The organism is Elioraea rosea, assembly GCF_007644105.1.
GTDB lineage: Bacteria > Pseudomonadota > Alphaproteobacteria > Acetobacterales > Acetobacteraceae > Elioraea_A > Elioraea_A rosea.
The window spans coordinates 54,859-111,198 of sequence record NZ_VFAC01000006.1; the positions used below are offsets into that span (position 1 = coordinate 54,859).

The following is a 56,340-nucleotide window of genomic DNA, read 5'->3' on the forward strand; positions in this document are numbered from 1 at the left end:
CCCCTCGCATGCCGCAGCGCAGCAGGCGCCGCAAGCCCCGCTCAGCGAAGCGTATCGAGCCAGGCGGCGATGCGGCGGTCTGCCCAGGAACCGTCGCGCACCCCGTCATGGAAGCCGACATGCCCGCCGCCCGGGGCGATCAGCGCAGTGAGCGCGGGGTTGGCGCGCCAGTCCTGCGCCCTGTAGGTGGCGGCCGGGATCCACGGGTCGTCCTCCGCCGTCAGGCAGAGCGTGGGCGTGCGGATGCGGCCGATGCGCGGGGGAAGCGAGCAGCGCGCGTAGTAGTCGTCCGCCCCCGCGTAGCCTGCGAGCGGGGCGACGTAGCCGTCATCGAAGGCGCGCACGTTGCGCGCACGCCGTGCCGCCTCGAGCCGGTCGGGGGGGATGTGGGGGGCGAGCGCCGCGGCATCCTGCTTCATCCGCCTGAGGATCCAGGAATGATACACGGCGTTGCGCGGTGCCATCATGCGCGCGCAGGTGGCGGCGAGATCGACGGGCGCACAGATCGTCGCCGCGGCGACCAGGGGAAGCGAGGGCTCGTCGCCTTCGCGAGCGAGCGCATCGAGAAGCTGCGTGCCGCCGAGCGAGACGCCGATCAGAACGAGCCCTGGCGCGACGAGCTCCTCCGGGAGCGCGCGCAACGCCTCGACGATGTCCTGTCCAGCCCCGGCGTTGTAGCCCTTGCTCGAGCGCGGCAGGCTGGGCGCCGAGCCGCGCAGGTTCAGCCGCAGCACGCCATGGCCTCGGCCGCGCCAGAAGGCGGCGGCGCGGCGGATATGCACGCCGTCCTCGCAGCCGGTGAGGCCGTGGATGAGCACCACCGTCTCCCGTCCCTGCCCCGCCTGCCAGGCCGCGGCGAGCGCATCGCCGTCGGGCAGGTCAAGCCAGAGGCGGGTGAAGGGGCCCGGGTCCGGCGCGCCCCCGCGCAGCGTGTCACGTAGCGTCTGCAGGTCGCCGTTCAGCCACGGGAAGCGCGGCCGGAACGGCGGCGGTTCAGCCCTCGAGGAAGGCGGCGACACGGGCGACCTGGTCGTCATCGACGAGGGCGGGAACATGGCCGACGCCAGGGACGGTGTGCAGGACGACGCCTGGCCGCGCCGCCATGCGTTGGGCCGTCTCGGCAAGGAGCAGGTCCGACACGGCACCGCGTAGCACGAGAACGGGGGCGGCGATGCGCTCCCACACCGCCCAGAGATCGACATCCTCCGCCACCTCCGGCATCGGCGCGGCGATCGCGGGGTCGTAATGCAGACGGAGCGTTCCGTCTGGCGCAGGCACGGCGGAGGTCTCGGCAAGGTGCCGCCAGTCCGCCTCCGTCATCGGCCCGAACCCCGCATGCACCTTGCGCAGATGAGCCTCGAGCGCGGCGAGGTCGGGGAAGCGGAGGTCGAGGCCGAGATAGGTCTTGATGCGCGAGAGTGCCGCGGCGGGGATGAACGGGCCGACATCGTTTAGCACCATGCGCCGGATGGGGGTGCCTGGCATCGCTGCGGTGCCCATGCCGATCAGCCCGCCCATCGAGGTGCCGACCCAGTCGACCGTCTCTGCGCCAAGCGCGGCAAGAAGATGCGCGCAGGCCGTGACGTAGGTTGGCACCGCGTAGAGAAGCGGGTTCGAGAGACGATCGCTCCCTCCTCGCCCTGGCATGTCCGGGCAGATCACCCAGCGGCCGCGCGCTGCGAGCGCTTCGGCGAGGCGATCGAAATCGCGCGCCGTGCGCGTGAGCCCATGCACGCAGATGACGGGCGGCGACGTGCCCCGCTCGCCCCATTCCACGAAGGCGAGCGAATGGAACCCGTCAGCTGCGAGCCAGCGAAGCCGCCCGGGGCGTGGCGTCACACCACGCCCTTCTCGCGCAAGGAGGCGATCTCCGCCTCGCCAAGCCCCGCCTCGCGCAGCACCTCCTCGGTATGCGCGCCGAGCACGGGCGGGGAGATGCGGTAGTCGGGTGGCGTGGCAGAGAGCTTCACCGGATTGGCGATCAGCTTCGCGGGCTTCCCGCCCGTCGCGGCATGCTCCATCTCGATCACCATGCCGCGCGCCTTCACGTGCGGATCGTCGAACACCTCCTTCAGCGTGTTGATCGGGCCGCAGCCGATCGACAGTGCCTCGAGCTTCTCGATCCACTCCGCCGTGGTGCGGGACTTCAGCGTCGGCGTCAGCGTGTCGGTCACCAGGGCGCGGTTGGCGACGCGCGAGGCGTTCGTGGCGAAGCGGTCGTCGGAGAGAAGATGCTCGAGCCCGAAGCCCTTGCAGAAGCGCTCGAAGGTCGCGTCGTTGCCCACAGAGAGCACGATGGCCCCGTCGGCGGTGGCGAACACCTGGTAGGGAACGATGTTCGGGTGCTGGTTGCCGAGCCGCGGCGGGTTCTCGCCCGTGGCGAGGTAGTTCATCCCCTGGTTGGCGAGCCAGGCGACATGGGTGTCGAGCATACCGATGTCGATCTGCTGCCCCTCGCCCGTCGCCTCCTTGTGACGCAGCGCCGCGAGGATGCCGATCGTCGCGTAAAGGCCGGCGAAGAGATCGGCCACCGGAATGCCCACCTTCTGGGGAAGCCCGTCCGGCTCGCCGGTGAGGCTCATCACCCCGCCCATGGCCTGGATGAGGCTGTCATAGCCCGGCCGCGGCGCGTAGGGGCCGGTCTGCCCGAAGCCGGTGATGGAGCAGTAGATCAGCCCTGGGAACTCGGCCTTCAGGCTCTCGTAGTCGAGCCCGTATTTCTTCAGTCCACCCGGCTTGAAGTTCTCGACCAGGATGTCGCACGAGGCGATCAGCTTCTTGGCGATCGCGACCCCCTCGGGCTTGGCGATATCGAGCGTCAGGCTCCGCTTGTTCCGGTTCACCCCGGCGAAATAGGCGCTCTCCTTGGTCGGGCCGTCCTTGCCGGGAAGGAAGGGGGGCGCGAAGCCGCGCGTGTCGTCGCCCCGCGTCGGATGCTCAATCTTGATCACGTCGGCGCCGAGATCGCCGAGCATCTGCGCGCAGGTCGGGCCTGCAAGCACGCGCGTCAGGTCGAACACGCGAAGGCCCTTCAACGGTCCCGTAGGCTGTCCCGGCATTCCGATCATCCCCTCCTTGCGGGCCCCCGTCTTGAACCGCCCGGGGGCCGGGTGCATGGTCCGCGCGCTTATGGAACCGCCGCCGGGGAAGGACAAGACCATGCCCGACACGATCACCGCAGGACGCACGCCGACCAGCCCGACGCTGGACGAAAAGGCCCTCGCCCGGGCTCTCTCCGGCCATCACCTGATCGGCGGCCAGCTTGTTCCAGCCGCCTCCGGCAAGACGTTCCCCGTGGTCAACCCCGCGACGGCTGAAGAGGTCGCGACGGCCGCGCTCGGCGATGCCGCGGATGTCGACCGTGCGGTGAGCGTCGCGGCCGCTGCACAGAAGGAGTGGGCCAAGGTTCCCGCCCGCAAGCGCGGCGAGCTCGTCGGCGCCTGCGCCAAGGCGATTGCCGAGCATGTCGAGGAGCTGGGGCGCCTGATCGCGCTCGAGACGGGCAAGGCGCTGCGCACCGAGAGCCGTGTCGAGGCCAACGTGGTGGCCGACATCTTCGCCTTCTACGGGGGCCTCGGCAGCGAGCTGAAGGGCGAGACCGTTCCGTTCCACCCCGACGTGCTGTCGATGACCGTGCGCGAGCCGCTCGGCGTGGTCGGCGCGATCATCCCCTGGAACGTGCCGATGCTGTTGATGGCGCTGAAGGTCGCGCCCGCGCTCGTTGCCGGCAATGCCGTCGTCGTGAAGTCGGCCGAGGAGGCGCCGCTCGCTGTGCTGCGGATCTGCGAGATCCTCAACCGCATCCTCCCGCCCGGGCTGTTCAACATGCTCTCGGGCTTCGGGCCCGAGTGCGGCGCGCCGCTCGTCGAGCACCCGAAGGTGCGGAAGGTGACGTTCACGGGCTCCGTCGAGGTCGGACGTATCGTCGGGCAGGCGGCGGCGAAGAAGATCGTTCCCGTCACGCTCGAGCTCGGCGGCAAGAGCCCGATGATCGTGTTCGCCGACGCCGACCTCGAGAAGACGGTGATGGGCGCGATCACCTCGATGCGCTTCACCCGCCAGGGGCAGAGCTGCACGGCGGCGAGCCGCATCTACGTGCACGAGAAGATCTTCGACGCGTTCGTCTCCTCCCTCGCTGCGAAGGTGGACGCAATGGTGATGGGCGACCCGCTCGACGAGAAGACCGACATCGGAACGATCATCTCGGCCGACCAGTTCGCCAAGGTGAAGGGCTTCATCGATGAGGGGCTCGCGACCAAGGGGGCCACGGGCCGCGCCTGCTCTGCGATGCCGAGCGATCCGGCGCTGAAGAAGGGCCTCTTCATCCAGCCGCACATCTTCACGGGGCTCACGCGCGACAGCCGCCTGGTGCGCGAGGAGATCTTCGGCCCTGTGACGGTTCTGTTCCCGTTCAGCGACTGGCAGCAGGTTCTGGCCGAGGCGAACGACAGCGAGTACGGGCTGGCAGCGTCCGTGTGGACGAACAACCTCAAGGTCGGCCTGCGCATGGCACATGCGCTGGAAGCGGGGCTCGTTCAGATCAACCAGAACCTCGTGGTGCAGGCGAACCTGAGCTACGGCGGCATCAAGAGCTCAGGGCTCGGCAAGGAGGCCTCGCTCGAAGCGATGCTCGAGCACTTCATGCACAAGAAAACGATCATGGTGAACATGGCCTGACGCTCCTCCCCGCTCCGGCGGGGCGCTATCCTGGCGGTTCCGGCGCGGGGTGTGCGGCAACGCACATCCCGCGCTTTCCGTTTTCGACCGGGAGAAGGTTCGCATTGAATTCCCCCCCGCACTTGCTGCTACGCTCGGTATGAAGCCGGACCATTCCGGTACTGGGAGCGTTTCGATGAACAAATTGCAGGGCAGATTGCCGAGGCGCGGATTTCTGGCGCTGGGCGGAGCGGCGACGTGGTGCGCGGCGTGCGCAGGGACGCCGTCAGCCGAGCTCAGGCGCCAGGCGCTCGCTGCGTCGCAGCCGGATCGCGAAGTGGACCAGCGGCCGGACTCGGCCAGCATGCTCGGCACGGGGCAGACAAGCTACGTCTATCGCCCGATTACCCCGTACGAGGGACCCCTTCCCGCCGTCGAGGTGCACTACGCCCTCACCGGTCCCCATGCCTTGCCGGCGGCGCTTCGGGCGCCGCCCATGTCGTCGCAGACGGAAAGCGTCGTCTCGGAGGACCTGATACGTCTGGCGCCTTACGATCGGCCGGCCGCTCCTTCTCCTGCCGCTCCGTCTTACGTCCAGTACATCGCCCGATGCGCCGAGTACGCGCTCTGGCGGTTCCGTGCGCTCGGGTTCGACAAGCCTGCCCTCGGCCGTGACGGCGCGGCCGGTGATCGGCTGCACATCTTTCTCGCCGAGACTCGTGGCTTCCGCGGCGTCACGTCTCCGGAGTGGGACCATATCGAGATCTCGAACCGCCTCATTGACCTCGGCGCGCTGACCACCGTCGGGCATGAGGTTTTCCATCGCGTCCAGTACGCCGCCAACGCCACGCCCCGTGCCGCGCGCCGGGGAAGCGACGAGGAGCAGCTGGAACTCTGGACCCTGGTCTATGAAGGCGGGGCGCGATTCGCGGAGGATTTCCTGACCGACAGCTACAACCGCTATGGCTTCGACGCCGAGCGATGGTTCACCGCCCGCAGGCGTCCACTGGCCCGCTCGCGCGGTGATGACGGGGGGCTGTCGGGCGCAAGCTATGAAGCGGCTCTGTTCTGGAAGTATGTCAGCGAACAGCACGGCAACCCGCTCGAGCCGCCCCTGGAGCTCAGCCGTGCCCCGTGGTGGCAGACAGCTGACGGGGAGACGGGTCGCCGGATGAGGTACTGGCTCCCTGGCCCGGCAGCGATGCGGGAGGCGGACAATCATCGCCACGTCCTCGCCGCGCTGAAGACGCTGGCGAAGTCCCAGAACGAGCCCAAGCCGCTGACGATGGATGTGCTGCGGCAAGCACGGGAGAAGATGCGTGGGCTGGGCACGCTCGACAGTGCCGTCCCGCTCGACAAGCCGGACGCAGGCGCGCCCGCGGCGCAGAACGGCACGACCGTGCTCGAGGAGACGACCTGGACGAACTTCCTCTGCGGCATTGCGCTGAACGGCCAGTCGGGCGAGGACAGCCGCTTCCAGTTTCGCGAACAGCCAGCGTTCCGCGGTGCCGCTGCACTAAGGGTCGAGGTATCCGGCGGGCGCACCCTGCATTACGCCGCCTTGCCGAGCAGTGAGCCGGGGAGCGCGGAGGCCAACACCGTGGCCGAGCAGGTCATGCTGGGCCGCGACAGGCTCGATGACCGCCGCACCGAGCGAGTCGGCGACGACGTGCTGCGCTTCCTGCTGAGGCGGCCCGCACTTCCCAATCTCGCCCCGATGCTGCGGCCCTACGACATGGCGATCTACAAGGTCTTGATGCCGGAAGGGAACGAGACGCGCCTGCTGAGGGTGGAGCTCGATCCGGGGGGGCCGCTCACGGGCAGAAGCGCGGCCGGGCTTCGGGGCGGGCTCGTGCAGGTCATCATGCTCGGCCCGGGGGGACACCTGGTCGATATACACCGCCATGACATGAGCTTTGACGCCGACGGCGGACGGATGCGCCGCACCTTCGCATGCCGCGGGGTGAGCGAGGTGCTGCTTCTGGTCTGCAGCCGCGAGAACGGTGGTACCTACACGGTGACGCTGTCGCGGCCGGAACGGTCGCCGGTTCTGGCGAGCACCAGCTGGAACTGCGTGCCGGGCAAGGCGCTCACGCAGGATCCGGCTGTCGCGGCCTGGAACTGGATGTCGCCGGACCTTGACGTGGTCCATGACGTCACCGCGCTCGGCGGGCGCCCGGTCCCGGGGGGCGGGTCCCGCGGTCCGCAGCAGGTCGTGCGCCTCGCGATCCGCAATCTCGGCGACCGCTACGGCGATTCGCGGTTCGCGAGCGTCGCGTTCGCCTGCCGGAAATGGTCCGCCGGCCCATCGGCCACCTGGACCCAGCTTGGCGAGCAGCGCATCGGCTTCCTCAAGAGCGTTGAGGCCTATGAGCGGGACATCCGCGGCGGATGGGCGAGCGAGGGCACGCGCAATCTCGGCAAGCGCTTCATGACCGCGAGGCTGCCGGACGGCCTTGCCTTCAGCGAGGCTGATCCGCTGATGCTCAGGGCGACGATCCGCACCGCCACCGCCAACCGCAACGACCAGGACGTGATCGTGCTTGGCAGCAGTCACCCGATCGGCGAGTCGCGGATCGATGTGTACGCGGAACGCGGCGTGTGGACCTGGCGCTGGCTCGACCCCGACAAGCCGCAGCGGCTCGGACCGGAGCCGCTTCCGCCAGCAGCGCGGGGCCGCCTCCCATTGAGCATCAACCAGCGCCTCCTGCCGCTGTTGCAACGGATCCAGCAGCTTGAGGGGGTACGCCGATGAGCCGCTATCGCGGTGCGCCGGAGGCGCTGCTCAACCTCGTAGTCGCCGACAACAGCCACCGTGACAAGGACGGCAAGCCCAGCGTCCGCCGTGCCCGGATCCTCGACCAGTCGAACGGACGCTCCACCGGACGGATCATCAGGGCAAGCGTGCATGGGGCGCGAATGCGGGGAGAGCGCGACCGCACAATCCCATACGCCTATTTTTTCGAGTATGCGCATCGTGTGCTCTATCGCGGCACCGTCCGCTTTCCCGTCAAGGTCGACCTCTTCGATCCGAACCCCACCGATGAGGTGATCAGGGATCCTTCGAGGCCGCTGCGGATCCTGGAGACGGTCGAGGAGGTGATCGAGCCGAACCATTTCCTGTTCCGCCTCGCTGGAACGTTCCACGCCGTGTACATGGACGACGCCGTCTTCAACGAGCTGTCCCGCGATGCGCGCTATGGGCTGCAGTTCGGCACGGCGCTGGACGTGGAGTTTCTCAACTGCGAGAAGGATTTTGACCCCGATGGCGAGACCACCGGGTAGTCGGCTCACGCCGGGGCTGCGCTGGACAGGGCCCGCACCCGCGCCAGCAGCCCCACCCGCACATCCTGCTGGAACATGAACCCCATCCCGGCCGCCAGGGCCACGGCACGTTCCAGCATCTCCGCCCCCTCCTCCACCGCCCCGCACTCGGCTTCCGCTGCACCCAGGAAGCCGAGGGCGACGGGGCGCATCAACTCGGCCTCCGCCTCGTCGCACAGGCTCACCGCCTCGCGCAGCGGGCCCCTCGCCGTCTGGGCGTCGCCGCGCCGCCAGTGCAGGAAACCTTCCGCGATGCGGACGAAGATCCAGTTGAAGGGGCGGACGTCGCCCGCCACCGTCGCCAGCGCCGTCGCGAGTGTCTCCTCCGCCTCGGCGAAGCGTTCGGCGTCGGCGAGCGCGCGCACGCGATAGCTCAGCGCCGTCGCCGCGAGCGCGCGGTCGAGCCCGTAGCGCCCCAACACCGAGGGATGCTCCGCCCCGGCCGCCACTTCGGCCATCTCATCGGCCGCCTCATCCATCCGCAGCAGCCCGATATGCGCGAGCCCCCTCTGGAAGATCGCGCGCAGCCTCAGCGCCGCGTCCCCCGTCTCCTCGGCAAGCGCCAGCGCGCGGGCGCAGGCGGCGAGCGCGTCCTGGTAGGCGCCGGCGAGCCAGGCATGGAGCGCGGTGTGGATATGGAGCTGGCCAAGCCGCGCCGGGTCGCCCAGCCTCTCGGCCGGCGCGCCGGCCTCGTCGAGCCGCGCGCGAAGCTCGGCGATCCGCCCCAAGCGATGCAGCGGCTGGCGCATGTCGAAGCGGAGGTCGACGGCGAGCGCCAGCGTCTCCTCGTCCTGCGGAAGGCGCTCGAGCGCGTCGAGCGCATCGGAGAAGAACGCCACCGCCGTCCGGTTGGCGTTGCGCGCGGCCGCGCGCCTGCCCGCCTCGCGCGCCTGCCTGACGGCGAGGGACCAGAGCTCGCCGAGCCGCGCGTGCCGCGCCAACGTCTCGGGCTGTCCCGTGCCGGCATCCATCAGCGCCGCTGCCGCGCGGCCGTGCAGCAGGCGTCGCCGCGCCAGCGTCATGCCGATATAGGCGACATCCTGGTAGAGCGCGTGGCCGCATTCCCAGCGGGCAAAGCCGGGGATGGCGGCGAGCCGTGCGAGCCCTCCGCGTGCCAGCGTCACCGCTGCCGGGCCGATCGCGGTCTCGGCAGTGTCGAGCACGGCGGCGATCATCGTCTCGTCGGCCGGGTCGCCGAGCACGGCGAGCGCCTCGAGCACCGCCTTCTCATCCTCCCCGAGCCGGTCGATGCGCGCGGCGATGAGGCCGCGCGTCGTGGCCGGAACCCGCGGCGGCGCTGGGTCGCGCAGCGCCTCCACCTCCGCCTCGATGAACAGCGGGTTGCCTGCGCCGCGCTCCGCCGCGCGAGAAGCCGCCTCCCCCGCGCCGGGCCCGAGCAACTCGGCCGCAAGGGTCCTCGCATCCTCCGCCGCCAGGGGCTGTACCGGCACGACGGTGACCGTTCCGCCGTCGGCCCATGAGGGAGCCCGGTCTGGACGCCATCCGAGCAGGAGAAGCACGGGCGCCGAGCCGATCCGTTCCAGAACCGACCCGATCACCCGTTCCGTTTCCGGGTCGGTCCAGTGCAGGTCGTCGAGCACGAGCACGGTGGTGCCGCTGGCTGCCGCGCCGAGCAGAGTCTCCGCGGCGGCAGCGATCATCCGCCTCCCGCGAATGGCTGGGTCGAGCGCCGCCCAGGCCTTGCCAGGCCGGGCCGGGTCAAGGAGCGCGTCGATTGCTTCCTCGTCCTCAGCGCCCACGTCCTGCCGTTCGAGCGGGAACGCGTCCTCTCCGCGGCCGAGGGTCCGCCTCAGCATCGGCCGGAGAGGGTGGAAGGCCGCGTCCTCCCGCCAGCGGGTGCAGCGCCCCTGGATGATCCGCGCCGCGCCCCCAATGCGGGAAAGGAACTCCCGCAGGATGCGCGACTTGCCCGTCCCGGCCTCCCCGACGAGGGCCACTGCCCGCCCCGCCCCGGAGGCGGCCTGTGCGAACGCCTCCTCGAGGGTGGCAAGCTCCCGCCGCCGGTCCACGAAGGGAGAGAGCATCCGCTCCGGCGGCAGGTCGAGGCGCGTCAGCGAGGGGTCGGCCCGCTCGAGCGCGAAGGTCTCGATCGCGCCGGGAAAGCCGCGCAACTCTACCGCGCCCACTGGCCGTGCGGTGACCCTGTGTCCAGCGATGGCGAGCGTCGCGGCACTCACCCAGATCGCGCCCGGTTCGGCGTGCTGTTGCAGCCGTGCGGCGAGATGCATCGTCTCCCCTGCCGCCTCGATCGTGCCGCTCGGCTCATAGGCGTGGACCACCACCTCCCCCGAGTTGATGCCGATGCGAAGGCGAAGCTCCGGCATCGCGGCCGCGAGGGCCGACCGCATGGCCAGCGCCGCGCAGCACGCGGCGAGCGCATGGTCCTCCTGCGCAACCGGCGCGCCGAACAGCACCATGAGCCCGTCGCCGGTCATCTGGCCAACCGTTCCGCCATAGTGTCGTGCCGCCGTGGTCAGCAGGTCGATCACAGGCCGAAGCACTCTTTCGAAGAAAACCTCCGGGTCCTCCCCGGCTACCAGGCGGGTCGAGCCCACGAGGTCGGCGAACAGGACGGTGACGACCTTCCGCCCGCGTGCAGGCTGCATGGTCACCACTGCCGCGCCCTTCGCCGAAGGCCCGTTGCTGCGCAATGCCCGATCTCCCGATTGGCCCCTTTTCGATCCCACAATGTGGCGCGGCGGCCGATCAACCCGCAAGCGAAAGGGTTCCTTGCCGGGTCGCGGGTCGCCCACCATCATCACCAGCCTGTCTGGCGAGGAGCCTCGATGGACGTCCTGCCTGCGCACGCGCCGCTGTCCGGTGGCCTCGCCGCTCTCGAGGCGCGCGTTGCGCGCGACCTCGCCCTGATCGCCTATCCGGAGCCGCGCTGGGTTCCCGGGCGCGTCTCTGGGTCTGGCGAGCCAATCCTCGACGTGCTCGTGGTGGGCGCCGGCCAGGGCGGGCTCGTGACGCTGTTCGCCCTGCTGCGCGACCGTGTCACCAACATCCTCGCGATCGACCGCAAGCCCGAAGGCCAGGAAGGCCCGTGGCGGGACTTCGCGCGGATGGTCACGCTTCGGTCATGGAAGACCGTCACCGGCCCCGATCTCGACATCCCGTCCCTCACCTTCCAGTCCTGGTTCGAGGCGCAATGGGGCGAAGCGGCGTTCGAGGCGCTCGGCAAGATCCCGAAAGGCATGTGGGCCGACTATCTCCTGTGGTACCGCCGCGTCCTCGGCCTGCCGGTGCGCAACGGGATGGAGCTCGTCTCGCTCGCCCCCGGCGCAGACGGCCTCGCGGCCACGCTCCGCGAGGCGGGGCAGCAGCGAACGGTCGTTGCCCGCAAGGTCGTGCTCGTGACAGGGATCGAGACGCCGGGGCGGTGGTGGATGCCGGAGTTCATCGCCGCCCTTCCCAGCCACCTCCGCGCCCACACTGCCGAGGCGATCGACTTCGCCGCGCTCTCTGGCAAGCGCGTCGCGGTGCTGGGCGCCGGCGCCTCGGCCTTCGACAACGCCGCGACCGCGCTCGAGCACGGCGCGCAGGTCACCCTCTGCTGCAGGCGGCCCGAGCTGCAGCGTGTCCAGCCCTACAAGCAGATCAGCCACGCCGGCTTCTTCCGCGGCTTCCCGCACCTGCCCGATGCGCAGCGCTGGCGGTGGATGAACCATCTCCTCTCCGTCCGCGAGGCCTTCCCCCGCGAGACCTGGGAACGCGCCACGCGCCATGCCGGCTTCACGCTGCGCACGGGCTCGCCCTGGCTCGGCGCGCGGGCCCGCGGCGATCATGTCGAGATCGATACGCCGCAGAGCGTGCTCGAGGCCGATTTCATCATCTGCGGCACGGGTTTCGAGATGGATATCTCGGCCCATCCGGCGCTCTGGCCCCATGCCGGGCTGATCGCGACATGGGGCGATCGCCACACGCCGGCCGAGGGGGAGGAGAACCCGCGCCTTGCACGCTTTCCCTACCTCACTGCCGGCTTCGCGCTCACCGAGAAGATGCCCGGCACCGCGCCGTGGCTTGCCAACATCCACCTCTTCAGCTTCGGCGCCACGGTGAGCTTCGGTCCCTCGGGAAGCTCGATCAACGCGATGAAGTTCGCCGCCCCGCGCCTCGCGCAGGCGATCGCGGCCGATCTCTTCGCGGCCGATGCCGAGGCGCACTACCAGGCCATGCTCGCCTACGACACGCCGGAGTTTCCGCTTCCAGGCGAGACGTGACTGGCACGGAACATGCCTGACCGGATGCCTCGACCGAACGGGAGACACAGATGCTTCGCCGAAGCCTGATCGCCGCCGCCCTCGCCGCCTCCGCGCTTCTGCCCAGCCCGGAGGCAAGCGCACAGAGCTTCACCTTCCGCCTGCACTCCTTCTCCTCGCCCACGGCGCTCGACCATACGATGCATCTCGACCGCTGGGCCGAGGCGGTCGGCCGCGACAGCGGCGGGCGCATCAGGGTCGAGCTCTATCCGGCGCTGCAACTCGGCGGCCAGGCGCGCGACCTCGTCCAGCAACTCGAGGACGGCGTCGTCGACATCATCTGGACGGTGCCGGGCTTTACGCCAGGGCGGTTCCCCGGAACGGAAGGGCTCGAGCTTCCCTTCGTCAACACGGGCACCTCGGCAACGATGAGCCCGGCGGCGATGGAGTTCGCCGAGAAGCACCTCGCCGCCACCGAGTATCGCGGCATCAAGATCATCTCCATCCATTCGACAGACCGGTCCGTGCTGCACACGACGCGCAAGCCGGTGCGCACGCTCGAGGATTTCAGGGGCTTGCGCATCCGCGTCGCCGGCCGGTTCATCGGCGAGGCGATGACGGCCTTCGGCGCCACGCCCGTCGGCATCCCGCTTCCCGGCGTGTACGAGGCGCTCGCCCGCGGGCAGGTCGACGGGATGATGATTAACTGGGCCATCACCGCGCCCTACCGTTTCCACGAGGTGGCGAAGTTCCACACCGACAGCGCGGTGTTCCAGGGCATGCTGCTCACCCTGATGAACGGCCGCTCCTATGACCGGCTTCCGGCAGACCTCAAGGCGGTGATCGACCGCAACAGCGGCATCGACTACGCGCGGAAGATGGGCGAGATCTGGGACAGCCAGACACCCAGTGCGATCGCCGCCAACCGCGACGCGCCTGGCAACGAGATCATCACGATCGACGATGCCGAGCGTGCGCGCTGGATCGCCGCCGCGCAGCCTGTGCACCAGAGCTGGATCCGCGAAATGAACCGCCTCAGCCGGCCCGGCCAGCAGATGTACGACGACCTGATGGCCATCACCGCGAAGCATGGGCGGCGCTGAGGCGCCGCGCACCGGGCTGCTTGCTGCGGCGGCGCGCGGCCTCGCCATCGCTGGCGGGCTGCTGCTCGTCGCCGCCATGGCGGTGACGGTCGCCTCCGTCCTGCGCGCCTCCTTCGGCCGGCCGATCCTCGGCGATACCGAGATCGTCGAGATGCTGGTCGGCGTCGCGATAGCCTGGTTCATGCCCTGGTGCCAGGTGCGCGGTGCGCATGTGCGGCTCGATGTGTTCACCGCGCGCGCGCCCCGTGCCGTGCGCACCGCGCTCGATGCGGCGGCGGGCCTCCTCGTCGCGCTCGTCGTCTCGGTGCTCGCCTGGCGGCTGGTCCAGGGCGGGCTCGATGCGCATGACCGCGCGCGCGAGACGATGTTCCTGCAGATCCCGTTCTGGTGGGGCTACGGGGCGGCCGCGCTCGGCATGCTTCTCTGGGCCGCGGCGGCGATCGAGGGCGCTCTGGCGGGCTTCAGGCGCCCGAGCCCGTGAACCCGCACGATATCGGCGTCGCGATGTTCGCGGGAGTTGCCGTTCTCCTGCTCGCCCGCGTTCCCGTCGGCGTGGCGATGCTGCTCGCGGGCGGCGCGGGCTATGCCGCCATCACCGGCTGGTGGCCACTTCTCAACACGCTGAAGACGCTGACCTTCAGCCGCTTCTCCTCGTACACGCTCTCCGTCATCCCGTTGTTCCTGCTGATGGGCGAGTTCGCGACGAAGGGCGGCATGAACGCCGCGCTGTTCCGCGCCGCGCGCGCCTGGTTCGGCCACTGGCGCGGCGGTCTCGCGGTCGCAACGATCGGCGGCTGCGCGGCCTTCGGCGCGATCTGCGGCTCCTCCCTCGCGACGGCTGCTACGATGAGCCAGGTGGCGGGGCCGGAGATGCGCAAGGCCGGCTACTCACCCGCGCTCGCCACGGGCACGCTCGCCGCTGGCGGCACGCTCGGCATCCTCATTCCGCCTTCGGTCATCCTCGTCATCTACGCGATCTACACCGAGCAATCGATCGGCAACCTCTTCGTCGCAGCGGCGATCCCGGGTCTGCTCGCGACGGTCGGCTACATGCTGGTGGTCAACCTGCATGCGCGCCTCGCGCCCGGCTCCGCGCCCGCCGCGCCGCGCCTTCCCTGGGCCGAACGCGTCGCGATGAGCCGCGAGATCTGGCCGGCAGCCTGCGTGTTCCTTCTCGTCGTCATCGGCATCTATGCCGGCTGGTTCTCGCCCACCGAGGGCGCGGCGGTGGGTGCGGCAGCAGTGGGGCTCCTGGCCGCGACGGTCGGCGGCATGCGGCTTCGCGGCATCGGCGAGAGCCTGCTCGCGACCGCGGAGACGACGGCGCTGATGTTCCTCATCCTGCTCGGGGCGGAACTGTTCTCCGCCGCCCTCGCGCTGTCGCGCCTGCCCGCCTCGCTCTCTGGGTGGGTCGTCTCCCTCGGCCTCGCGCCGCTTGCGGTGCTCGCCATCATCCTCACGATCTACCTCGTGCTCGGCTGCGCGATGGAAAGCCTCGCGATGGTACTGCTGACGCTTCCCGTGTTCCTGCCGGTGATGCTCGCGCTCGATTTCGGCCTGTCGCAGACGCAGCTTCTCGTCTGGTTCGGCATCCTCGTTCTCGTCGCCGTCGAAGTCGGCATGATCTCGCCGCCCTTCGGGTTGAACCTGTTCGTCATCAACGCCATGGCGAAGGACGTTCCGATCACGGAAACCTGGCGCGGCGTGCTCGGGTTCTGCGCGTCCGATGTCGTCCGCCTCGCCCTGCTGGTCGCCTTCCCCGCCCTGTCGCTCTGGCTTCCGGGACTGTCCTGACCCCGTGTGACGCGCGGCATACAGGAGGATGTTCCGCTGTGGGATCGTTCCCGCGCGGTGCAGGACTGGCCTGCCCCGCAAGGCGGAGAGACGACGATGACGCTCACAGTTGCCCAGCTTCGTGCCATCCCGCTGCTCGTGCTCGGCGCGGGCGTGTTCGTGCTTGCCGCGACCCATGAGATGCCGGCCGACATGGCAGGCCCGGCGATCGACATCCCTGCCCTGCACGACGCGGCCTACGCGATCGGCCCTGACCCGTCCGCCTGCGCGGAGAGCGCCTCGCCCGATTGCGTGATCGACGCGCCAGCCGGGCGCGTGCTTGCCGGGGGCCCCTGACTCCTCCCCCCCCTCCCCCCCGGAGACGTGATTGCGCGGGCCGCGCCCTGGCCGTTAGGCTCGCGCAATCAAACGGGGGAGAGACATCATGCCGCTTGGAAACATCCTTGGCAGCGTCCTTCAAGGCATGCTCGGCGGCCAGGCCCAGGCGGGACACGGGGGCGCGCAGGCGAACCCGCTCGCCGGCGTGATCGCAGCCCTCCTCACCCCCCAGCAGGGCCAGGCCGCGCAGGCCTTCGGCTCGGGCGGGATCGAGGAGATCCTGTCGCAGTTCCGCAACGCGGGCTACGGCAGCCAGGCAGAGAGCTGGCTCGGCACCGGGCCGAACAAGTCGATCGAGCCGCAGGCGATGCGGGCCGTGTTCGGCGAGGAGCGGCTCGGCGCGATGGCGGCGGAAGCCGGCCTGCCGAAGGACGACCTGATGTCCGGCCTCGCGCGCATGCTTCCCCAGGTCATCGACGGCCTGAGTCCGCAGGGGCAGTTGCCGCAGCAGCGGGGCGGCGACATGAACCAGATGCTCGCGCAGGTCCTCGGCGGCCTGCTCGGCGGGCGGCGCTGAGCGCCTAGCGCCCGGCGTTCGCCGCCTCGAACAGGGCGCGGGTCCTGTCGGCGTCGTAGGGGCCCTCGCGCAGCGTCTCGGCGTCCCACTCGCTTCTTCCGGGGCGGAAGAAATCCCCGCCATAGACGTGCAGCGCCCCGGTCAGGCGTGGGATCGGGTTCAGCACGGAGTGGATGATGTCCTTGCCGAGGGGCGCGGCCTCGCCGGCCGAGAGCGACTTCGCTCCCGCCGCCTCGACGTGCGAGCCGGTCTCGTCCTCGATGCGGCGCCAGAAGATGTTGTCCTCCCGCCCCGTGTAGAGGCCGATCACCGCCCACATGCCGTGATTGTGCGGCGAGAGCGTCATGTGCGGCCCCCAGACGAGGTTGAGCACGGTGAGCGTGTCCGAGCGGTACAGCGTGTTGAGGCCCGCGCGCGTCGGCTCGCCGAGCGCGCGCATCAACGCGGCGTGGTCGGAACAGGCGCGCGAGACGATCTCCCGCACGTGGCGCTGGCCGTCGTCCTGCCGGACGGCGTCCTGGCACTCGGCGATGAACCGGTCGAGATCGAACATGGTGTCCTCCCTCCGCAAGCGGCCGGAGTCTACTCCGACGGCGCCAGCTTGGCGATTCCGCCCCGCTCAGCCACCCATGGCGCGGCGGCGCGCGACGCCGAGGCGTCGCACCTCGGCGGCAAGCCGGACCGGGTCGAACGGCTTCTCGACGATGCTCGGAGGCGGCTCGATCAGCGCCGCGTCGCGGCGGAGCGACAGGGCATCGCCCGTCAGCACGATCACGGCGGGGCGCTCGGCGGCAGGCACCTCGGCGAGGCGGCGCAGCAGCCCCGCCCCATCGAGACCGGGCATGCGCAGGTCCGTGATCAGGACGTCGCACGTCCTGCCGGCGAGCGCGACAAGTGCCGCCTCGCCTTCCGCAGCGGTCGCGACGTCGTGGCCGTCGCGGGCGAGCACCTCGGCCAGCACGTCAGTGATGTCGGGCTCGTCGTCGACCACCAGAACCTTGAGCCGCCCGGACGGCGCCTCGACGCGGTCCTTCCCCTCCGCCCGGGCCTCGCCGCGGCGTGCATGCGGCAGGGTGATGGTGAAGCGGGCGCCGCCGCCCGGCGCATCGTCGATCGTGATCGTCCCGCCATGCGCGGCGATGATGCCGTGGCAGACGGAGAGGCCAATGCCCGTGCCGACGCCGACGGGCTTGGTGGTGAAGTAGGGCTCGAAGATGCGGCGGCGGATCGAGGCCGGAACGCCTGGCCCGTTGTCATCCACCATGATCTCGACGCGGCCGTCAGCGACGCGGGCGGAGGCGCGTGCCTGGCGCGGCCGCGGCGCGTCGCGCAGCGCGTGCTGGGCGTTCACGAGAAGGTTCAGCAGCACCTGGTGCAGCCGCTCCGGCTCGACCTCCACCGCCGCATCGGGCGCGATCTCGCCGCGCTCGAGCGCGATGTCCGCCGTGCGAAAGCCGTAGGCCACCATGTCGAACACCGCATCGATCACGGCCGGCACGGAGACGACGTCCTTCTCCTGCGGCTTGGCGCGGGCGACGGCGAGGAAGGTGCGGACGATGCCTGCGCAGCGCTCGGCCGCGCCCTTCAGCGTGCGCACAGCATCGCCCTGCGGCGACTGGCCGAGCGCTTCCTCGAGCAGTGCCGCGCGCGCGACGACGACGGAGAGCGGGTTGTTCAGCTCATGCGCGACGCCCGCGAGAAGCGAGCCGAGCGCGGCGAGCTTCTCGTTCTGATGCGCGATCTCGCGCTGGCGGCCGAGCTCGTGCTCAGCCTCGCGCTCGCGCGTCACGTCGTCGATCAGGACGAGCGTCTCGGAGGCCGAGGTCGTGGCCGTCTCGAAGCGGAGCGTGCGGCCATCGGCGAGGGCAAGCTCGTCCGGCTCCTGCTGGCGTCCCGCCTCGCGCCCCGCCCGTGCCGCCGACTCGCGCCAGGCGGTGAGGCGCGAGAGCGTCGGCTCAGTCTCGAGCGCCTCGGCAAGCGCGGGGGCGATCGCGGCGAGCCTGCCATTGGAGAGCACGCGCCAGCCATTGCCGTCGAACATGACCAGCGCCTGGGGCATCGCCTCGACGGCGTCGTGCAGGTGGCGTTCGAGCGAGCGGATGCGGGCGTCGGCCTCCGCCTCGCGGGTCGCATCCGTCCAGAGGGCGACAACGCCGCCCTCCTCGCCGAGCCGCTCCTCGAAGCGGAGCCAGCCGCCGTCGCGCCGCTCCAGAAGCAGGGGAAGGCGAACCGGAAGCGCCTCTGGAAGTGGGCGCTCGGCAAGCCCCTCGAGGCGCGCCGCGGCAGCCGGCACGACGACCTCCGCGGCGATGGTGCGAAGATGGTCTGCCAGCCGCGCGGGCGCGGACATGCGCTTGCCAAGCGCTGGGAAGAGGTCGAGATAGCGCTTGTTCGCCGTCACGAAGGTTCCGGCCCGGTCGAACACCGCATAGGCGGTGTCGAGCGCGGCGAGCGCGCGCGCCGTCTCCCGCCCCGCCCTGCCCTGCGCCTGGCCCGTCTGCTCGGGCGTGACGTCGCGCCAGATTCGGATGCGCCCGTGCCCGGCGAGCGGAAGCGAGGCCACCTTCACCCAGCGTCCGGAACGCATCTGGAAGACGAAAGGCTGCTCCTGCGTCAGGTGCCGGGCGACGGCCGCCTCGACATGCTCGTCGAGGCGCACGAGCTCGCTCTCGGGCAGGTTGGTGCGGAAGAAGCGCCGAAGCGTATCGGCATAGGGCATGCCGACGGTGACGGTGCCGTCCTGCTCGGGGAAGAAGGCGAGATAGGTATCGTTCCAGGCCGTCACCCTGTCGGCCCCGTCATAGAGGCAGAAGGCGAGGCCGAGCTGGTCGAGCAGGCGCGACAGCTGGGCGATGTCGGCCGCCCCCGCCGCGGCGAGCGCGACGAGACCATCCTCCGGGTCGAGCAGCGTTGCGTTCGGTTTCACGAGCGCCAGTGTCGGGCTCGTTCGGCGCGACGGCAAGGCCGCAGCCGTCATCCCCCACATGTCCTGTCGCAGCAGGGCAGCCTTACAGAAGGCCGAGCTCTGCGAGTTCACGGCGCAGCCTCGCCGGCATCGCCGCGACCGACCGGGCGGAGGCCTGCGCCCCGCGCGAGAGGTCGGGCGGCGCGTCCGGCCCCTCGAGATAGCGCCAGCCCTGGAACGGCTTCACGGGTCGAAGCTGCACCGGCACGAGCTTCTGGTCGAGATGCAGGCCGCAGCAGGCCGAGCCGTCGTCCCACACATCCGGCTCGATCGCGACGATGCGCTGGCGCACCTGGATGAAGCCGCCGATCACCCAGTAGAGCGAGCCGCGGCCGACGATCTCCTCCGCCCGCCTGGGGAGGTTGCGCGTCTGGTGCCTGAGCGGCGGGTCGGCCTTGATGCGGGCCTTCTGCCGCTCGGCGAGGTCCTCGGCCGTGGCGCAGCCGACGGCGAGCTTGATCAGGTGAAGCATCCCCGGAGCATGGCGCCTCGGGGCGGATTCGCAAGCCGGAGTGGATCAGCCCGCTTCGGGCTCGCCGTTCTCCTGGCGCGCCTGCTCCTGCTCGCGTCGGTCCGCCCGCGAGAGGGCTGCCACCTCGACCACGCGTTCCGCAACGGGCCTGGGGGCGAGGCTTCCAGCCTGGCGCGCTCCCGGGGGGGACCCGGCGGCATCGCCGGTCGCCGTCCCGGTGCCGGCGGCGAGCCAGGCACCGAGCATTGCCGTCCACAGCCGCATACGTTCCTCCACCGTCATTTCCGGCACGCTCGGGGCCCGATGTGTCAGGTGTGTGGCAGCGAGGGGGAAGGATCGTGCCGATCGCCCCCGACTCACCCGGACGTGACCAGCCGCGGCAGACGCGGCGCGCGCGCTGTGGCATGTGAAGCGCCATGCGAAGCATTGCCCGTGTCATCCGCCGGATCGTCATCGTTCTCGTTGCCGTCCTCATTGCGCTGCCTGTTATCGCGCTCGGCGCAGGCTGGGGCGTGATGCGCGTCACGCTGCCCTCGGCAGACGACGAGTCCGCCATCCCCGGGCTCGACGGGCCGGTGAGCATCACGCTCGACCGCCATGGCATCCCCTATGTCCGCGCGGGGTCGGAGCGCGATGCCTGGGCGGCGATCGGCTGGCTGCATGCACGCGACCGGATGTTCCAGATGGAGTTGATGCGCCGCGGCGCCGCGGGCCGGCTCGCCGAGCTGATCGGCGCGCAGGGTCTCCGGCTCGACCGCTACGTACGGCTCCTCGGCCTCGCCCAGGCGGCGGAGGCGGATCTTGCCGCGCAGTCCGAGGAGACGCGGCAGGCGCTCGCCGCCTATGCGCGCGGGGTGAATGCGTGGATCGCCGAGAAGGGCCGCTGGTCCGCCCCGGAGTTCATCGCGCTCGGCATCACGCCGGAGCCCTGGCGGGAGACCGACAGCCTGCTCTGGGGCAAGGTGATGGCGCTGTTCCTCTCGGGCAACGCGCGCACCGAGCTCGCCCGTCTTCGCCTCTCCTCGCACCTGCCGCGCGAGCGGATCGACGAGCTCTGGCCGCGCGACGAGAGCAACGGCAGCCCGGTCGCCTCGCTTGACGGGTTTGGGGGGCATCTCGAGCGCGTGCTTGCCGCCCTGCCGGTGTTCGGCGAGGACGCGCCTGTGCCGCCCACCGCCTCGAACATCTGGGCGGTGACGGGATCCCGCTCCTCGACTGGCCTGCCGCTTCTCTCGAACGACCCGCATCTGGCCTATGCCCAGCCGATCCAGTGGCATCTCGCCCGCGTCGAGGCGCCGGGCCTGACCCTCGTCGGCGCATTCGCGCCGGGCGTTCCCTTCCTGGTGCTCGGGCGAAACGCGGACATCGCATGGGGGATGACGACGACGCATTCCGACACGCAGGACGTGTTCGTCGAACGCCTTGCCGGCCCCGACAGCTACCTCGCGCCCGACGGCCCCCGCCCCTTCGCATACCGCGAGGAGGTGATCGGCGTGCGCTTCGGCGAGCCCGTGACGATGCGCGTGCGCACCACGCGGCACGGCCCCGTGCTGTCCGACCTCGACCCGACGCCTGGCATGCCGAATGGACATGTGCTGGCGGTGGCGATGACCGCGCTGCAACCGGGCGACGGCGCGGCCGGCGCGCTGCACAGGCTGAACCGGGCGCGCAGCTTCGAGGAGGCCGAGGCGGCCGTCTCAGGCATCGGCGCGCCGCAGCAGAACATCGTGATCGCAGACCGGGTGGGCCGGATGGGCATGCTGCTTCCCGCCCGCCTGCCGATCCGCCGCGCCGGCGACGGCTCCTTCCCCGCCCCCGGCTGGGACGGCTCGCATGACTGGACAGGCTTTGCCCCGCGCGAGGCCCTGCCGCGCTTCATCGACCCCGCCTCGGAACGGATCGTCAACGCCAACAACCGCGTCGTGCCGGACGATTTCCCGGTGTTCCTGACGCGCGACTGGTGGGGCGACTATCGCCACCGGCGCATCCTCGAGCGGCTCGAGGCCCTGCCGAGGCACGACGTGCTGAGCATGGCCGCCATCCAGATGGACGTCGAAAGCCTCGCCGCGCGCGACCTCCTGCCGCTCATGACAGCCGCGCGCCCCAACCCCGCGCCGGGCGATGCCGAGGCGCATGCGCTTGTGAAGGCCTGGAACGGGCTGATGGCGGCCGACCGCCCCGAGCCGCTGATCTACACGGCCTGGGTGAAGCACACCGGCCGGCGCATCGCCAATGCCGCCGTCGGCCCCGAGCAGGAAGCGTTCCGCGAGAGTTCTGCGGAGTTCCTCACCTTCGTGCTCACGCGCGGCCAGCACTGGTGCGGCGCAGGCGGCTGCCTGCCGCTTCTTGCCGACGCGCTATCCGACGCCGTCACCGAACTTCGGGACGCTCACGGGGCCGACATGGCCGCGTGGCGCTGGGGCGAGGTTCATGGCGTGCGGTTCCAGCACCCGCTGATGCGATTCGTGCCGGTGATCGGCCCCTGGTTCGGCACCACACTGCCGACGGGCGGCGACACGCATACCGTCAAGCGCGCTGGCATGCGGCTCGCCGGCCCGACGCCCTACGAGAACATCCATGGCGCGGGCTATCGCGGCTCCTACGACCTCGCCGTTCCGGAGAACTCCCGGTTCATCATCGCGACCGGCCAGTCGGGCCACCCTCTGAGCCCGCATTACCGCGACCTCGCGGAGGCCTGGGGCGCGGGCGGCACGATCACGATCCCGGCCGAGCCGCAGGGGCGGATCGGCACGATCACGCTTCGGCCCCGCGGGTGACGGCAGGCCCCGCGCAGCGTGATTGACCGCATGGCCCCGCTTCCGGTTCACTCCCGCCCAGATGCTGCAGAAGCCCTTCCGACGCCCGCAATTCTTCTACACGACCGCGCCCCTGCCATGCCCGTATCTCGAGGGCAGGCTGGAGCGGAAGCTCGTCACGGAGCTTTCCGGGGCGGACGCAGAGGCGCTGCATGACCGCTTGAGCCGCGCGGGCTTCCGCAGAAGCCACAACATCGCCTACGCCCCCGTCTGCCCCGGCTGCCAGGCCTGCATCCCCATCCGCCTCAACGTCCGCGCCTTCTCTCCGAACCGCACGCAGCGGCGCATCGCGGCCGCCAATGTCGCGGTGGAAGGCTTCGAGGTGCCGCCGCGCGCGACCACGGAGCAGTTCGCGCTCTTCCAGCGCTACCAGGCCGCGCGCCACGCCGAAGGCGACATGGCGGCGATGGGGTTCTACGACTTCCGCGCGATGGTCGAGGACACGCCGATCGAGACATCGGTGATCGAGTTCCGCGACCCCGACGACGCGCTGGTCGCCGCCTGCCTGACCGACCGCCTGTCGGACGGCCTCTCTGCCGTCTACTCGTTCTTCGACCCGAAGCACGCGCGCCGCTCGCTCGGCACCTTCATGGTGCTGTGGCTCGTGCGCCGCGCTCTCGCGCTTGGCCTGCCGCATGTCTATCTCGGCTACTGGGTGCCGGAGAGCCGCAAGATGGCCTACAAGGCCGCGTTCCGCCCCGTCGAGATCCTCTGGGGCGGGCAGTGGCGGGTGCTGACCGGGGCCGAAGCCGCGACCGGCCCCGTCCCCGTCTCCACGGGCCTTGCCCAGCCGATCACCGCCGGCTGAGCGCTACCTCAGCACCCCGATCGTTTTCGCCTTTACGAGATCCCAGTCGATCTCCGCGCCAACGCCTGGGCGCTCGAACGCGTCGATCGTGACGGTGCCGTCGGGCTCGATCTCGATGTCGTGCACGAGGCCGAATTTCTGCGCCCCGTCAGGCAGGAGCACCTCGAAGTACCGCGCGTTCGGCAGCGCCATCATGAGCTGGAGCTGCGCGACGTTGTTCCAGGAATTGCCGCCATGGTGCACCTCGAAGGTGGTGGCGAAGGCCTCCGCCAGATGCGCCGCCTTGTGGAGCGGCGTGAGCCCGCCCTTCACCGCGATGTCGCCGCGCAGATAGTCAGTCGCGCCCCGCACCAGCCATTGCGTGAACGCCTCGAACCCGCCCGAGCTGTACTCGGTGGCGAGGATCGGGATGTCGAGCTTCCGGCGCAGCGTGACATAGTTCTCGATGTCGTCCTCGCCGAGCGGGTCCTCGTACCATTCGAAGCCGAGCTCCTCGAGGACGCGGCCGAGCCGCATCGCCTCGGGCAGCCTGTGCATCATCATCGTGTCGATCATCAACGTCATCTCCGGCGCGGCGCGGCGCACGGCACGGCAGAGCGAGATCGTCGCCTCGACGTCTGCGGGCGGGTGGAGCTTGTAGGCGCGGAAGCCGCGCGCGCGCACCTCCTCGAGCTGCGCGAGATAGGCCGCCTCGTCCCCGAGCGAGCCGGAGCTCGCATAGGCCGGGATACGCCTACGGAACGAGCCGATCATCTGGTGGATCGGCAGGCCCGCCACCTTGCCGCCAAGGTCCCACAGCGCGGTGTCGAGCGCGCCGATGACGCGGTAGGTGACGCCGCGGCGCGCCTTGTTCATCGCCTGCCACAGCGCCTCGCGCGCGAGCGGGTCCTGCCCCATCAGCCGGGGCTTCAGGCTCTCGACAAGCATCGTGGCGTCGAGATGCGCGGGCCGGAACGAGGCGCCGAGGAAGGAATGGCCGGTGATGCAGGCATCGGTCTCGATCGCGACGACGCCGATGTCGCTCCGCCCCACGGTCGCCGGATTGGCGGTGCCGTAGCGCACTGCCGGAATGTTCTCCCATGCGACCATGGTGACCGTGATGTCGGTGATGCGCATCCGTCGTTCCTCCCGTTTCGTGGCGCGCATGCTCGGGGCGCATGGCGGCACCGGTCAACCCGCGGGGTTGACGCACCATCCATGCGGCGGGAACGTCGCTGCAACGACACGAAGAGGGAGGAAGCAATGCGCCGCATCGTCATCGCGCTCGCGCTCGGCCTCGGGTTCGCCCACGCTGCGCAGGCGGAATGGCCCGAACAGCCCGTCCGCATCGTCGTGCCGGCCGCACCTGGCGGGCCGACCGACATCGCCGCGCGGCTGCTCGGCCAGTATCTCGCCCCACGCCTCGGCCAGCCCGTCGTGATCGAGAACCGGCCGGGAGCTGGCGGCAACATCGGCACCCAGGCCGTCGCCTCCGCAGCACCGGACGGCTACATGCTGCTGATGGCGAGCTTCTCCAACGCCGCCAACCCGGCGCTGTTCGAGCGCCTTCCCTACGACACGCGGCGCGACCTCGTTGCCGTGAGCCAGGTCACGCATGTGCCGGTGATCCTCACCGTGCCCGCCGCGTCGCCGGCGAAGACGCTCGGCGAGCTCGTGACGCTCGCGAAATCGGGCAATCTCACCTACGGGACGGGCGGCGTCGGCACCTCGAGCCACCTGATCGCGGAGCTGTTCAACCGTGCGGTGGGCATCACCGTTCCGGTCGCGCATTATCGCGGGGCTGCGCCGGCGAACCAGGACCTCGTTGCCGGCCGCGTCTCCTACCTGTTCGACAACCCGCAGACGGCGCTGCCGCTCCTCTCCGCCAACCGCACGCGCGCACTGGCCGTGACGACGGCGGAAAGGCTTCCAGAGCTGCCGGACGTGCCGACGCTGTCGGAGACGGTCCAGCCCGGCCTGGTCGTCACCTCCTGGCACGGCATCATGGCGCGGGCAGGAACGCCCGAGCCGGTGCTCGCGCGGCTTGCCCGCGACATCGCCGCGGCGACCCGCGACCCCGAGGCGGCTTCGCGCTGGAAGGAGCTCGGCGTCCAGCCCGTCGGCTCGTCCCGCCAGGAGTTCGCTGCCTTCTTCGAGGCGGAGCTGGACCGCTGGGCGCGCGTGGTGCGCGAGGCCAACATCAAGGTCGAGTAGCGCCTACCGTTCGACCACCCGGTTGCCCCACGGGTCGGTCACGGGGCCCTCGAGCGCCGCGTCGAACGCCACCTCGACGAGGCCGCGCACGCCCTCGGGGCGGCGGCCTGCGCCGCGGCTTCCCCAGGCATTCGCCGCCAGGTGGTGGTGATAGCCGTTTCGCGCGAGGAACACCGCGGCGTCGGCATAGTGGGCGCTGACCTCGAGGCCGGCAACGCCCGTCCAGAACCGTTCCGCCTCCGCGACGTTACCGACGCGGAGATGCACGTGGCCGATCACCGTGCCCGCGGGCGCGGTCGCTGGAACGGGCCCCGGAGAGGCTTCGGCAAGAGCGCGAAGGTCGAGCGGTTCCGTTGCCATCACCACCTGGCCGCCCTGGCGCTGCCAGGTCTCCGGCGCGCGATCGGCATAGACCTCGATGCCGTTGCCCTCGGGGTCGGAGAGATAGATCGCTTCCGATACGAGATGGTCCGACGCACCTTCGAGCGCTACCCCCTTCTCCGCGATCGCGCGAAGCCACAGACCCAGATCGCGGCGCGAGGGGAGAAGGAAGGCGGTGTGGAACAGCCCGGCCGAACCGCGCGGTGCGGGCGGCGCAGCAGGGTCGGCGATCAGGGTGAGCAGGCGTCGTCCGCCCACGCCCAGCGCCGTCTCCGTCCCGTCGCGCGCAATGTCGTCGAGCCCGATCACCTCGCGGTAGAAGCGCGCGACCCGTTCGGCATCGCCAACCCGGAGCGTGAGCCCGGCGATGAGCGTGTCCGTCCGGGTGTCCCTCTGGCCAAGCGTTTCGGTGGTCATGGCGTTCTCCTTCTCGGAGCACCATGCGCCTGCCGGGCAGCGAAAGGGAAATCGCCGCCGCGGATGCCGCTTATCGGCCCAGGAGGTCCGCTACCCGAAGCGGCCGGAGCTTGGAAACCCCTTCCAGGGGAGCCGCCCTGCGGCGGCGCGGTGGCCCATCCATTCGGCGAGCTCGGCCTTCGCCCGCACGCTCACCCGGTTCTCGCCGAGGCGCACGGCAAGCCCCTCCGCCATGGAGAAGGGCTTGGCGTCGGCGAGCCCGCCATCCTTGAACTTCTGCAGCGCAACGCCCTTGCCCCTGGCCAGCACCGGCAGCTCCTCGAGCGGGAAGATCAGCACCTTCCGGTTCTCGCCGATGGTCGCGACATGGTCGGCCCCCTCGGGGATCGGGGCGCAGACGACCGCCTCCTCGCCGGGGTCGAGCGTGATCACCTGCTTGCCGGATTTCGTTCCGGCGACGAGCTCCGACGCCTCGACCACGAACCCCTTCCCCTGCGCGCCCGCCACGAGGAAGCGGCCCTCGGTCCCCTGAACCTGGAGGTCCAGAAGCGCAGCATCGTTCGGCAGGTCGATCAGGAGGCGGATCGGCGTGCCGTCGCCGCGGCCACCCGGCAGCTTGTCGACAGCGATCGTGTAGGCCCGGCCGTTCGTTCCGAAGGCGAGGAGCCTGTCGGTCGTCTCGGCATGGATGGCGGCGAAGAGATGGTCGCCATCCTTGAACTTGAGGCCGGAGACATCGGCCAGATGCCCCTTCATGGCGCGGATCCAGCCCTTCTCGGAGTAGACGACGGTGACGGGCTCGCGCACCGTCAGCGCCTCCTCCACCGCCTCCGCTGCCGCCGCCGGCGCCTCGGCGAAGCGGGTGCGGCGCGTGCCCAGCGTTCCGCCGCCGAACTTCTTCCGGGTCTCCTCGATCTCGGCCGCGATCGCCGCCCAGCGCTCCTTCTCCGAGGCGAGCAGCGCGCGCAGCCGCTTGCGCTCGCCCGAAAGCGACTTGTGCTCTTTCCTGATCTCCATCTCCTCGAGCTTGCGCAGGGAGCGGAGCCGCATGTTCAGGATCGCGTCGGCCTGGATCTCGCTGATCGTGAAGCGCTTCATCAGCACCGGCTTCGGCTCGTCCTCGGTGCGGATAATGCGGATCACCTCGTCGAGGTTGAGATAGACGGCGAGATAGCCCTCAAGCACCTCGATCCGCCGCTCGGCCGCGGCGAGGCGATGGCGCGAGACGCGCTCGAGCACGACATGGCGATGGTCGAGCCAGGCGCGAAGACACTCCTTCAGCGACATCACCCGCGGCGTGCGCGTCGCGTCGAGCACGTTCATGTTCAGCGATACGCGGCTCTCGAGCGCGGTGGCGCGGAACAGGCTCTCCATCAGCACCTCGGGGTCGACCGTCTTGGCGCGCGGCTCGAGAACGAGGCGCACCTCATCGGTGCTCTCGTCGCGCAGGTCGGCCAGAAGCGGCAGCTTCTTCTCCTCCATCGCCTGCGCGATCTGCTCGACGAGGCGCGCCTTCTGCACCTGCCAGGGGATCTCGGTGACGATGATACGCCAGGTGCCGAACTTGCCCTCCTCCACCTGCCACTGCGCACGAAGCCGGAACGATCCGCGCCCCGTCTCGTAGGCCGAGCGGATCGCCTCCCGCGGCTCGATCAGCACGCCGCCGGTGGGGAAGTCAGGGCCCTTCACGAAGCGCATGAGCTGCGCGACCGACGCATCGGGGTTGTCAATCAGGTGCAGCGCGGCGGCGCAGAGCTCGCCGGCATTGTGCGGCGGGATCGAGGTGGCCATGCCCACCGCGATGCCCTGCGCGCCGTTGGCGAGCAGGTTCGGGAAGGCGGCGGGAAGGACGACCGGCTCCTTCTCCTCGCCGTCATAGGTGGCGCGGAAATCGACCGCGTCCTCCTCGATGCCGGCGAGCAGCGCCTGCGCCACCTCCGTCAGCCGCGCCTCGGTGTACCGCATGGCCGCGGGGTTATCGCCATCGATGTTGCCGAAATTGCCCTGGCCCTCGACGAGCGGGTAGCGCTGCGCGAAATCCTGCGCGAGCCGCACCAGAGCCTCGTACACCGCCGCGTCGCCATGTGGGTGGAACTTGCCGATCACGTCGCCGACCACGCGGGCGCACTTCTTGAAGCCCGAGGCCGGGTCGAGCCGGAGCTGGTGCATCGCCCAGAGAAGCCGGCGGTGCACGGGCTTGAGCCCGTCGCGCACGTCGGGAAGCGAGCGTGCCATGATGGTCGAGAGCGCGTAGGCGAGGTAGCGCTCCGACAGCGCGTCGGCGAGAGGCGTGTCGAGGATGTCGCCACCCGTCAGGTCGATCGGCATGGTGGAGTCGCTCTCCTGGGGTTCGGGCCGGACAGTTAGCTGAAGCGGTCGGCCAATCTCAACCGCGCCGGAGGCAGGGGGAGGTTGCGCAGGCCGAACACGTCCCGGCCAAGGAAATGCGCCGTCAGCCGCAGGCCGGCAGCGACGTCCCCGGGCGCGATCGCGGCGTTGCCGAGAAGGAAGGGCGGGAGCGGCAGAAGCCGGTCCAGCCAAGGGCCTGCGGCGCCGCGCGAGACGGCACGGCCGGTGCGCGGCGAGACGAAGGCAAGATCGTCCGGCTGGCCCGTCACCGCGCAGACCGAGAGGTCAAGCCCATAGCCGAGCTCGGCGAGCAGCGCCACCTCCCAGCGCACATAGTCGGGCGCCAGCGCGTCCCCCTCGCCGATGCGGTCCATCAACGCCGCGAGCCCGCCATAGGCGAGCGGGTGCGCCTCGTGCTCATGCAGCGCGCCTTCCGCCACGGCGCAGGCAGAGGAGAGAAGCGCGAGCGCGCCGGCATCGTCGAGCGCGCGGGCGGCTGCGGCATCCTCGAGCTCACCCGTGAAATGCCCGAGCTGGTCAGCGAGCCGGGCCGACCAGCGCATTGCGAGGCGATTGCCTGGCTGCCACACGCCGCGCCCCGCCTTGCCCTGGCCGCCGCGCACATGGCCGCGCCAATGCCCGTGTTCGCGGGAGAGCACGGAGGCGAGCGCGTGCCCCTCGCCATGCGCCCGCACGGCGAGCACGATCGCCTCGTCCTCCCAACCCTCCATGCCGCGCTCAGTCGGGCTCGAGCCCGAGGTCGCGAAGTCGATCCTTCTCCTCGTCCCAGCCCGGCCTGTGCAGGACGGTGAGGAAGAGATGCACCGGCCGCTCGAGCTCCTTCGCGAGCTCCGTGCGTGCGGCAGCGCCGATCGCCTTCAGACGTGCCCCGCCCTTGCCGATGATGATCGCCTTCTGCCCTTCGCGCGCGACGCAGATGGCAAGCCGCACGACGACCGAACCGTCCGGCTTCTCCTCCCAAACCTCGGTCTCGACCGTGGTGCCGTAGGGCACTTCCTCATGCGTCTGGCGGAAGATCTGCTCGCGCACGATCTCGGCGGCGAGAAGCCTGTCCGTCTGGTCGGTCAGCTCGTCCTCTGGGTAGAGGAACGGGCCTTCCGGCATCGCGGCTGCGAGGCGGTCGAGAAGCGTCTCGACGCCGTCGCCCTTCTCCGCCGAGATCATGAAGGTCTCGCCGAAGGGAGTGAGCTCGTTGAGCTTCGCCGTCAGAGGCAGGAGCTTCGGCGGCGAGACAAGATCGACCTTGTTGAGCACGAGCCACACGGGCCTTGCCGCCTCGCGCAGCCTCGCGGCGATGGTGCGTACGTCGTCTGCGAGCCCCCGCTCGGCATCGACGAGGAAGAGGGTGATGTCGGCATCGGTCGCGCCTGTCCAGGCGGCGCGGACCATCGCGCGGTCGAGCATCCTGCGCGGGCTGAAGATGCCCGGCGTATCGACGAGCAGCACCTGCGCCCGCCCCCAGGCGCCCTCGCGCGGCACGATGCCGAGGACGCGGAAGCGCGTCGTCTGCGGCTTGGGCGAGACGATGGCGAGCTTCTGCCCCGCGAGCCGGTTCAGCAGCGTCGACTTGCCCGCGTTCGGCGCGCCGATGATCGCGGCGAAGCCGCAGCGTGTGACCCCGCTCATCCGTCCCCCTTCTCGAGCAGCGCCAGGAGCGAGGCGGCCGCCGCCTTCTCCGCCGCCTGCTTCACCCCCGCCTCCGCTTCCGCCCATGTGTCGCGGCACGAGGCGCGCACCCGGAACGTCGGCGCGTGCGAGGGACCGGAGGTGGCGACGACACGATACTCGGGAAGCCCGAGCCCGCGCCCGAGCGTCCATTCCTGCAGCGCCGATTTCGGATCGCGCGGCGCATCGACCACCATCTCGGGTGCAAGGGCGCGGCGGATGAAGCCGCGCGCGGCCTCGAGCCCCGCATCGAGATAGAGCGCACCGATCATCGCCTCCACCGCATCGGCGAGGACGGCGGGGCGGTCGCGCACACCTGCCCTGTCATCGCCCGGTGCGACGGCGAGCAGCGCGCCGAGGCCGAGCCGCCCGGCAACGGAGGCGAGCGAGGGTTCGGCGACGAGATGGGCGAGCCTTCGGCCGAGCGCACCCTCGCGTTCGGCAGGAAAACGCTCGATCAGCCATTCGGCGACGACGAGGCCGAGCACGCGGTCGCCCACGAACTCGAGGCGCTCATTCGAGGCGAGCCCCTGGTCCCGCCCCTGGCTGAGGCCGCTGTGCGACAGCGCCTGGGCAAGAAGCGCGCGATCGTTGAAGGCATGGCCGAGGATCGCCTCCGCGGCGGCGAGATCCGCTTCCGCGGGGGAGGACGAAGGCGCTCCGCTGCCGCGGCGGCGCCTCACCGCACCATCTGGAAGAACCGGCCAAGGCGCCAGTTCAACGGGTTGAAGGCGGTTCCCTCGTGGCTGAAGAAGATGATCTCCGCCCGCCCGATCAGGTTGTCGATCGGGATGTAGCCGACGCCGCCTGCGGAGAAGTCGCGGCTGTCGGAGGAGTTGTCGCGGTTGTCGCCCATCGCGAAGACGTGGCCGGCCGGCACGCGGAACTCCTCGGTGTTGTCGAAGCGCTCGGTGTCTGAGAACTCGCAGATCGCGTGGCTGCGGCCGCCCGCGGCTGCGGGAAGCGTCTCGATGTAGCGGCGCGAGCGGATGCGCACGCCCGTGCCGTCATCCTCGCAGAGGCCCGCAGCCTCGCGCCTCACCGCCTCGCCGTTGAGATAGAGCACGCCGCCGATGACCTGGATGCGGTCACCCGGCAAGCCGACGATGCGCTTGATGTAGTCGGTCGCGTTGTCGCGCGGCCAGCGGAACACCGCGACGTCACCGCGCTCGGGCATGGAGAACAGGATGCGCCCCTGCCACAGCGGCGGCGAGAACGGCATCGAGTAGCGCGAGTAGCCGTAGCTGAACTTCGAGACGAACAGGTAGTCGCCCACCAGCAGCGTCGGCACCATCGAGGAGGAGGGAATGTTGAACGGCTCGAAGGCGATGGTGCGAATGCCTATCGCGATCAGGCCGGCATAGACGATCGTCTTGACCGTCTCGAGCCAGCCGCCGCCCTTGCGCTTGGCCATGGATGATCCGCGTTCGGATGGTGAATGGGATGCCGGCATCAGGCCGGGCATCTCGAAGGGTAACCGTGGGGGCGGCTTTGCCCGCCGCCCGGGCGCTTGTCAAGCAACGGCGGCGCTCACGCGACGCGCATCGGCAGCGCCGGCGCGGCGGAGAGGCTGATCACCACCACCGCCTGGGCGTAGGGATACTCGTCGGTCATCGTCAGGCTGATCGCGCTCGCCATGCCCTCGGGCGTGAGCATCGCGAGGCGCGCGGCAGCCCCGCCGGTGAGCGAGAGCGTCGGCTGGCCGGAGGGGAGGTTCACCACCTCCATGTCGCGCCAGAACACGCCGCGGCGAAGCCCCGTGCCGAGGGCCTTGGCGCAGGCCTCCTTGGCGGCGAAGCGCTTGGCGTAGGTGGCGGCGGCACCTGGCCTGCGCTCCGCCCTCGCCCGCTCGCGCGCGGTGAAGATGCGCAAGGTGAAGCGCTCGCCGAAGCGCGCGAGCGTCTCCTCGATGCGCCGGATGTCGCAGATGTCGGAGCCGAGGCCGATGATCATCGCGAGCCTCCGTCAGGCTGCCTTCCGGGCGCGGGCCTCGTCCATCAGCGCGCGCATGCGGCGGATCGCGGGGCCGAGGCCGAGGAAAACCGCCTCGCCGATCAGGAAGTGCCCGATGTTCAGCTCCATCAGCTCGGCGATCGCCGCGACGGGCCCGACCGTCTCGAAGCCGAGGCCGTGCCCGGCATGCACCTCGAGGCCGATCGAGGCGCCGTGGCGCGCGGCGGCGGCGAGGCGGGCAAGCTCGCGCGCCCGCGCCTCGCCCTCGTGCTCGCAATAGGTACCCGTGTGAAGCTCGACCACCGGGGCGCCGACCGCGCGCGCGGCGTCGAGCTGGCGCGGATCGGCCTCGACGAAGAGGCTCACCCGCATGCCGGCCTCGGCGAGCCGCGCGACATAGTCCTTGAGCGCGGGAATGTTGCCCGCGACGTCGAGCCCGCCCTCCGTCGTGCGCTCCTCGCGCTTCTCGGGAACGAGGCAGGCGGCATGCGGGCGCAGCCGCGTCGCGATCGCGGCCATCTCCGCGGTCGCCGCCATCTCGAAGTTCAGCGGCACCTGGAGCGCGGCCATCAGCCGCTCCATGTCGCCGTCGCGGATGTGGCGGCGGTCCTCGCGCAGATGCGCGGTGATCCCGTCCGCCCCGGCCTCGACCGCGAGCAGGGCAGCGCGGACCGGGTCTGGCGCATCGCCGCCGCGGGCGTTCCGGATCGTCGCCACATGGTCGATGTTCACGCCAAGGCGAAGCTTGCCCTGCATTGCCTCACTCCTCTCAGGCGCGCGCGCGCTCGACGCTCGTGATGTGCTGGCTCGCGCGCAGCGCGGCGATGATGTCGCCGAGATGGCGAAGGTCGCGCACGTCGAGGTCGACGAGCATCTCGAAGAACTCGGGCGTGCGGTTCACGATCTTCAGATTGACGATGTTGCCCTCGCGCTTGGCGATCACGTTCGTCAGCGTCGCGAGCGAGCCAGGTTCGTTGGTCGTCACCACCGCCAGCCGGCCTGTGTGGCGCTGCGCGAGCCCACCATCGCTGTCCCAGCCGACATCGAGGAAGCGCTCCGGGGTGGCCGCGAAGCTCTCGAGCGTTGGGCAGTCGCGCGTGTGGATCGTCACCCCCTTGCCCGTGGTGACGATGCCGACGATCGGGTCGCCCGGAAGCGGGTGGCAGCAGCCGGCGAAGTGGATCGACATGCCCGCGACGAGGCCCGAGATCGGCATCGCCGCGCGGCCGTCGCGGCCAGGTGCACCGGGCGTCGGTCCGGCCGGCTTGGCGCGGCCGCGCGCGAGCGGCATCACGAGCGAGGAAGGGCGCGGCGTGGGGCGGAGCTCGGGGTAGGCGGCGAGCACCACCTCGCGCGGCCCGAGGGCACCGGAGCCGACGGCCGCCTGGAGATCCTCGACCGAAGGCTGCTTCAGTGCCTTCAGCACGCCCTCGAGCACGGCGGCACCACCTTCGACGCCTTCCTGGCGGAACGCCTTCACGAGGGCAGCGCGACCGGCCTCGACATTCTGCGCCCGCGCCTGGGCATGGACGAAGCGGCGGATGCGCGCCCTTGCCTTGCCCGAGACGACGAAGCGCTCCCAGGCCGGGTTCGGCGTGTGCCCGCGCGCGGTGACGATCTCGACCTGGTCGCCGTTGGAGAGCTCGGTCTTCAGCGGAACGATCCGCCCGTTCACCTTGGCGCCGACGCAGGTGTCGCCCACCTCGGAATGCACCGCATAGGCGAAGTCGACCGGCGTCGCGCCGCGCGGCAGGGTGATCAGGTCGCCCTTCGGCGTGAAGCAGAACACCTGGTCCTGGAACATCTCGAGCTTGGTGTGCTCGAGGAACTCCTCCGGACCCGAGGCCTGCTCGAGGATCTCGAGAAGCGAGCGAAGCCAGCGATACTGTTTCGGCGCCTCCGCCCCCGGCGGCGTTCCGTCCTTGTACGACCAGTGCGCGGCGACGCCGTACTCGGCGATATCGTGCATCTCGCGGGTGCGGATCTGCACCTCGATCTTCTGGCTGCTCTCGGCAAGGATCACGCCGGTGTGGAGCGAGCGGTAGCCGTTCGGCTTCGGCGTCGAGATGTAGTCCTTGAACCGCCCCGGCACGACGCGGAACGCGGCATGCACGATGCCGAGCGCGCGGTAGCACTCGTCGACCGTTCCGACGACGACGCGGAACGCCATGATGTCGGAGAGCTGCTCGAAGGCGACGTTGCGCCGGTGCATCTTGAGCCAGATCGAGTAGGGGCTTTTCTCCCGGCCGGTGATCTCCGCGCGGATGCCGTGCTCTGCGAGAAGACGCTTGAGGTCCTCCGTCACGCGGTCGATCACGTCCGCGCCTTCGCCGCGCAGGAAGGCGATGCGCGCGAGGATGGAGGCGCAGGCGTCTGGCTGGAGCTCGCGGAAGGCGAGGTTCTCGAGCTCGGTCTTGACCGCATCCATGCCGATGCGCTCGGCGAGCGGGGCATAGATCTCGAGCGTCTCGGCGGCGATCCGCCTGCGGCGGCTCTCCTCGCGCACGAAACGCAGCGTGCGCATGTTGTGCAGACGGTCTGCGAGCTTCACGAGCAGGACGCGGATGTCCTCGCTCATCGCCAGCACGAGCTTGCGGAAGTTCTCCGCCTGCTTGGTGCGGTCGGACTGGAGCTCGAGCCGGGTGAGCTTGGTCACGCCATCGACGAGGCGGGCGACATCGCGCCCGAAGCCCTTCTCGATGTCTGCGAGCGTGACGGGGGTGTCCTCCACCACGTCGTGCAGGAGCGCGGTGACGATGGAGTTCGTGTCGACGCGGTAGCCCGTCAGGATCTGGGCGACCTCGACGGGGTGGGTGAAGTAGGGGTCGCCGTTGTCGCGCGTCTGCTTCGCGTGCGCCTTCTCGGCGAAATCGTAGGCGCGGGAGATGATGTCGCCGTCGGCCTTGGGGTCGTAGGTGCGGACCTGGGCGACGAGATCCGCCCGCATCGCATCGACCTGGGCGGCGGACCCGTCAGGCATCGGCGCACCGGGATCGGGCCGCCCGCGTGGCGGCAGGGCCTGCGCTTCGGCCGCCCTGCCCCTCTGTCATCCGCGGCCCGCTCAGCCGCCGCCGAGTTCGCGGGCGATCGCGGCCTCGATGTCGTCCTCGGGTCCGGCATCGCCGCCGGCCTCCTCCGCCGCAACCTCCTCGGGGGAGATGTCCATGCCGGCGAAGATGTTGCTCTCGGTCGGCAACAGGTCCATGACCTCCTCCGACGAAGGCTCGGGCTCGGGCACGCGCTGCAGGCTCTTGATCAGGTCGGCCTGGAGCCCGTCGAGCGGGACCGTCTCGTCGGCGATCTCACGCAGGGCGACGACGGGGTTCTTGTCGTTGTCGCGCTCGAGCGTCAGTGCCTCGCCGCGGCTGATGTTGCGCGCGCGCTGGGCGGCGAGCATCACGAGCTCGAAGCGGTTCGGGATCCTCTCGACGCAGTCTTCCACGGTGACGCGCGCCATGCGCTCGACCCTCCGGTAATGACCCCATGGGGCGGATCAGATGAAATAGCGTGCTGCGGCGCGGCAATCAAGCGCCAGCGCGCCGTCAGGCCTCGCCCGGAGCCTGCCCGAGGGGTCGGCACTCCGCCCGGTCCGCCTCCGGCAGGGCATGGATCATCGCCTCGACCGTCTCGCCGCTCACCGGATGGCGCCAGCCGGGGGCGACCTCCGTGAGCGGCATAAGCACGAAGGCCCGGCCGGCGAGCCGGGGGTGCGGCAGGATGGGGGCCTTGTCGTCGCGGACGATGCCATCGAGGTCGAGCAGGTCGATGTCGAGCGTGCGCGGGGCATTGCGCTCCCCCCTCACCCGGCCGAACCGCGACTCGATGCCGTGCAGCGCCGCGAGCAGGATCGAGGGGTCGGCCCGCCCCTCGAGGCGGCAGACGGCGTTGACGTAGCGCGGCTGGTCGGAGGCAGGCACGGGCGCGCTGTCCCACAGCCCGGACAGCGTTCCGCCCGTTATGCCTGGCAGTGCAACGAGGGCGTCGAAGGCGCGTTGGATCGTCTCGGCTGGCGCCGATCCGTCAGGGGTGCGAAGATTTCCGCCGAGGGCTATGAGGATCACTCTTCATCTTTCGGACACGATGCGGTTAGCTGGCCTACGTCATCTGTTGACGGGATTCGGCGCCGTTGACCCAGCGGGTGTACCATTCAGTTGCACGGCATGACCATTGCCGGGTGAGGAGTTGTCAATGTTCCACGAAAAAGAGCGAGTCGCCGTCTTCATCGATGGCGCGAACCTCTATTCTGCCTCACGCACCCTCGGGTTCGACGTCGACTACAAGTCACTGCATGCGTACTTCAAGAACAAGGCGTATGTCGTTCGCCTGTTCTACTACACCGCCGTGCTGGAGACCGAGGAGTACACGCCGCTGAAGCCCCTGGTCGATTGGCTCGGCTACAACGGCTACTCGGTGGTGACGAAACCGGCGAAGGAGTTCACCGATTCCACCGGGCGCCGCCGCGTGAAGGGCAACATGGACATCGAGCTTGCGATCGACATGCTCGAGATGGCCCCGCATGTGGAGCACATCGTCCTGTTCTCCGGAGACGGCGACTTCCGCCGGCTGATCGAGGCCGTGCAGAGGAAGGGCGTGCGCGTGACCGTGGTCTCGACGATCAAGACCCAGCCCGTGCTGATCGCCGACGAGCTTCGCCGCCAGGCAGACCAGTTCGTCGATCTTGCCGACATCATGGGCGAGTTCACCCGCCGCATCGTACCCCCGCGCGACCGTGACGCGCCGCGCGAGGCAGCCCCCTCGCTCGGACGCGACCGCGGCGAGGGCGTCGCCGCCACCGGCCGGACGTTCACGGTCGAGACGGTCGGCGGTACGCCGCGGCCGACGCCGGACGCGCCCTGGCGCGGCCTTCCCGAAACCGGCAACACCTGACCGGTCACCACCTGACCGGCCTTCCCTCGCCGCCTGAGCCGGATTGCCGGCTCTGCGCGCGCCTGGCCGCGTTCCGCGACGACAATCGTCGCCGGTTCGCGGCCGACCCGGAAGGCCCCTGGCACAACGCGCCCGTTCCCTCCTTCGGCCCGCTCGGCGCGCCCCTCCTCATCGTCGGGCTCGCACCGGGCCTGCGGGGCGCGAACCGGACGGGGCGGCCCTTCACCGGCGATTGGGCGGGCGATCTCCTCTACGCCGCGCTGCTGCGGTTCGGCCTCGCCTCAGGCACGTATGACGAGCGGGCCGATGACGGGCTGGTGCTGACGGGGGCGCGCATCTGCAACGCGGTGCGCTGCGTGCCGCCAGAGAACAAGCCAACCCCGGCAGAGATCGCCACCTGCAGCCGGTTCCTCGCCGACGAGATTGGCGCGATGCCGGGCCTTAGGGTGGTCCTCGCCCTCGGGGCGATCGCGCATGGTGCGGTGCTGCGCGCGCTGGGGCAGAGGCTGTCGGCGCACCGCTTCGCCCACGCCGCGCTCCACACGCTCGCCCCTGGGCTCGTGCTGGCCGACAGCTATCATTGCAGCCGCTACAACACCAATACCGGCCGATTGACTGAATCGATGTTCTTCAACGTATTCGAGCAGATCATTCCTATCCTGCATGAGAAACGCTGACGCGTCCTCCCGCCCGTCCGTGCCACCGGTGTGGCTGCTCGCTGCGCTGATCTCGCTCGGACCGCTCTCGACTGACCTCTACCTCCCTGCCCTGCCAGCGATTGCCGACGCCTTCGGAACCGACGCAGCGGGGGTCCAGTGGACGCTGTCGGGCTTCCTTCTCGCCTTCGCTCCGAGCCAGCTGGTCTACGGACCGATGGCAGACCGGTTCGGCAGGCGCCCGGCCATGCTCTGGGGGCTCGGCCTGTTCCTCGCCGGAACCGCCGCCTGCGCCGTCGCGCCGACGTTGGGGCTGCTCGTGCTCGCCAGGCTCGTCCAGGCCATCGGCGCCTGCGCCGGTCCCGTCGTCGCGCGTGCCGTCGTCCGCGACACCGTGCCGCCGGAGCGTGCGCCGGCGGTGTTCGCCACCATGGCTGGGCTGATGTCGCTCGCCCCCGCCATCGGGCCCGTGCTCGGCGGGGCCGTCACCGCCCTGTCGGGCTGGCGCGCGACCTTCGTGCTGCTCGGCCTCGTCTCAATCCTGGTGAGCGTCGCCGCAACCCGGCGGCTCGCCGAGACCGCGCCTGCGCTCGACCGCGCCGCCCTCGACCCCGCCTCGCTCCGGCGCGCCTATGGCGGGCTGGTCGCCGACCGGTGGTTCCTCCGTCACGCGCTGGTGGCGACGGCGAGCTACACGGGCCTGTTCTGCTTCATCTCCGGCAGCTCGCACGTCATCCAGCGCGGCCTCGGCATCGGACCGGGCGCGTACGGGCTCGTCTTCGCCTCGGCCGTCGGCGGGTATCTCGCAGGAAGCCTTCTGGTGCGCCGGCTTGCCGGGCGAATCTCGCCGCGGCGGATGATGCAGGTGGGCTCCGCCTGGTGCCTCGTCTGCGGCTGGGCAGGGCCTCTCTCGCTCGCGTTCGCCGGGCCGAGCCTCGCGACCGTCGCGCTTCCGCTGATCCTCTACATGGTCGGCTTTGCCGTGGTCCAGCCGAACGCCCAGGCCGGGGCGATCGCGCCCTTCCCGGCGATGGCGGGCCGGGCCTCTGCCCTGCTCGGCTGCCTGCAATGGAGCCTCGCGGCCCTCGCCGGCCTCGCCCTCGGCAGCGTTCTCGACGAGCAAGGCTGGGCGATGGCGCTCGGGATCGCGCTCTCGGGCTCCGCCGCCTTCGCCCTCGTGCTCAGCCTTCCGGAGGAGCCGTCCCGCTCAGGCTGAGGGGGCGGCGAGCGCCTGCTCGATCGCGCGGCGGATCGTGCTGCTCTCCGGCGCCGTCGAGGCACCCCAGGAGCCGGCAATGCGCCCGTCCCGCGCGACGAGGTACTTGTGGAAGTTCCAGCGCGGCGGCGAAGCAGCGTTGGCGGCCCAGCGGTAGAACGGATGCGCCTCGCGCCCCGTCACGCGGGTGATCGCAGCGAGCGGGAACTCGATGCCGAACTCCACCTCGCAGAAGGTCTTCACCTCCTCGTTCGTCGCCTTCTCCTGCCGGAAATCGCCGGACGGGACGCCGATCACCGAGAAGCCGCGCGGGCCGTAGGTCTCGTGCAGGGTGCGAAGCCCGGCATACTGGTTGGTGAAGCCGCAGAACGAGGCGGTGTTGACGACGAGCAGCACCTTCCCGCGGAACTCCGACAGCGGAAGCGGTTCGCCCTCGATGCTCTCGAAGGTGAAGTCCCACGCGACCGAGGCGGCCGCCGCGGCCGGATCGGGGCGGAAGGGCGCGAGCGCTGCGCCAAGGGCGGCAAACATGCCGAGGCTTCGTCTCACCTGGTCCACCATCGCGATCTCTCCACGTCCCGGCCATAGATGCGCAGCTATTCGACAGCTACAAGGGAGGCATGACGCGGCGGATGCTCGCGCGGGAGGAGACGTACGAGGCACTCGCCGGGCGCTTCCGCTGGCGCGTGCCGGCGCGGTTCAACATCGCCGCCGCGATCGACGCCTGGGCCGACGGCTCGGGCCGCACCGCGCTGATCGCCATCGCCGAGGACGGGCGCGAAGAGCGCTGGTCCTTCGACAGGCTGAAGGCGCTGTCGTGCAAGATCGCCAACGTGCTCGCAGCCCGAGGGGTGCGGCGCGGCGACCGTGTCGCCATCCTCCTGCCCCAGCGGCCAGAGACGGCTGCAGCCCACCTCGCCGCCTACCGGCTGGGTGCGATCGCCGTGCCGCTCTTCACCCTTTTCGGCCCCGATGCCGTGTCGTTCCGGCTCGCAGACAGCGGCGCGGCGGCCGTCATCACCGACCGTGCGGGCGCGGCCCTGCTCGCGCCGCTGCGCGCCTTGCTTCCTGATCTCCGCTGCGTCCTCTCGGCCGACGGCGCAGCGGACGGCGCGGAGGACCTGCCCGCGCTCGCCTCCCGCGCGTCCGACAGCTTCGCCACGGCCGACACCGCCGCCGATGATCCGGCGCTGATCATCTACACCTCGGGCACCACCGGGCAGCCGAAGGGCGCGCTGCATGCACACCGTGTCCTGCTCGGCCACCTTCCCGGCGTGGAGCTGCCGCACCGCTTCTTCCCGCAGGACGGCGACCTGTTCTGGACGCCGGCCGACTGGGCCTGGATCGGCGGGCTTCTCGACGTCCTCCTGCCGAGCCTGTTCCACGGCGTGCCCGTTCTCGCGCGACGCTTCGCCAAGTTCGACGCGGATGCCGCCTACGCGCTGATGGCGCGCGCCGGGGTGCGCAACGTGTTCATGCCCGCGACGGCGCTCAGGCTTCTGCGTGCGGCGAAGCCACCACCCGGGCTCACGCTCCGCAGCCTCGCCTCGGGCGGGGAGACGCTGGGGGAGGCGCTTCTCGACTGGGGCCGCGCGACCTTCGGCCTCACCATCAACGAGTTCTATGGCCAGACGGAAGCCAACCTTCTCGTCGCCAACTGCGCCGACCTCTTCCCTCCCGCGCCTGGCTCGATGGGCCGCGCCGTGCCGGGCCACCAGGTCGCCGTGATCGGGCCGGAGGGCGAGGCGCTCCCGCACGGCACGCTCGGCGACATCGCCGTGCGCCGCCCGGACCCCGTGATGATGCTCGGCTACTGGAACAACCCGGAGGCGGCCGCGGCGAAGTTCCGCGGCGCGTGGCTTGTGACCGGCGATCAGGGCCGGCAGGACGAGCAGGGCAACCTGTTCTTCGTCGGCCGCGACGACGACGTGATCACCTCCGCCGGCTACCGCATAGGCCCGGGCGAGGTCGAGGAGTGCCTGACGCGCCACCCCGCCGTCGCGCTCGCCGCCGTCATCGGCGTGCCCGACCCGGTGCGCACCGAGCGGGTGAAGGCCTTCCTCGTGCTCCGCCCCGGCCATGCGCCGGGCGAGGCGCTTGCGGCCGAGATCCAGCACTTCGTCCGCACGCGGCTCGCCGCGCACGAGTACCCGCGCGAGATCGCGTTCCTCGACGCGCTGCCGATGACAGCGACGGGCAAGGTGATGCGCAAGGCGCTGAGGGAAAGCGAGCGCGGCTGAAGCCTGCTCAGCCCCGCGCGCGCAAAAGCCGCGCTTTCTCGCGCTGCCAGTCGCGCTGCTTGATCGCCTCGCGCTTGTCCGCCTTCTTGCGGCCGACGGCGACGCCGAGCAGCACCTTCGCCCGGCCCTTCTCGTTGAAGGCGATCTCGAGCGGAACGATCGTCGAGCCCTCGCGCGCGATCGCGCCGAACAGCTCGCGCATCTGCTTCCGGTGCACCAGCAGCTTGCGCGGCGAGCGCGGCTCGAAGCGCGAGAGCACGCCGGCCTGGTACTCGGGGATGTAGGCGTTGAACAGCCAGAGCTCTCCGTCGCGCTCGCCCGCCCAGGCTTCGGTCAGCGTCGCGCGGCCGTGGCGGAGGCTCTTCACCTCCGGGCCCTTGAGCACGATGCCTGCCTCGAGCGTCTGCTTGATCGTGTAGTCGTGGCGCGCCTTGCGGTTCTGCGCCGCGACGCCGTGCGAGATCAGGCCCTTCTTGCGTGGCTCTGCCACCGGAACTCCATCAGTTGAGCAGCCCGGCCTGGACGAGGGCCGAGCGCACGCGGCCCTTGTTCGCCTCGGACACGGGCGCGAGCGGCAGCCGGCACGTCTCCTCGCAATGGCCGAGAAGATGCGCGGCATACTTCACCGGGCCGGGCGAGGTTTCGCAGAACATCGCGTCGTGCACGGGAAGCAGCCGCTCCTGGATCGCCATCGCCGCGGCCGTCTCGCCTCGCTCCCACGCCTCGTGCATGTCGGCGCAGAGCCTTGGCGCGACATTCGCGGTCACGGAGATGCAGCCGACGCCGCCGGAGGCAAGGAACGCCACTGCCGTATGGTCCTCGCCGGAGAGCTGAACGAAATCGGGCCCGCAGGCGCTCTTCTGGTGCAGCGGGCGGGCGAGGTTCGCGGTCGCATCCTTCACGCCGAGGATGTTCGGCAGCTTGGCGAGCCGCGCCATCGTCTCGACGGTCATGTCTACGGCAGACCGGCCCGGAATGTTGTAGATGATCACCGGAAGATCAACGGCTTCGGCGATTGCCTTGAAATGGAGATAGAGCCCCTCCTGCGTCGGGCGATTGTAGTAGGGCGTCACGACCAGGGCGGCGTCGGCGCCGGCGGCCTTGGCGTGCCGGGTGAAGTCGATCGCCTCGTCGGTCGAGTTCGAGCCCGTGCCGGCGACGACGGGAACGCGCCTGCCCGCGGCCTCGATGCAGAGCTCGACCACCCGCTTGTGCTCGGCATGCGACAGCGTCGGGCTCTCGCCTGTCGTTCCGACCGGGACGAGGCCATGCGTGCCCTGCCGCACCTGCCAGTCGACGAAGTCCTGGAACGCCTTCTCGTCGAGCGCGCCGTCCTGGCGCATCGGCGTGATCAGCGCGACGAGCGATCCCTTCAGCATGGCTCTCTCCCTGGCGGGCGGCGCGCGCACCGCGCCACGCCCGCGACCCTGGCCCAACTCCCGGGCACACTCGCGCCTGAGGCGATCCGTGACAAGAGGCACCCCAAGGCCATACAAGGGCGGCATGCCAGCATGGATCGTCACGAGTCTTGGGGCATTGCTACTGGCGGTTGCTTCGCCCGCCGCGCATGCCCAGCAGGCCGTGCGGGCGCACTCACTCGACACTGCCTGCCGTGCCGTCGTCACCGCGGCATCAGAGGGTCGCTGGGCCGAGCCTGCGCGCTGTACCCAGGCTGTGCCCGCTAAGGTCGCGCAGTGGCTCCGCCTCGTCTGGGGCCCCGCGAGCGCAGGCGAGATCGCCCGCTTCGTCTCCGAGAATCCCGATTGGCCAATGCAGGTCACGCTCACGCGACGGGCGGAGGACCTGCACGCCCAGCTTCTCGACGATGCAGCCTTCCGCCGCTTCTTCTCCCGGCGCCCTCCCGCAACGGCATCCGGCAAGCTGCGGCTCGCCGAGGCGGTGGAGACGACCGACCGCGCGGCAGCGACGCGGCTTCGGCGCGAGGCCTGGGTGGCGATGCGCGCCGACGCGGCCGATGAGCAGGCCTTCCTCGAGCGCTACGGCAGCGCAATCCGCGCGGAGGATCATTGGGCGCGATTCGACAGGCTGACCTGGGCGCGCGAGGAGGCAGGCGCGCAGCGGCTGCTGACCCTGCTGCCCACCGGCCGTCAGGTGGCCGCACGCGCACGCCTCACTGCACTCGAGGGCTCGGAAGGCGATCTCGTCCAGATGGAGGAGGCGCTGCGCGACCCGCTCGTCTTCCTCGAGCGCGCCCGCAGCCTGCGCAGGCAGGAGCGCGACGACGAATCGCTCCGCCTCTGGGCCACGCATGCGGCGGCCGCGCAATCGGCTGCCGGCGTGGAGCGGCTGCCGCAGTTCTGGGCAGAGCGGCAGATCCTCATCCGCCGCCTCCTGCGCCGGGGCGAGGACGCCCGCGCGCGCGACCTTGCCGCAGCACACGGCCTGCCCGCCGCGCCGCAGGAGGCCTATCTCGAGGCAGAGTTCGTCGCGGGCTGGATCAGCCTCCGCAGGCGTGGAGACCCGGCCCGCGCGCTCACCCATTTCACCGCTCTCGAGCGTGCCGCGGTCGCGCCCATCTCGGTCGCGCGCGGCTCCTACTGGCGCGGCCGCGCGCTCGCCGCCCTGCAGCGGCCGGAGGAGGCGCAGGCCGCCTATCGTGCCGCGGCAGATCACCCGTTCACCTACTACGGCCAGCTCGCAGCGCTCGCCTCCGGAGAGAGCGAGGCGGAGCTCGCGCTTCGCATCGCTGGCACGCTTCCCCCCGCGGCAGAGCCGGGCCATGTCGCGGCCTTCGCCGGACGCGAGCTTGCGGAGGCCGCGCGCATCCTCGTCTCGGTCGGCGACCAGCGCCGGGCGCGGATCGTTCTCCTCCGCATGGCAGAGATCGCGCCGGACCCGGTCGACCGCGGCCTCGTCGGCTCGCTTGCCGTCGTGCTCGGCCAGGCGGAGACGGGCGTGTGGCTCGCCCGCCGCGTGATGGCGACGACGGGAACGGTGCTGCCGGATGCAGGCTGGCCGATCCCCGTCGAGCCGCCGCCCGGGATCGAGCGCGCCGTCGCGCTCGCGTTGATGCGGCAGGAGAGCAATTTCGAGGTGGGCGCGGTGAGCCCGGCCGGCGCACGCGGGCTGATGCAGCTGATGCCCGGCACGGCGCGGGCGATGGCGCGCGAGCTCAAGGAACCCGCCCTCGCCAACCGGCTGCATGACCCGCAGTCGAACATGCGCCTCGGCACGGCCTATCTCGCCAAGCGGCTCGACGAGTTCGACGGCGCCGTGCCCCTCGCCCTTGCCGCCTACAATGCGGGGGCGCATCGTGTTCGCCAGTGGCTCGACGCGAACGGCGACCCGCGCACCGGCAGCGTCGACCCGATCGACTGGATCGAGCTGATCCCCTTCTCGGAGACGCGGAACTACGTGATGCGTGTGATCGAGAGCGTGACGGTCTATCGCGCACGCGGCAGCACGGCGGAGGCCTCCGCGCGGCACCCCGTGCGCAGCCTCGCGGCGGCACGCCAGTGAGCCAGGCGCTCGGGCCCGTGCGCGCCGTGGTGCTTGCCGGGCACGGCACGGTGTTCGACAGCACCGCTGCCGTTCTCGCCGCGGCCGAGTCGCTGGATGGACGGGGCGAGGCGCTCGCCGCGCTGTGGCAGGCCAAGCGGTTCGAGTATGCCTGGATCGCCACCGCAACGGGGCGACGGACCGAGCTCTGGCAGATCACCGGCGAGGCGCTCGACCATGCGATGGGCGCGCTCGGCTTCGGGCATGACAGGCTGCTCCGCGCGCGGCTGATGCAGGGGCTCTTGCAGGCCCCGCCCTTCGCCGACGCCAAGCCCGCGCTCACCGCGCTCGCGGGCAACCGCGCGCGTCCCGTCGCCCTGCTCACCAACGCCTCGGCGATGATGGCGACGGCGACGGCCAAGGCAGGCGAGCTGTTCGGACTGTTCGACGCGCTTCTCTCCGCCGAGCCGACGGGCGTGTTCAAGCCGAGCCCTGCCGTCTACCAGCTCGCGCCCGCGCGCTTTGGTGTCGCGCCGGCCGAGATCGCCTATGTCTCCGCCCATGCGTGGGACGTCGCGGGTGCGGCGCTCGCCGGCATGCGGGCGATCTGGCTCAATCGCTCGAAGGCGATGGCGGAGTTCGCCTGGGCACCGCCCGCGGCCGAGATCAACAGCCTTCTCGCTCTGCCCGAGCTGCTCGAGCCGGGCCAGAAGGTGGCGTGAGAGAGCATGCCGTCACCCCTCGCCCGGGTGGCGAGACGCGGCGCATCAGGGTTCGCGGCGGGCTTTCGGTTTCCGTCATGACGTGGGGGGCGATGACCGATCGCACGCCCCTTCTCTGCCTTCCGGGCCTGGTGCGCACCGCGGGGGATTTCGACCGCCTCGCCCGCCGCCACGCGCCACGCCGCCTCGTCGTCTCCCTCGACTATCCCGGACGCGGCAGTTCCGACCGCGCGCTCCTCTGGCGCCGCTACCTTCCCGAGCGGGTGCTGAAGGACGTGGTCGATGTCTGCTCGGCGCTCAGGCTCCGCCGCGTCGTCGCCGTCGGCACCTCGCTGGGCGCGGTGCTGGCGATGGGGCTCGCGACCGTTCGCCGCCGGCTCGTGACGGCTGCGCTGCTGAACGACGCGGGGCCGGTGTTCGAGACCGGCGGGCTGGACTTCGTGCGCGGCTTCGTCGGCGCCGAGCATCGCCAGCCGAGCCTCGAGGCCGCCGTCGCGTTCCTGCGCGGCGCGCTGCCGTGGCTGTCGCTGCGCACGGAGGAGGAGTGGCGCGAGATGGCGCTCCTGACCTTCGCCGAGGACGGCTCCGGCACCTGGCGCGCGAACTGGGACACGCGGATCGTCCGCGTTCTCGAGCGGCCAATCGAGGGCGATCTCTGGGCGCTGTTCGCCCCGCTCGCGCGCATGCCGGCGATGCTCGTGCGCGGCGGGGCGAGCGACGTCCTCTCTGCCGGGACGGCTACGGAGATGCAGAGGCGCTTCCCGTCCCTCGCCTTGATCGAGCTTCCCGGCGTGGGCCATGCGCCGCATCTCTCCGAACCCGAGATCGCGCCCGCGGTCGACGCGTTCCTCGAGGCGCAGCTGTGACGGGCCTCGCCGCGCTCTGGGGCGTCGGCCGCCTCCCCTACGGCCCGGGGACCTGGGCGAGCCTCGTCGCGCTCGCCCCGGGTGCGATGCTTCTCGCGCTCGGCGGGCCGCTGCTCGTCGCCGCAGCCGCGCTCGCGCTCTGCTGGCTCGGCTGGCGCGCGGTCTCCGTCCTGCCTGACGAGGCGCAGCAGGCCGATGCGGGCTGGATCGTCGTCGACGAGGCGGCCGGGCAGTGGCTCGCGCTCGCGGGCCTCGGAGCTGTGTCGCTGGCGGGCATCCTCTTCGCCTTCCTGCTGTTCCGCCTGTTCGACATCGCCAAGCCCTGGCCCGTGTCCTGGGCCGACCGCCAGGTCGGCGCGACAGGCATCATGCTCGACGACATGCTCGCCGGCGCGCTTGCCGCGCTCGCGCTGATCCTGCTTCGCCTTCTCGCCCCGGAGGTGCTGCCATGACGCCTGCCCTGCTTGCCGAGGCGGAAAGCCTGCTCGCGCTGCTTCGGTCGCGGAAGCTGATGCTCGCGACGGCGGAAAGCTGCACGGGGGGGCTCGTCGCCGGAACGCTCACCGCCATCGCCGGCTCCTCCGACGTGGTCGACCGCGGCTTCGTCACCTACTCGAACGAGGCCAAGCGCGAGATGCTCGGCGTGACGGACGAGAGCCTCGCCATGGCGGGCGCTGTGAGCGAGGAGGTCGCCCGCGCGATGGCGGACGGCACGCTCGCCCGTTCGCGCGCCGACATCGCGCTATCGGTCACAGGCATCGCAGGCCCGGGCGGCGCAACGGCCACGAAGCCCGTCGGCCTCGTGTTCATCGGCGCGGCGCGGCGGGGCGGCACGCTCCTCGTCGAGCGCCATGTCTTCGGCGGCGACCGTGCGGCGATCCGCAATGCCAGCATCGCCGTGGCGTTCCGGCTGGCGCGGACGCTGGCGGGCTGAGCGCGTCGGACCGGGTTGTCGCGGAGCCGTAGGGCACCGTACTGTCGGCGGAACGACACCAGGAGGAAACGGCCATGACGACGGGCACCATCGGCGCGGGGCGCCGCGCCGTGCTGCGGCTTGGGGCGAGCGGGCTCGGGGCGCTTGCGCTCGGGCGCGAGGCGCGCGCCCAGGGCCAGCCGCAGCGCAACTTTCCTGAGCCGCGCGAGGCGAGCTGGGTGGCGCGGGACTTCCGTTTCCACACCGGCGAGGTGATGCCCGAGCTGCGGCTTCACTACCGCACCATCGGCGACCCGTCCGGCGAGCCGGTGGTCGTCCTGCACGGAACCGCAGGCTCCGGCGCCGGCATGCTGAGCCCTGGCTTCGCCGGCCAGCTCTTCGGCCCCGGCCAGCCGCTCGACGCCGCGAAGCACTTCATCATCCTGCCCGATGCGCTGGGTGCCGGCCGCTCGGCCAAGCCCTCGGACGGGCTGCGCGCACGCTTTCCCCGCTACAACTACGACGACATGGTGCAGGCCCAGTACCGCTTGCTCAGCGAGGGGCTGGGGCTTCGCCGCGTCCGCCTCATCATCGGCAACTCGATGGGGGGAATGCATGCCTGGGTTTGGGGCGTCACCTACCCCGATTTCGCCGATGCGCTCGTGCCCATGGCCTCGCAGCCAACCGCGATGGCGAGCCGCAACTGGCTGATGCGTCGGATGATCGTCGACGGCATCCGCAACGATCCGGCCTACATGGGCGGCGACTATACGAGCCAGCCGCCGATGGCGCGGTTCGTCGCCGTGTTCTACGGCATCGGAACGAATGGCGGCACGCTCGCCTGGCAGAGGAACGCACCGACGACGGAGGCCGCGAACCGCATCCTCGAGCAGCGCATGGCCGCACCCTTCAACGCGGATGCGAACGACTACCTCTACCAGTGGGACAGCTCGCGCGACTACGACCCATCGCCCAGGCTCGAGCGCATCACCGCGCACGTGCTCGCCATCAACGCCGCAGACGACGAGCGCAACCCGCCCGAGACGGGGCTGAAGGACGCGGCGATGAAGCGCATCCCGAACGCGCGCCTGCTGCTCATCCCCGCGAGCGGCGAGACGACCGGGCATGCCACGACCGGCAATGCCCGCCTCTACGCGCGCGAACTCGGCGAATGGCTCGCGACGGTGCCGCGCCGGAGCGGCTGAGCCGCCTCAGCCCGCGGCGGCGAGGGCGCGCCTGGCCATCACGCCGATCAGGTGGGCGCGATACTCCTTCGAGGCATGGATGTCGCCGTTCAGCGTGTCCTGCGGCGTGGTGATGCCCTCGAGCGCGGAGGCAGACCATTTCGTCGCAAGCGCCTCCTCCATCGCCTTGTGGCGGAAAGCGCCGTCCGCGCCCGCGCCCGTCACGGCCACGCGCACGCCGGAAGGTCCCTTGGCGACGAACACGCCAACCATGGCGTAGCGCGAGGCCGGGTTGGGGAACTTGGCGTAGGCCGCCTTCTCCGGCACGGGGAAGGACACGGCGGTGACGATCTCGCCGGGGTTCAGAGCGGTCGAGAACATCCCGGTGAAGAAGTCATCGGCGGCGATGGTGCGCTTGTCGGTGTGCACCGTCGCACCGAGCCCGAGAAGCGCGCCGGGATAATCCGCAGCCGGGTCGTGGTTGGCGACGGAACCGCCGATCGTTCCGCGGTTGCGCACCTGGTTGTCGCCGATATGCGCGGCGAGCTTGGCGAGCGCGGGGATGGCCTTCTGCACCTCGGCCGAGGTCGCCACCGCGGCATGCGTGGTCATCCCGCCGATCTTCACCGTACCGCCAGAGACGGTGATGCCCTTGAGCTCGGCAATGCCGGAGAGGTCGACCACCGAGGTGGGGCGCGCGAGGCGCTGCTTCAGCGTCGGGATCAGCGTCATGCCGCCGGACATCGGGCGTGCGTCAGGGTCGCCGGCAAGAAGCTTCACGGCATCCGCGATCGAACCCGGGCGGTGATAGGTGAACTCGTACATCGCTGTCCCCTTCCGCTACTCGGCCGCCATGCGGGGCCGGTTTGCATTGATGATGCCCCACACCTTCTGCGGCGTGGCGGGCATGTCGATATGGCGAACGCCATGGTCCTTCAGCGCATCGACCACCGCGCCGATCACTGCGGGCGGCGAGCCGATCGCGCCGACCTCGCCGCAGCCCTTCACCCCGAGCGGGTTGTGGGTGCAGAGCGTGATGGCGGTGCCGACGGAGATGTTGGGCAGGTCATCGGCCCGCGGCATCGTGTAGTCCATCATCGAGCCGGAGATGAGCTGGCCGTCCTCGTCGTACACGCAGGTCTCCAGCAGCGCCTGGCCGATGCCCTGCGCCACGCCGCCCTGGATCTGGCCTTCCACGATCATCGGGTTGATGACGCGGCCGACATCGTCCACCGCCGTGAAGTTCACGACATGCGTCACCCCCGTGTCGGGGTCGATCTCGACCTCCGCGATGTGGCAGCCGCCCGGGAAGGTGAAGTTCTTGGGGTCGTAGAACGCCGTCTCCTCGAGGCCGGGCTCGAGCTCCTCGATCGGGTAGTTATGCGGCACGTAGGCGGTGAGGCTGATCTCAGCGAGGGCCTTGGCGCGGTCTGTTCCGGCGACCTGGAACCTGCCGTCCTTGAACTCGATGTCGGCCGCATCGGCCTCGAGCAGGTGGGCAGCGATCTTCTTGCCCTTGGCGATGATCTTGTCTGCTGCCTTGACCATCGCCGAGCCGCCGACGGCGAGGCTCCGGCTGCCATAGGTGCCCATGCCGAACGGGATGCGCGCGGTGTCGCCGTGCACGATCTCGATCTGGTCCATCGGGATGCCGAACTTGTCGGCCATCAGCTGGGCGAAGGTCGTCTCATGTCCCTGGCCGTGGCTGTGCGTTCCGGTGAACACCGTGATCGAGCCGGTCGGGTTCACACGGATGTTGGCGACCTCGTAGAGCCCCGCGCGGGCGCCGAGCGAGCCGACGACCGCCGAGGGCGCGATGCCGCACGCCTCGAGATAGGTGGAGATGCCGATGCCGCGAAGCTTGCCGCGCGCCTTCGCCTCGGCGCGGCGCGCCTCGAACCCGGCCCAGTCCGCCGCCTTCAGGCAGGCCTCGAGCGTCGCTCCATAGTCGCCGCTGTCGTACTGCAGCGCGACGGGCGTCTGGTAGGGGAAGGCCGAGGAGGGAATGAAGTTGCGCTTGCGGATCTCCACGCGGTCGAGACCCATCTCGATCGCGCACTGGTCGACCAGCCGCTCGAGCAGGAACGTCGCCTCCGGCCGACCCGCGCCGCGATAGGCATCGACCGGAACGGAGTTGGTGAACACCGCCTTCACCTCGGCATAGATCGCGGGCGTGGTGTAGGTGCCGGCGAGCAGCGTGGCGTAAAGGTAGGTCGGCACGCAGGGCGCGAAGGTCGAGAGATAGGCGCCCATGTTGGCGAGCGTCCTCACCCGTAGACCGAGGAACTTGCCGTTCGCGTCCATCGCCATCTCGGCGACGGTGACATGGTCGCGCCCATGTGCGTCCGACATGAAGCTCTCGGTACGCTCAGCCGTCCACTTCACCGGGCGCTTCACCTTTGCCGAGGCCCAGGTGACGATCGCTTCCTCGGCGTAATGGTAGATCTTCGACCCGAACCCGCCGCCGACATCGGGCGCGACGACGCGCAGCTTGTGCTCGGGGATGTGCAGGACGAAGGCGCCCATCAAGAGGCGGATGACGTGCGGGTTCTGGCTCGTCGTGTAGAGCGTGTACTCGCCCGACATCGTGTCGTACTCGCCGACCGCGGCGCGCGGCTCCATCGCGTTCGGGATCAGGCGGTTGTTGACGAGCTCGAGCCTGGCGACCTTGTGCGCACCGGCGAAGGCGGCATCCGTCGCGTCCTTGTCGCCGAGGTGCCAGTCGTAGCAGACATTGCCGGGCACATCGTCATGCACGGCCGGAGCGCCGGGCTTCAGCGCAGCCTCGAGCGTCGGCGCGCCCTTCAGCTCCTCGTAGGTGACGGAGACGAGCTCGGCCGCGTCGCGCGCCTGCGCCTTGGTCTCGGCGATCACCACGGCAACGGGGTCACCCACGTGGCGGACCTTGCCGATCGCGAGCACCGGGTGCGGGGGCTCGGCCATGGGCGAGCCGTCCTTGTTCTTCACCTGCCAGCCGCAGGGAAGACCGCCGATGTTCTCCGCCGCCATGTCCTCGCCGACGAACACCGCCGCGACGCCCGGCGCGGCCCTCGCCGCCGCGGTGTCGATCGCGGTGATGCGCGCATGCGGGTGCGGGCTTCGCACGATCACCGCATGCAGCTGGCCGGGGCGATTGATGTCGTCGGTGTAGTTGCCGCGGCCGGAAAGGAAGCGGAGGTCTTCGCGCCGCTTCACGGAAGCACCGATGCCCTCGAATCCCATGGTCGTCTCCCCGCCTTGTGGCGTCGGTTCTTGTCGTTCGTTGCGTACGCGAGGCTATTCCGCCGCCGCGCGCGGCAGCTCCTTCACCTTGCCGTGCATCACCTGCTGCGCCGCGTCGATCGCCTTGACGATGTTGTGGTAGCCGGTGCAGCGGCAGAGATTGCCCTCGAGCCCCTCGCGGATCTCCTGTTCGGAGAGTCCCTGCGGGTTCTTCTTCACGAGGTCGATCGCGCTCATCACCATGCCCGGCGTGCAGAAGCCGCACTGCAGCGCGTGGTACTCGCGGAACGCTTCCTGCATCGGGTGGAGCGTGCCGTCCGCCGCGGCGAGGCCCTCGATCGTCACGACCTCAGCGCCCTCGGCCTGGCGGGCGAGCAGGGTGCAGCTCTTTATGCTGTCGCCGTTCACATGCACCACGCAGGCGCCGCACTGGCTCGTGTCGCAGCCGACATGGGTGCCGGTGAGCCGGAGCGTCTCGCGCAGGAGCTCGACGAGCAGCGTGCGGTCCTCGACCTCAGCAGAAACAGGCTTGCCGTTCACGGTCAGCGACACCCGAGGCATGCGCTCTCTCCCCATGCAATTGACGCCGCGGCTTCGCGGCGGGTCCGTTCCGGGCGGGAGTGTCGGGGGACGGGAGCGTGCGCGTCAAGCACCCCTGCGCGCATCCGGCGAACGCCGACGCGACCAGGCACGCGCGAGCAGCCAGGCGCCGCCGAGCATCAGCGTCACCGGCACCCAGGCGGGAAGGATGACGAGCACCGCCATGATGCCGATGGCGCCGAGGAAGGCCGCGATGTCGTTCCAGAACAGGCTCTCGGCAAGCAGGGCGAGGCCGAGGCAGGCGAGCACGAAGAGGCTCAGGCCCTGCCACGCCCAGAACAGGAAACGCCAGAGCCGGACGAGGCGGCCGTCCGCGCCCGTCGCGCTCGCTGCCCCCATCCCTGCCCCGGAGTTCGCTCTAGCCGTCGGGCTCGCCGCCGGCCCGTCCTCGTGCCGTTCCGGACCGGTCACGACCCTCCGTCCGGCCTCTTCGTGCCGGGCAGGCCGCCGGGTCAGGCCGCCTGGGTCACAGGCGTCGGCCGCATCACGCCCGCGTCGTGCAGGTGGCAGGCGGAGAGATGGCCCGGGCCGATCGCCTTCAGCGCCGGCTCCTCCTGCCTGCAGCGGTCGAACGCATGCGGGCAGCGCGTGTGGAACCGGCAACCGGGTGGCGGCTTGATCGGGCTCGGCACGTCGCCGGTCAGGATGATGCGGTCGCGCTTGGCGGTCGGGTCCGGCAGCGGAACGGCGGAGAGAAGCGCCTCGGTGTAGGGGTGCTTCGGTGCCGCGAACAGCGCCGACTTCTCCGCCACCTCGACGATCTTGCCGAGATACATGACCGCGACGCGATGGGTGATGTGCTCAACGATCGCGAGGTCGTGGCTGATGAAGAGAAGCGACAGGCCGAGCTCGTCCTGCAGGTCGGACAGGAGGTTGACGATCTGCGCCTTCACCGACACGTCGAGCGCGGAGACCGCCTCGTCGCAGATGATGAGGTCGGCCCCGGGGGCGAGCGCGCGGGCGATGCCGATCCGCTGGCGCTGCCCGCCGGAGAATTCGTGCGGGAAGCGCTTCATCGCATCGCGCGGCAGCCGCACCTTGTCGAGCAGCTCCGCCACGCGCTCCTCGACGTCGCGCGCCGATGAGGCGAGGCCGAAATTGGTGATCGGCTCGGCAAGGATGTCCTTCACCTTCAGGCGCGGGTTCAACGACGAGAACGGGTCCTGGAACACCACCTGCATCCGCCGGCGCAGCGGCCTGAGCTCGCTCGCCGGAAGGTCGTCGATGCGCTTGCCGTCGAGCAGAACCTGGCCCGATGTCGGCTCGATGAGGCGGAGAACGGTGCGGCCGACCGTGCTCTTGCCGCAGCCCGATTCGCCCACGAGCGACAGCGTCTCGCCCTTGTCGATCGAGAACGACACGCCGTCGACCGCGTAGACGTAGCCTGTGACGCCGGAGAGGAACCCCGAGCGGATGGGAAAGTGCTTCTTGAGGTCGTTTACCTCGAGCAGCGGCCGCCTGGCCGCGCCGGAGGGAGGCGCTTGTGTCTGCATCGGTGCGGTGCTCATGCTGCCACCGCCTCGCGCGGGGCGTGGTGGCAGGCGGCGAAGTGGCCGGGCGCCTTGGTCTCGACGGCCGGGGCGACGGAACGGCAGATGTCTGTCACGGCTGGGCAGCGGCCGGCGAAGGCGCAGCCGATGATCGGCTTCTTCAGGTTCGGCACGATGCCCGGGATCTCCGAAAGCCGCGACCTGCCCTTCGCCTCGAGAGACGAGCCGAGCCGCGGCACCGCGCCGAGAAGCCCCTGCGTGTAGGGGTGGCGCGGCCGGGCGAACAGGTCGCGCGCCGTGGCTTCCTCCACCTTGCGACCGGCATACATCACGACGATGCGCTCGGCCATCTCGGCAACGACGCCGAGGTCGTGGGTGACGAGCAGGATGGCCGAACCGAGCCTCGACTTGAGCTCGCGCATCAGGTCGAGGATCTGCGCCTGGATCGTCACGTCGAGAGCGGTGGTGGGTTCGTCGGCGATCAGCAGCTGCGGGTTGCAGGCGAGCGCCATGGCGATCATCACGCGCTGGCGCATGCCGCCCGAGAGCTGGTGCGGATACTCGCGCACCCGCCGCTTCGCCTCGGGGATGTGCACGAGGTCGAGCATCTCGACCGCGCGCGCCTCGGCCTGCTTCTCGTCCATCCCCTGGTGCAGGCGGAGCGTCTCGCCGATCTGCCGCCCGACGGTGAGTACCGGGTTGAGGCTGGTCATCGGCTCCTGGAAGATCATCGAGATCGCGTTGCCGCGGATGGCGCGCATCTCCTTCTCGCTGAGATCGAGAAGGTTCGTGCCCTGGAAAAGGATGCGGCCGGTGATCTTGCCCGGCGGCTCCTGGATCAGGCGCAGGATCGACATCGAGGTGACGGACTTGCCGCAGCCGGATTCGCCGACGACGGCAAGCGTCTCGCCGCCGGCGATGTGAAACGACACGCCGTCGACCGCGCGCACCGTTCCGTCGATGGTGCGGAAATGCGTGCGAAGGTCCTCGACCTGCAGCAGCGGGCCGGTGTGCCCGGCCTTGCTCGCCGCAGTCTGCGTCTTGTTCAGGACGGTCTCGGTCATCGATGCCCCCTCAGATCCGCTTCGCAAGTCGCGGGTCGAGCGCGTCGCGCAGACCGTCGCCGAGCAGGTTCACCGCAAGCACGGTGATCGAGAGGAACACCGCGGGGAAGAACACGATGTACGGCGCGACCTGCCACAGGGCTCGGCCCTCCGCCATCACGTTGCCCCAGGAGGGGATGATCGGCGGCGTGCCGGCGCCGATGAAGGACAGGATCGCCTCGGTGATCATCGCCGAGGCGGCGATGTAGGTCGCCTGCACGGTGAGCGGGGCGAGCGTGTTGGGCAGGATGTGGCGCCAGATGATGCGCGGCGTCGTCGTTCCGGCCGCGATCGCGGCCTCGACATAGGGCTGCTCGCGCAGCGAGAGCACCACGCCGCGGACGAGGCGCGAGACGCGCGGGATCTCGGCAACCGTGATGGCGATGATCACGTTCTGCACCGACCCCCGCGTGAGCGCCATCAGGGCGATCGCGAGCAGGATGGAGGGGATGCTCATCAACCCGTCCATGATGCGCATGATCACGCCATCGACCACGCGTATGAACCCCGACACGAGGCCGATGAACAGCCCCGCGGCGGAGGCGAGGATGGCGACCGAGAGCCCCACGATCAGCGATACGCGTGCGCCGTAGATGACGCGCGAATAGACGTCGCGGCCGAGCATGTCGGTGCCGAACCAGTGCACGTCCGAGGGCGGCCGCACGCGGCGGGCCGGGGCGAGCGCCTGCGGGTCGCTCGTGCCGAGGAAGGGCGCGAAGACCGCGAGCACCACCATCAGGATCAGGAGGAAGCCGCCCAGCGCGATCGTCGGGTGCCGGCGGATGAAGGTGCGGACGCGTCCCCGCTGCACCTCAGCGGGGAACACATCCACCGCCGCGGGCGCGGCGGCGACGGCTGTGTCGGGGCTCAATAGCGGATCCTCGGGTCGAACACGGTGTAGAGGAGATCGATGGCCAGGTTCACCAGCACGTAGACGAAGCTGAACAGCAGCACCACGCCCTGGATCACCGGGTAGTCGCGGCGGAGAATGGCATCGACGGTGAGCCGGCCGAGGCCGGGGATCGCGAACACGCTCTCGGTCACCACCGCGCCGCCGATGAGCAGCGCGATGCCGATCCCGATGACGGTGGAGATCGGCACCGCGGCGTTCTTCAGCGCATGCAGGAACAAGATTCCCCGGCTGCCAAGGCCCTTGGCCTTGGCTGTCCGGATGTAGTCCTGCGCCAGCACCTCCAGCATCGTCGCGCGGGTGATGCGCGCGATCAGCGCGATGTAGATGGACCCGAGCGCGATCGCGGGCAGGATGAGGTTCTCGAGGAACGGCCAGAAGCCCTCGCTCAGCGGCGTGTAGCCCTGCACCGGCAGCCAGTCGAGCTGGAGCGCGAAGATGTAGGCGAGCACGTAGCCGGTGACGAACACCGGCACCGAGAAGCCGAACACCGCGAAGGCCATCACCGCGCGGTCGATCCACGAACCGGCCTTCCAGGCGGCGACCACGCCCATCGGCACCGCGATGCAGATCGCGAGCACGATGGTGATGAGCATAAGGCTCGTCGTGGGCTCGATGCGCTGCGCGATCATGTGGCTGACCGGCAGGTTGGTGAAGATCGAGACGCCCAGATCGCCCTGGACGATGCGCCACAGCCATTCCGTGAAGCGCACCACGAAGGGCCTGTCGAGGCCGAGCGAGGCGCGGATGCGCTCGACATCCTGCGGCGTCGCTTGGTCACCCGCGATCACGGCGGCGGGATCGCCCGGCGCGAGGTAGAGAAGCGAGAACACGAAG

53 protein-coding genes (1 of these 53 only partly in view) are annotated in these 56,340 nt (G+C 70.4%); 22 read left to right on the forward strand and 31 right to left on the reverse strand.

Annotated features, from left to right (window positions below; translation table 11 throughout):
- Positions 1-41: 41 nt before the first annotated feature.
- Genes FIF60_RS06295 through FIF60_RS06305 form a run of 3 tightly spaced genes read right to left on the reverse strand, consistent with a single transcriptional unit; the run spans position 42 to position 3,059 of the window.
- Positions 42-1,019, reverse strand: coding sequence for a YheT family hydrolase (locus FIF60_RS06295; RefSeq protein WP_158639089.1), 978 nt, complete (start codon positions 1,017-1,019; stop codon positions 42-44).
- On the reverse strand, positions 994-1,839 hold the full coding sequence (locus FIF60_RS06300; protein WP_144184982.1) for an alpha/beta fold hydrolase: 846 nt from the start codon (positions 1,837-1,839) through the stop codon (positions 994-996). Before FIF60_RS06300 ends, FIF60_RS06295 begins: the two co-directional genes overlap by 26 nt.
- Complete coding sequence (locus tag FIF60_RS06305; RefSeq protein WP_144184984.1) at positions 1,836-3,059, reverse strand: CaiB/BaiF CoA transferase family protein; 1,224 nt, start codon at positions 3,057-3,059, stop codon at positions 1,836-1,838. Before FIF60_RS06305 ends, FIF60_RS06300 begins: the two co-directional genes overlap by 4 nt.
- Before the next feature lie 100 nt (positions 3,060-3,159).
- On the opposite strand from FIF60_RS06305, the gene FIF60_RS06310 reads away from it, so the two are divergent.
- From FIF60_RS06310 to FIF60_RS06320, 3 genes are all read left to right on the forward strand, one after another.
- The gene (locus tag FIF60_RS06310) at positions 3,160-4,677 is read left to right on the forward strand and encodes an aldehyde dehydrogenase family protein (protein ID WP_144184986.1); all 1,518 of its coding nucleotides are present in this window, start codon (positions 3,160-3,162) and stop codon (positions 4,675-4,677) included.
- 175 nt (positions 4,678-4,852) lie between these two features.
- Complete coding sequence (locus tag FIF60_RS06315; RefSeq protein ID WP_144184988.1) at positions 4,853-7,411, forward strand: hypothetical protein; 2,559 nt, start codon at positions 4,853-4,855, stop codon at positions 7,409-7,411.
- Positions 7,408-7,941, forward strand: coding sequence for a hypothetical protein (locus tag FIF60_RS06320; RefSeq protein ID WP_144184990.1), 534 nt, complete (start codon positions 7,408-7,410; stop codon positions 7,939-7,941). Before FIF60_RS06315 ends, FIF60_RS06320 begins: the two co-directional genes overlap by 4 nt.
- Before the next feature lie 5 nt (positions 7,942-7,946).
- Here FIF60_RS06320 and FIF60_RS06325 read toward each other — a convergent pair whose 3' ends face one another.
- Positions 7,947-10,607: an ATP-binding protein gene (locus FIF60_RS06325; protein ID WP_158639090.1), complete on the reverse strand. Its 2,661-nt coding sequence runs from the start codon at positions 10,605-10,607 to the stop codon at positions 7,947-7,949.
- A gap of 180 nt (positions 10,608-10,787) precedes the next feature.
- Here FIF60_RS06325 and FIF60_RS06330 point away from each other — a divergent pair, with 180 nt between their 5' ends.
- From FIF60_RS06330 to FIF60_RS06355, 6 genes are all read left to right on the forward strand, one after another.
- Positions 10,788-12,224: an FAD-dependent oxidoreductase gene (locus FIF60_RS06330; RefSeq protein WP_144184994.1), complete on the forward strand. Its 1,437-nt coding sequence runs from the start codon at positions 10,788-10,790 to the stop codon at positions 12,222-12,224.
- Between the two features lie 50 nt (positions 12,225-12,274).
- Positions 12,275-13,306 carry a TRAP transporter substrate-binding protein gene (locus FIF60_RS06335; protein ID WP_144184996.1) on the forward strand — a complete coding sequence of 344 codons (1,032 nt, stop codon included), beginning with the start codon at positions 12,275-12,277 and terminating at the stop codon, positions 13,304-13,306.
- A complete protein-coding gene (locus tag FIF60_RS06340) occupies positions 13,293-13,787 on the forward strand; it encodes a TRAP transporter small permease (RefSeq protein ID WP_144184998.1) in 495 nt (164 codons plus the stop codon). Before FIF60_RS06335 ends, FIF60_RS06340 begins: the two co-directional genes overlap by 14 nt.
- Positions 13,784-15,100, forward strand: coding sequence for a TRAP transporter large permease (locus FIF60_RS06345; protein WP_239451522.1), 1,317 nt, complete (start codon positions 13,784-13,786; stop codon positions 15,098-15,100). Before FIF60_RS06340 ends, FIF60_RS06345 begins: the two co-directional genes overlap by 4 nt.
- A 96-nt stretch (positions 15,101-15,196) precedes the next feature.
- Positions 15,197-15,436, forward strand: coding sequence for a hypothetical protein (locus tag FIF60_RS06350; protein ID WP_144185000.1), 240 nt, complete (start codon positions 15,197-15,199; stop codon positions 15,434-15,436).
- 88 nt (positions 15,437-15,524) lie between these two features.
- Positions 15,525-15,995: a YidB family protein gene (locus FIF60_RS06355; protein ID WP_144185002.1), complete on the forward strand. Its 471-nt coding sequence runs from the start codon at positions 15,525-15,527 to the stop codon at positions 15,993-15,995.
- A gap of 4 nt (positions 15,996-15,999) precedes the next feature.
- Here FIF60_RS06355 and FIF60_RS06360 read toward each other — a convergent pair whose 3' ends face one another.
- From FIF60_RS06360 to FIF60_RS06375, 4 genes are all read right to left on the reverse strand, one after another.
- Positions 16,000-16,548, reverse strand: coding sequence for a cysteine dioxygenase family protein (locus FIF60_RS06360; RefSeq protein ID WP_144185004.1), 549 nt, complete (start codon positions 16,546-16,548; stop codon positions 16,000-16,002).
- A 66-nt stretch (positions 16,549-16,614) separates the two neighbouring features.
- Positions 16,615-18,972 (reverse strand): hybrid sensor histidine kinase/response regulator, encoded by a 2,358-nt coding sequence (locus tag FIF60_RS06365; RefSeq protein ID WP_158639091.1) that lies wholly within the window; start codon positions 18,970-18,972, stop codon positions 16,615-16,617.
- Between the two features lie 31 nt (positions 18,973-19,003).
- Positions 19,004-19,432, reverse strand: a complete 429-nt coding sequence (locus tag FIF60_RS06370) for a DUF1489 family protein (protein WP_144185008.1) — start codon at positions 19,430-19,432, stop codon at positions 19,004-19,006.
- 45 nt (positions 19,433-19,477) lie between these two features.
- Complete coding sequence (locus FIF60_RS06375) at positions 19,478-19,708, reverse strand: hypothetical protein (RefSeq protein ID WP_144185012.1); 231 nt, start codon at positions 19,706-19,708, stop codon at positions 19,478-19,480.
- 140 nt (positions 19,709-19,848) lie between these two features.
- On the opposite strand from FIF60_RS06375, the gene FIF60_RS06380 reads away from it, so the two are divergent.
- Positions 19,849-22,209, forward strand: a complete 2,361-nt coding sequence (locus FIF60_RS06380; protein WP_144185013.1) for a penicillin acylase family protein — start codon at positions 19,849-19,851, stop codon at positions 22,207-22,209.
- Positions 22,210-22,270: 61 nt separating this feature from the next.
- Positions 22,271-23,056 (forward strand): arginyltransferase, encoded by a 786-nt coding sequence (locus FIF60_RS06385; RefSeq protein WP_144185015.1) that lies wholly within the window; start codon positions 22,271-22,273, stop codon positions 23,054-23,056.
- A gap of 3 nt (positions 23,057-23,059) precedes the next feature.
- On the opposite strand, the gene FIF60_RS06390 is transcribed toward FIF60_RS06385, so the two are convergent.
- Positions 23,060-24,172: an enolase C-terminal domain-like protein gene (locus FIF60_RS06390; protein ID WP_144185017.1), complete on the reverse strand. Its 1,113-nt coding sequence runs from the start codon at positions 24,170-24,172 to the stop codon at positions 23,060-23,062.
- Positions 24,173-24,298: 126 nt separating this feature from the next.
- Here FIF60_RS06390 and FIF60_RS06395 point away from each other — a divergent pair, with 126 nt between their 5' ends.
- Positions 24,299-25,249 (forward strand): Bug family tripartite tricarboxylate transporter substrate binding protein, encoded by a 951-nt coding sequence (locus tag FIF60_RS06395; protein WP_158639092.1) that lies wholly within the window; start codon positions 24,299-24,301, stop codon positions 25,247-25,249.
- A gap of 3 nt (positions 25,250-25,252) precedes the next feature.
- Here the strand turns inward: FIF60_RS06395 and FIF60_RS06400 are convergent, their stop codons facing one another.
- The 11 genes from FIF60_RS06400 to folK form a co-directional block, all read right to left on the reverse strand.
- The gene (locus tag FIF60_RS06400; RefSeq protein ID WP_144185020.1) at positions 25,253-26,047 is read right to left on the reverse strand and encodes a VOC family protein; all 795 of its coding nucleotides are present in this window, start codon (positions 26,045-26,047) and stop codon (positions 25,253-25,255) included.
- 90 nt (positions 26,048-26,137) lie between these two features.
- Positions 26,138-28,375, reverse strand: a complete 2,238-nt coding sequence (gene parC, locus FIF60_RS06405; RefSeq protein WP_144185022.1) for a DNA topoisomerase IV subunit A — start codon at positions 28,373-28,375, stop codon at positions 26,138-26,140.
- 35 nt (positions 28,376-28,410) lie between these two features.
- On the reverse strand, positions 28,411-29,127 hold the full coding sequence (recO, locus tag FIF60_RS06410; protein ID WP_144185024.1) for a DNA repair protein RecO: 717 nt from the start codon (positions 29,125-29,127) through the stop codon (positions 28,411-28,413).
- Between the two features lie 7 nt (positions 29,128-29,134).
- A complete protein-coding gene (era, locus tag FIF60_RS06415; RefSeq protein ID WP_144185026.1) occupies positions 29,135-30,043 on the reverse strand; it encodes a GTPase Era in 909 nt (302 codons plus the stop codon).
- Complete coding sequence (gene rnc, locus FIF60_RS06420; protein ID WP_144185028.1) at positions 30,040-30,765, reverse strand: ribonuclease III; 726 nt, start codon at positions 30,763-30,765, stop codon at positions 30,040-30,042. Before rnc ends, era begins: the two co-directional genes overlap by 4 nt.
- Positions 30,762-31,496, reverse strand: coding sequence for a signal peptidase I (gene lepB, locus FIF60_RS06425; RefSeq protein WP_144185030.1), 735 nt, complete (start codon positions 31,494-31,496; stop codon positions 30,762-30,764). Before lepB ends, rnc begins: the two co-directional genes overlap by 4 nt.
- A 116-nt stretch (positions 31,497-31,612) precedes the next feature.
- Positions 31,613-32,035 carry a holo-ACP synthase gene (acpS, locus tag FIF60_RS06430; RefSeq protein ID WP_144185032.1) on the reverse strand — a complete coding sequence of 141 codons (423 nt, stop codon included), beginning with the start codon at positions 32,033-32,035 and terminating at the stop codon, positions 31,613-31,615.
- A 12-nt stretch (positions 32,036-32,047) separates the two neighbouring features.
- On the reverse strand, positions 32,048-32,791 hold the full coding sequence (locus FIF60_RS06435) for a pyridoxine 5'-phosphate synthase (RefSeq protein ID WP_144185034.1): 744 nt from the start codon (positions 32,789-32,791) through the stop codon (positions 32,048-32,050).
- A 13-nt stretch (positions 32,792-32,804) separates the two neighbouring features.
- Positions 32,805-35,015, reverse strand: a complete 2,211-nt coding sequence (locus FIF60_RS06440; RefSeq protein ID WP_144185036.1) for a RelA/SpoT family protein — start codon at positions 35,013-35,015, stop codon at positions 32,805-32,807.
- Between the two features lie 81 nt (positions 35,016-35,096).
- The gene (gene rpoZ, locus FIF60_RS06445; RefSeq protein ID WP_144185038.1) at positions 35,097-35,492 is read right to left on the reverse strand and encodes a DNA-directed RNA polymerase subunit omega; all 396 of its coding nucleotides are present in this window, start codon (positions 35,490-35,492) and stop codon (positions 35,097-35,099) included.
- A gap of 85 nt (positions 35,493-35,577) precedes the next feature.
- Complete coding sequence (gene folK / locus FIF60_RS06450) at positions 35,578-36,096, reverse strand: 2-amino-4-hydroxy-6-hydroxymethyldihydropteridine diphosphokinase (protein WP_144185039.1); 519 nt, start codon at positions 36,094-36,096, stop codon at positions 35,578-35,580.
- Positions 36,097-36,223: 127 nt separating this feature from the next.
- On the opposite strand from folK, the gene FIF60_RS06455 reads away from it, so the two are divergent.
- From FIF60_RS06455 to FIF60_RS06465, 3 genes are all read left to right on the forward strand, one after another.
- A complete protein-coding gene (locus FIF60_RS06455; protein ID WP_144185041.1) occupies positions 36,224-36,922 on the forward strand; it encodes a LabA-like NYN domain-containing protein in 699 nt (232 codons plus the stop codon).
- Between the two features lie 62 nt (positions 36,923-36,984).
- Complete coding sequence (locus tag FIF60_RS06460; RefSeq protein WP_456305142.1) at positions 36,985-37,599, forward strand: uracil-DNA glycosylase; 615 nt, start codon at positions 36,985-36,987, stop codon at positions 37,597-37,599.
- Positions 37,586-38,794 (forward strand): multidrug effflux MFS transporter, encoded by a 1,209-nt coding sequence (locus tag FIF60_RS06465; RefSeq protein WP_144185046.1) that lies wholly within the window; start codon positions 37,586-37,588, stop codon positions 38,792-38,794. Before FIF60_RS06460 ends, FIF60_RS06465 begins: the two co-directional genes overlap by 14 nt.
- On the opposite strand, the gene FIF60_RS06470 is transcribed toward FIF60_RS06465, so the two are convergent.
- Entirely contained in the window at positions 38,786-39,355 is a 570-nt protein-coding gene (locus FIF60_RS06470; protein WP_204251124.1) for a glutathione peroxidase, read from the reverse strand. The two genes, FIF60_RS06465 and FIF60_RS06470, sit on opposite strands and share 9 nt — an antisense overlap.
- Before the next feature lie 59 nt (positions 39,356-39,414).
- Here FIF60_RS06470 and FIF60_RS06475 point away from each other — a divergent pair, with 59 nt between their 5' ends.
- The gene (locus tag FIF60_RS06475; protein ID WP_456305141.1) at positions 39,415-41,034 is read left to right on the forward strand and encodes an acyl-CoA synthetase; all 1,620 of its coding nucleotides are present in this window, start codon (positions 39,415-39,417) and stop codon (positions 41,032-41,034) included.
- Positions 41,035-41,041: 7 nt separating this feature from the next.
- On the opposite strand, the gene smpB is transcribed toward FIF60_RS06475, so the two are convergent.
- Together smpB and dapA are read right to left on the reverse strand one after the other, a co-directional pair.
- Positions 41,042-41,524, reverse strand: coding sequence for an SsrA-binding protein SmpB (gene smpB / locus FIF60_RS06480; RefSeq protein WP_204251125.1), 483 nt, complete (start codon positions 41,522-41,524; stop codon positions 41,042-41,044).
- A 10-nt stretch (positions 41,525-41,534) separates the two neighbouring features.
- Positions 41,535-42,413 (reverse strand): 4-hydroxy-tetrahydrodipicolinate synthase, encoded by an 879-nt coding sequence (gene dapA / locus FIF60_RS06485; RefSeq protein ID WP_144185049.1) that lies wholly within the window; start codon positions 42,411-42,413, stop codon positions 41,535-41,537.
- A gap of 202 nt (positions 42,414-42,615) precedes the next feature.
- Here dapA and FIF60_RS06490 point away from each other — a divergent pair, with 202 nt between their 5' ends.
- The 6 genes from FIF60_RS06490 to FIF60_RS06515 all read left to right on the forward strand — a co-directional run bounded on the left by FIF60_RS06490 (position 42,616) and on the right by FIF60_RS06515 (position 48,199).
- Entirely contained in the window at positions 42,616-44,514 is a 1,899-nt protein-coding gene (locus tag FIF60_RS06490; protein ID WP_144185051.1) for a lytic transglycosylase domain-containing protein, read from the forward strand.
- On the forward strand, positions 44,511-45,215 hold the full coding sequence (locus FIF60_RS06495; RefSeq protein WP_158639093.1) for a haloacid dehalogenase type II: 705 nt from the start codon (positions 44,511-44,513) through the stop codon (positions 45,213-45,215). The genes FIF60_RS06490 and FIF60_RS06495 overlap by 4 nt, the downstream gene beginning before the upstream one ends.
- A gap of 92 nt (positions 45,216-45,307) precedes the next feature.
- Positions 45,308-46,081, forward strand: coding sequence for an alpha/beta fold hydrolase (locus FIF60_RS06500; RefSeq protein WP_158639094.1), 774 nt, complete (start codon positions 45,308-45,310; stop codon positions 46,079-46,081).
- Positions 46,078-46,533 (forward strand): phosphatidylglycerophosphatase A family protein, encoded by a 456-nt coding sequence (locus tag FIF60_RS06505; protein WP_144185057.1) that lies wholly within the window; start codon positions 46,078-46,080, stop codon positions 46,531-46,533. Before FIF60_RS06500 ends, FIF60_RS06505 begins: the two co-directional genes overlap by 4 nt.
- Positions 46,530-47,015, forward strand: coding sequence for a CinA family protein (locus FIF60_RS06510; protein WP_144185059.1), 486 nt, complete (start codon positions 46,530-46,532; stop codon positions 47,013-47,015). Before FIF60_RS06505 ends, FIF60_RS06510 begins: the two co-directional genes overlap by 4 nt.
- Before the next feature lie 74 nt (positions 47,016-47,089).
- On the forward strand, positions 47,090-48,199 hold the full coding sequence (locus tag FIF60_RS06515) for an alpha/beta fold hydrolase (RefSeq protein ID WP_144185061.1): 1,110 nt from the start codon (positions 47,090-47,092) through the stop codon (positions 48,197-48,199).
- A gap of 6 nt (positions 48,200-48,205) precedes the next feature.
- Here the strand turns inward: FIF60_RS06515 and FIF60_RS06520 are convergent, their stop codons facing one another.
- The 8 genes from FIF60_RS06520 to FIF60_RS06555 all read right to left on the reverse strand — a co-directional run.
- Entirely contained in the window at positions 48,206-49,003 is a 798-nt protein-coding gene (locus FIF60_RS06520) for an FAD binding domain-containing protein (protein ID WP_144185063.1), read from the reverse strand.
- 15 nt (positions 49,004-49,018) lie between these two features.
- The gene (locus FIF60_RS06525) at positions 49,019-51,400 is read right to left on the reverse strand and encodes a xanthine dehydrogenase family protein molybdopterin-binding subunit (RefSeq protein WP_144185065.1); all 2,382 of its coding nucleotides are present in this window, start codon (positions 51,398-51,400) and stop codon (positions 49,019-49,021) included.
- A 54-nt stretch (positions 51,401-51,454) separates the two neighbouring features.
- A complete protein-coding gene (locus FIF60_RS06530) occupies positions 51,455-51,961 on the reverse strand; it encodes a (2Fe-2S)-binding protein (RefSeq protein ID WP_144185067.1) in 507 nt (168 codons plus the stop codon).
- 84 nt (positions 51,962-52,045) lie between these two features.
- Positions 52,046-52,411, reverse strand: a complete 366-nt coding sequence (locus tag FIF60_RS06535; RefSeq protein ID WP_144185069.1) for a hypothetical protein — start codon at positions 52,409-52,411, stop codon at positions 52,046-52,048.
- A gap of 41 nt (positions 52,412-52,452) precedes the next feature.
- The gene (locus FIF60_RS06540; protein ID WP_144185071.1) at positions 52,453-53,508 is read right to left on the reverse strand and encodes an ABC transporter ATP-binding protein; all 1,056 of its coding nucleotides are present in this window, start codon (positions 53,506-53,508) and stop codon (positions 52,453-52,455) included.
- A complete protein-coding gene (locus FIF60_RS06545; RefSeq protein ID WP_144185073.1) occupies positions 53,505-54,554 on the reverse strand; it encodes an ABC transporter ATP-binding protein in 1,050 nt (349 codons plus the stop codon). The genes FIF60_RS06540 and FIF60_RS06545 overlap by 4 nt, the downstream gene beginning before the upstream one ends.
- Before the next feature lie 10 nt (positions 54,555-54,564).
- A complete protein-coding gene (locus FIF60_RS06550) occupies positions 54,565-55,464 on the reverse strand; it encodes an ABC transporter permease (protein WP_144185075.1) in 900 nt (299 codons plus the stop codon).
- A protein-coding gene (locus FIF60_RS06555; RefSeq protein ID WP_144185077.1) for an ABC transporter permease crosses the window boundary here: on the reverse strand, positions 55,461-56,340 show its 3' portion. 62 nt of this gene lie beyond the right edge of the window; the window shows 880 of its 942 coding nt (coding positions 63-942); its start codon lies off the right edge, out of view — the gene reads right to left on this strand; the stop codon is at positions 55,461-55,463. Before FIF60_RS06555 ends, FIF60_RS06550 begins: the two co-directional genes overlap by 4 nt.

Coding starts and splice junctions, on each gene's coding strand:
- parC (WP_144185022.1), bottom strand. CDS start 28,375: ATGCCGATCGACCTGACGGGTGGCGACATCCTCGACACGCCTCTCGCC.
- FIF60_RS06390 (WP_144185017.1), bottom strand. CDS start 24,172: ATGCGCATCACCGACATCACGGTCACCATGGTCGCATGGGAGAACATT.
- FIF60_RS06515 (WP_144185061.1), top strand. CDS start 47,090: ATGACGACGGGCACCATCGGCGCGGGGCGCCGCGCCGTGCTGCGGCTT.
- FIF60_RS06520 (WP_144185063.1), bottom strand. CDS start 49,003: ATGTACGAGTTCACCTATCACCGCCCGGGTTCGATCGCGGATGCCGTG.
- FIF60_RS06355 (WP_144185002.1), top strand. CDS start 15,525: ATGCCGCTTGGAAACATCCTTGGCAGCGTCCTTCAAGGCATGCTCGGC.
- recO (WP_144185024.1), bottom strand. CDS start 29,127: ATGGAGGGTTGGGAGGACGAGGCGATCGTGCTCGCCGTGCGGGCGCAT.
- FIF60_RS06400 (WP_144185020.1), bottom strand. CDS start 26,047: ATGACCACCGAAACGCTTGGCCAGAGGGACACCCGGACGGACACGCTC.
- lepB (WP_144185030.1), bottom strand. CDS start 31,496: ATGGCCAAGCGCAAGGGCGGCGGCTGGCTCGAGACGGTCAAGACGATC.
- FIF60_RS06310 (WP_144184986.1), top strand. CDS start 3,160: ATGCCCGACACGATCACCGCAGGACGCACGCCGACCAGCCCGACGCTG.
- FIF60_RS06545 (WP_144185073.1), bottom strand. CDS start 54,554: ATGACCGAGACCGTCCTGAACAAGACGCAGACTGCGGCGAGCAAGGCC.
- FIF60_RS06385 (WP_144185015.1), top strand. CDS start 22,271: ATGCTGCAGAAGCCCTTCCGACGCCCGCAATTCTTCTACACGACCGCG.
- FIF60_RS06350 (WP_144185000.1), top strand. CDS start 15,197: ATGACGCTCACAGTTGCCCAGCTTCGTGCCATCCCGCTGCTCGTGCTC.
- FIF60_RS06370 (WP_144185008.1), bottom strand. CDS start 19,432: ATGCTTCACCTGATCAAGCTCGCCGTCGGCTGCGCCACGGCCGAGGAC.
- FIF60_RS06500 (WP_158639094.1), top strand. CDS start 45,308: ATGACCGATCGCACGCCCCTTCTCTGCCTTCCGGGCCTGGTGCGCACC.
- FIF60_RS06365 (WP_158639091.1), bottom strand. CDS start 18,972: ATGACGGCTGCGGCCTTGCCGTCGCGCCGAACGAGCCCGACACTGGCG.
- FIF60_RS06320 (WP_144184990.1), top strand. CDS start 7,408: ATGAGCCGCTATCGCGGTGCGCCGGAGGCGCTGCTCAACCTCGTAGTC.
- FIF60_RS06475 (WP_456305141.1), top strand. CDS start 39,415: ATGACGCGGCGGATGCTCGCGCGGGAGGAGACGTACGAGGCACTCGCC.
- FIF60_RS06440 (WP_144185036.1), bottom strand. CDS start 35,015: ATGCCTGACGGGTCCGCCGCCCAGGTCGATGCGATGCGGGCGGATCTC.
- FIF60_RS06435 (WP_144185034.1), bottom strand. CDS start 32,791: ATGCAGGGCAAGCTTCGCCTTGGCGTGAACATCGACCATGTGGCGACG.
- FIF60_RS06315 (WP_144184988.1), top strand. CDS start 4,853: ATGAACAAATTGCAGGGCAGATTGCCGAGGCGCGGATTTCTGGCGCTG.
- FIF60_RS06530 (WP_144185067.1), bottom strand. CDS start 51,961: ATGCCTCGGGTGTCGCTGACCGTGAACGGCAAGCCTGTTTCTGCTGAG.
- FIF60_RS06330 (WP_144184994.1), top strand. CDS start 10,788: ATGGACGTCCTGCCTGCGCACGCGCCGCTGTCCGGTGGCCTCGCCGCT.
- FIF60_RS06470 (WP_204251124.1), bottom strand. CDS start 39,355: ATGGTGGACCAGGTGAGACGAAGCCTCGGCATGTTTGCCGCCCTTGGC.
- FIF60_RS06525 (WP_144185065.1), bottom strand. CDS start 51,400: ATGGGATTCGAGGGCATCGGTGCTTCCGTGAAGCGGCGCGAAGACCTC.
- FIF60_RS06335 (WP_144184996.1), top strand. CDS start 12,275: ATGCTTCGCCGAAGCCTGATCGCCGCCGCCCTCGCCGCCTCCGCGCTT.
- FIF60_RS06455 (WP_144185041.1), top strand. CDS start 36,224: ATGTTCCACGAAAAAGAGCGAGTCGCCGTCTTCATCGATGGCGCGAAC.
- FIF60_RS06360 (WP_144185004.1), bottom strand. CDS start 16,548: ATGTTCGATCTCGACCGGTTCATCGCCGAGTGCCAGGACGCCGTCCGG.
- FIF60_RS06510 (WP_144185059.1), top strand. CDS start 46,530: ATGACGCCTGCCCTGCTTGCCGAGGCGGAAAGCCTGCTCGCGCTGCTT.
- era (WP_144185026.1), bottom strand. CDS start 30,043: ATGAGCGGGGTCACACGCTGCGGCTTCGCCGCGATCATCGGCGCGCCG.
- FIF60_RS06325 (WP_158639090.1), bottom strand. CDS start 10,607: ATGCAGCCTGCACGCGGGCGGAAGGTCGTCACCGTCCTGTTCGCCGAC.
- FIF60_RS06380 (WP_144185013.1), top strand. CDS start 19,849: ATGCGAAGCATTGCCCGTGTCATCCGCCGGATCGTCATCGTTCTCGTT.
- rpoZ (WP_144185038.1), bottom strand. CDS start 35,492: ATGGCGCGCGTCACCGTGGAAGACTGCGTCGAGAGGATCCCGAACCGC.
- dapA (WP_144185049.1), bottom strand. CDS start 42,413: ATGCTGAAGGGATCGCTCGTCGCGCTGATCACGCCGATGCGCCAGGAC.
- FIF60_RS06340 (WP_144184998.1), top strand. CDS start 13,293: ATGGGCGGCGCTGAGGCGCCGCGCACCGGGCTGCTTGCTGCGGCGGCG.
- FIF60_RS06540 (WP_144185071.1), bottom strand. CDS start 53,508: ATGAGCACCGCACCGATGCAGACACAAGCGCCTCCCTCCGGCGCGGCC.
- FIF60_RS06305 (WP_144184984.1), bottom strand. CDS start 3,059: ATGCCGGGACAGCCTACGGGACCGTTGAAGGGCCTTCGCGTGTTCGAC.
- FIF60_RS06465 (WP_144185046.1), top strand. CDS start 37,586: ATGAGAAACGCTGACGCGTCCTCCCGCCCGTCCGTGCCACCGGTGTGG.
- acpS (WP_144185032.1), bottom strand. CDS start 32,035: ATGATCATCGGCCTCGGCTCCGACATCTGCGACATCCGGCGCATCGAG.
- FIF60_RS06395 (WP_158639092.1), top strand. CDS start 24,299: ATGCGCCGCATCGTCATCGCGCTCGCGCTCGGCCTCGGGTTCGCCCAC.